The 57671-nt window shown below is 60.0% G+C and carries 43 protein-coding genes and 2 pseudogenes (2 of these 45 running past the window's edge); 22 read left to right on the top strand and 23 right to left on the bottom strand.

The window, feature by feature from the left end; all coding sequences use genetic code 11:
- The 6 genes from EGX79_00720 to EGX79_00695 form a co-directional block, all read left to right on the top strand.
- Positions 1-66 carry the end of a hypothetical protein gene (locus tag EGX79_00720; protein ID AYX80838.1) on the top strand. 162 nt of this gene lie to the left of the window's left edge, so the window shows 66 of its 228 coding nt (coding positions 163-228); the start codon falls outside the window, past its left edge; the stop codon is at positions 64-66.
- A 113-nt stretch (positions 67-179) separates the two neighbouring features.
- The gene (locus tag EGX79_00715) at positions 180-1649 is read left to right on the top strand and encodes an FAD-binding oxidoreductase (protein ID AYX80837.1); all 1470 of its coding nucleotides are present in this window, start codon (positions 180-182) and stop codon (positions 1647-1649) included.
- A 25-nt stretch (positions 1650-1674) separates the two neighbouring features.
- Positions 1675-2436 carry a decaprenylphospho-beta-D-erythro-pentofuranosid-2-ulose 2-reductase gene (locus EGX79_00710; protein ID AYX80836.1) on the top strand — a complete coding sequence of 254 codons (762 nt, stop codon included), beginning with the start codon at positions 1675-1677 and terminating at the stop codon, positions 2434-2436.
- Between the two features lie 110 nt (positions 2437-2546).
- The gene (locus tag EGX79_00705; protein AYX80835.1) at positions 2547-4568 is read left to right on the top strand and encodes a hypothetical protein; all 2022 of its coding nucleotides are present in this window, start codon (positions 2547-2549) and stop codon (positions 4566-4568) included.
- 132 nt (positions 4569-4700) lie between these two features.
- Complete coding sequence (locus EGX79_00700) at positions 4701-8099, top strand: arabinosyltransferase (GenBank protein AYX80834.1); 3399 nt, start codon at positions 4701-4703, stop codon at positions 8097-8099.
- 40 nt (positions 8100-8139) lie between these two features.
- Positions 8140-9168 carry a TIGR00730 family Rossman fold protein gene (locus tag EGX79_00695; protein ID AYX80833.1) on the top strand — a complete coding sequence of 343 codons (1029 nt, stop codon included), beginning with the start codon at positions 8140-8142 and terminating at the stop codon, positions 9166-9168.
- A gap of 26 nt (positions 9169-9194) precedes the next feature.
- Here EGX79_00695 and EGX79_00690 read toward each other — a convergent pair whose 3' ends face one another.
- The gene (locus EGX79_00690) at positions 9195-10121 is read right to left on the bottom strand and encodes a lysozyme M1 (protein ID AYX80832.1); all 927 of its coding nucleotides are present in this window, start codon (positions 10119-10121) and stop codon (positions 9195-9197) included.
- A 106-nt stretch (positions 10122-10227) separates the two neighbouring features.
- Between EGX79_00690 and EGX79_00685 the strand changes: the two genes are divergently transcribed.
- The 3 genes and pseudogenes from EGX79_00685 to EGX79_00675 all read left to right on the top strand — a co-directional run bounded on the left by EGX79_00685 (position 10228) and on the right by EGX79_00675 (position 14771).
- Positions 10228-12261: a peptidase M13 gene (locus EGX79_00685; protein AYX80831.1), complete on the top strand. Its 2034-nt coding sequence runs from the start codon at positions 10228-10230 to the stop codon at positions 12259-12261.
- Between the two features lie 258 nt (positions 12262-12519).
- The gene (locus EGX79_00680) at positions 12520-13539 is read left to right on the top strand and encodes a sugar-binding transcriptional regulator (GenBank protein AYX82662.1); all 1020 of its coding nucleotides are present in this window, start codon (positions 12520-12522) and stop codon (positions 13537-13539) included.
- 143 nt (positions 13540-13682) lie between these two features.
- Positions 13683-14771 (top strand): annotated as a pseudogene (locus EGX79_00675) (YihY/virulence factor BrkB family protein).
- A gap of 136 nt (positions 14772-14907) precedes the next feature.
- On the opposite strand, the gene EGX79_00670 reads toward EGX79_00675, so the two are convergent.
- The gene (locus EGX79_00670) at positions 14908-16125 is read right to left on the bottom strand and encodes a NupC/NupG family nucleoside CNT transporter (GenBank protein AYX80830.1); all 1218 of its coding nucleotides are present in this window, start codon (positions 16123-16125) and stop codon (positions 14908-14910) included.
- A 45-nt stretch (positions 16126-16170) separates the two neighbouring features.
- On the bottom strand, positions 16171-16590 hold the full coding sequence (locus EGX79_00665; protein ID AYX80829.1) for a cytidine deaminase: 420 nt from the start codon (positions 16588-16590) through the stop codon (positions 16171-16173).
- A gap of 169 nt (positions 16591-16759) precedes the next feature.
- On the opposite strand from EGX79_00665, the gene EGX79_00660 reads away from it, so the two are divergent.
- The 4 genes from EGX79_00660 to EGX79_00645 all read left to right on the top strand — a co-directional run bounded on the left by EGX79_00660 (position 16760) and on the right by EGX79_00645 (position 21694).
- Positions 16760-18046: a thymidine phosphorylase gene (locus EGX79_00660; GenBank protein AYX80828.1), complete on the top strand. Its 1287-nt coding sequence runs from the start codon at positions 16760-16762 to the stop codon at positions 18044-18046.
- 104 nt (positions 18047-18150) lie between these two features.
- Complete coding sequence (locus EGX79_00655) at positions 18151-18801, top strand: deoxyribose-phosphate aldolase (GenBank protein ID AYX80827.1); 651 nt, start codon at positions 18151-18153, stop codon at positions 18799-18801.
- A gap of 10 nt (positions 18802-18811) precedes the next feature.
- The gene (locus EGX79_00650; GenBank protein AYX80826.1) at positions 18812-20575 is read left to right on the top strand and encodes a phospho-sugar mutase; all 1764 of its coding nucleotides are present in this window, start codon (positions 18812-18814) and stop codon (positions 20573-20575) included.
- A gap of 372 nt (positions 20576-20947) precedes the next feature.
- Complete coding sequence (locus EGX79_00645) at positions 20948-21694, top strand: hypothetical protein (GenBank protein AYX80825.1); 747 nt, start codon at positions 20948-20950, stop codon at positions 21692-21694.
- Between the two features lie 44 nt (positions 21695-21738).
- Here the strand turns inward: EGX79_00645 and EGX79_00640 are convergent, their stop codons facing one another.
- From EGX79_00640 to EGX79_00625, 4 genes are read right to left on the bottom strand one after another with little or no spacing between them, the layout of a single operon-like run.
- Positions 21739-22425, bottom strand: a complete 687-nt coding sequence (locus EGX79_00640) for a biliverdin-producing heme oxygenase (protein ID AYX80824.1) — start codon at positions 22423-22425, stop codon at positions 21739-21741.
- On the bottom strand, positions 22418-23242 hold the full coding sequence (locus EGX79_00635) for a heme ABC transporter ATP-binding protein (GenBank protein ID AYX80823.1): 825 nt from the start codon (positions 23240-23242) through the stop codon (positions 22418-22420). Before EGX79_00635 ends, EGX79_00640 begins: the two co-directional genes overlap by 8 nt.
- Positions 23242-24321: an iron ABC transporter permease gene (locus tag EGX79_00630; protein ID AYX80822.1), complete on the bottom strand. Its 1080-nt coding sequence runs from the start codon at positions 24319-24321 to the stop codon at positions 23242-23244. Before EGX79_00630 ends, EGX79_00635 begins: the two co-directional genes overlap by 1 nt.
- Positions 24322-24332: 11 nt before the next feature.
- Positions 24333-25442 (bottom strand): iron ABC transporter substrate-binding protein, encoded by a 1110-nt coding sequence (locus EGX79_00625; protein ID AYX80821.1) that lies wholly within the window; start codon positions 25440-25442, stop codon positions 24333-24335.
- Positions 25443-25645: 203 nt separating this feature from the next.
- Between EGX79_00625 and EGX79_00620 the strand changes: the two genes are divergently transcribed.
- The 3 genes and pseudogenes from EGX79_00620 to EGX79_00610 all read left to right on the top strand — a co-directional run bounded on the left by EGX79_00620 (position 25646) and on the right by EGX79_00610 (position 27872).
- A complete protein-coding gene (locus EGX79_00620; GenBank protein AYX80820.1) occupies positions 25646-26194 on the top strand; it encodes a thiamine biosynthesis protein in 549 nt (182 codons plus the stop codon).
- 44 nt (positions 26195-26238) lie between these two features.
- Positions 26239-27423 (top strand): isocitrate/isopropylmalate dehydrogenase family protein, encoded by a 1185-nt coding sequence (locus EGX79_00615; GenBank protein AYX80819.1) that lies wholly within the window; start codon positions 26239-26241, stop codon positions 27421-27423.
- Between the two features lie 119 nt (positions 27424-27542).
- Positions 27543-27872: pseudogene (locus EGX79_00610) on the top strand (NYN domain-containing protein).
- 67 nt (positions 27873-27939) lie between these two features.
- Here EGX79_00610 and EGX79_00605 read toward each other — a convergent pair.
- Complete coding sequence (locus EGX79_00605) at positions 27940-28821, bottom strand: bleomycin resistance protein (protein AYX80818.1); 882 nt, start codon at positions 28819-28821, stop codon at positions 27940-27942.
- A gap of 3 nt (positions 28822-28824) precedes the next feature.
- The gene (locus tag EGX79_00600; GenBank protein AYX80817.1) at positions 28825-29118 is read right to left on the bottom strand and encodes an RNA-binding S4 domain-containing protein; all 294 of its coding nucleotides are present in this window, start codon (positions 29116-29118) and stop codon (positions 28825-28827) included.
- 164 nt (positions 29119-29282) lie between these two features.
- Here EGX79_00600 and EGX79_00595 point away from each other — a divergent pair, with 164 nt between their 5' ends.
- Together EGX79_00595 and EGX79_00590 are read left to right on the top strand one after the other, a co-directional pair.
- Positions 29283-29810, top strand: a complete 528-nt coding sequence (locus EGX79_00595) for an HPP family protein (GenBank protein ID AYX80816.1) — start codon at positions 29283-29285, stop codon at positions 29808-29810.
- Between the two features lie 58 nt (positions 29811-29868).
- The gene (locus tag EGX79_00590; protein ID AYX82661.1) at positions 29869-30564 is read left to right on the top strand and encodes a sugar O-acyltransferase; all 696 of its coding nucleotides are present in this window, start codon (positions 29869-29871) and stop codon (positions 30562-30564) included.
- On the opposite strand, the gene EGX79_00585 is transcribed toward EGX79_00590, so the two are convergent.
- The 6 genes from EGX79_00585 to EGX79_00560 are packed head-to-tail and all read right to left on the bottom strand — an operon-like array spanning position 30548 to position 38289.
- Positions 30548-31213 carry a sugar transferase gene (locus EGX79_00585; GenBank protein AYX80815.1) on the bottom strand — a complete coding sequence of 222 codons (666 nt, stop codon included), beginning with the start codon at positions 31211-31213 and terminating at the stop codon, positions 30548-30550. The two genes, EGX79_00590 and EGX79_00585, sit on opposite strands and share 17 nt — an antisense overlap.
- A gap of 10 nt (positions 31214-31223) precedes the next feature.
- Positions 31224-32780, bottom strand: coding sequence for an O-antigen ligase family protein (locus EGX79_00580; protein AYX80814.1), 1557 nt, complete (start codon positions 32778-32780; stop codon positions 31224-31226).
- Positions 32777-33955, bottom strand: a complete 1179-nt coding sequence (locus tag EGX79_00575; GenBank protein AYX80813.1) for a DegT/DnrJ/EryC1/StrS aminotransferase family protein — start codon at positions 33953-33955, stop codon at positions 32777-32779. The genes EGX79_00580 and EGX79_00575 overlap by 4 nt, the downstream gene beginning before the upstream one ends.
- Positions 33955-35145 carry a glycosyltransferase WbuB gene (locus EGX79_00570; GenBank protein ID AYX80812.1) on the bottom strand — a complete coding sequence of 397 codons (1191 nt, stop codon included), beginning with the start codon at positions 35143-35145 and terminating at the stop codon, positions 33955-33957. Before EGX79_00570 ends, EGX79_00575 begins: the two co-directional genes overlap by 1 nt.
- Before the next feature lie 3 nt (positions 35146-35148).
- The gene (locus EGX79_00565; protein AYX80811.1) at positions 35149-36393 is read right to left on the bottom strand and encodes a hypothetical protein; all 1245 of its coding nucleotides are present in this window, start codon (positions 36391-36393) and stop codon (positions 35149-35151) included.
- A gap of 9 nt (positions 36394-36402) precedes the next feature.
- Complete coding sequence (locus tag EGX79_00560) at positions 36403-38289, bottom strand: polysaccharide biosynthesis protein (GenBank protein AYX80810.1); 1887 nt, start codon at positions 38287-38289, stop codon at positions 36403-36405.
- A 576-nt stretch (positions 38290-38865) separates the two neighbouring features.
- Here EGX79_00560 and EGX79_00555 point away from each other — a divergent pair.
- Entirely contained in the window at positions 38866-41508 is a 2643-nt protein-coding gene (locus EGX79_00555; protein ID AYX80809.1) for a nitrite reductase, read from the top strand.
- A gap of 8 nt (positions 41509-41516) precedes the next feature.
- On the opposite strand, the gene EGX79_00550 is transcribed toward EGX79_00555, so the two are convergent.
- Both EGX79_00550 and EGX79_00545 read right to left on the bottom strand, forming a co-directional pair.
- Positions 41517-43058, bottom strand: coding sequence for a glutamate synthase subunit beta (locus EGX79_00550; protein AYX80808.1), 1542 nt, complete (start codon positions 43056-43058; stop codon positions 41517-41519).
- Positions 43051-47673 (bottom strand): glutamate synthase large subunit, encoded by a 4623-nt coding sequence (locus tag EGX79_00545; protein AYX82660.1) that lies wholly within the window; start codon positions 47671-47673, stop codon positions 43051-43053. Before EGX79_00545 ends, EGX79_00550 begins: the two co-directional genes overlap by 8 nt.
- A gap of 314 nt (positions 47674-47987) precedes the next feature.
- On the opposite strand from EGX79_00545, the gene EGX79_00540 reads away from it, so the two are divergent.
- Together EGX79_00540 and EGX79_00535 are read left to right on the top strand one after the other, a co-directional pair.
- Positions 47988-48845 carry an HNH endonuclease gene (locus tag EGX79_00540; protein AYX80807.1) on the top strand — a complete coding sequence of 286 codons (858 nt, stop codon included), beginning with the start codon at positions 47988-47990 and terminating at the stop codon, positions 48843-48845.
- Between the two features lie 539 nt (positions 48846-49384).
- Complete coding sequence (locus tag EGX79_00535; GenBank protein ID AYX80806.1) at positions 49385-51082, top strand: acyl-CoA synthetase; 1698 nt, start codon at positions 49385-49387, stop codon at positions 51080-51082.
- Between the two features lie 82 nt (positions 51083-51164).
- On the opposite strand, the gene EGX79_00530 is transcribed toward EGX79_00535, so the two are convergent.
- Entirely contained in the window at positions 51165-51896 is a 732-nt protein-coding gene (locus EGX79_00530) for an SDR family oxidoreductase (protein AYX80805.1), read from the bottom strand.
- 48 nt (positions 51897-51944) lie between these two features.
- On the bottom strand, positions 51945-52706 hold the full coding sequence (locus tag EGX79_00525; protein ID AYX80804.1) for an SDR family oxidoreductase: 762 nt from the start codon (positions 52704-52706) through the stop codon (positions 51945-51947).
- Positions 52707-52889: 183 nt separating this feature from the next.
- Between EGX79_00525 and EGX79_00520 the strand changes: the two genes are divergently transcribed.
- Positions 52890-54950: an NADPH-dependent 2,4-dienoyl-CoA reductase gene (locus tag EGX79_00520; protein AYX80803.1), complete on the top strand. Its 2061-nt coding sequence runs from the start codon at positions 52890-52892 to the stop codon at positions 54948-54950.
- 11 nt (positions 54951-54961) lie between these two features.
- Here the strand turns inward: EGX79_00520 and EGX79_00515 are convergent, their stop codons facing one another.
- From EGX79_00515 to EGX79_00500, 4 genes are all read right to left on the bottom strand, one after another.
- Positions 54962-55624: a nitroreductase gene (locus EGX79_00515; GenBank protein AYX80802.1), complete on the bottom strand. Its 663-nt coding sequence runs from the start codon at positions 55622-55624 to the stop codon at positions 54962-54964.
- Positions 55625-55627: 3 nt separating this feature from the next.
- Positions 55628-56128, bottom strand: a complete 501-nt coding sequence (locus EGX79_00510) for a methylated-DNA--[protein]-cysteine S-methyltransferase (protein ID AYX80801.1) — start codon at positions 56126-56128, stop codon at positions 55628-55630.
- Between the two features lie 12 nt (positions 56129-56140).
- Complete coding sequence (locus EGX79_00505) at positions 56141-57088, bottom strand: hypothetical protein (protein ID AYX80800.1); 948 nt, start codon at positions 57086-57088, stop codon at positions 56141-56143.
- Positions 57089-57197: 109 nt separating this feature from the next.
- Positions 57198-57671, bottom strand: the 3' portion of a protein-coding gene (locus EGX79_00500) for a cation transporter (protein ID AYX80799.1). It continues 420 nt past the right edge of the window; only the last 474 of its 894 coding nucleotides appear in the window; its start codon lies off the right edge, out of view — the gene reads right to left on this strand; the stop codon is at positions 57198-57200.

Genomic DNA, 57671 nt, shown 5'->3' with positions numbered 1-57671 from the left:
GACGGCCCGCAGATCACCTCGCAGGAAATGCTGCCGGAAGAGATCCGAAAAATTATGGATCTATAGCCTCTCCGTACATTTCGCTCGCTTTCCGACGACCCGTGCGCGGCCCCAAGCGTGACCAACACCTCGGAGCGTCACGGGCGACGGAGCCAGTGCAAAGGGGTAGCCTAGCCTTGATGTCCACTAACACTAACGGCAAGTCCAGCACCGATGCTTCGAACGGTGCCTACGGAGCCGTACACACAGAAGCCAGGACCCTGACCGGTTGGGGTCGTACTGCCCCCGCTAAGTCCCAGGTGCTGTCGACGCCGGACTTGGATGAAATCGTTAACGCCGTCAAGGCTGTCGCGGACCAGAACTCCGACAAGCCTGCCCACCTGCGCCGCGGTGTGATTGCCCGCGGTATGGGCCGCTCCTACGGCGACCCCGCCCAGAACTCGGGCGGTCTTGTCATCGACATGCAGAAGCTCAACAAAATCCACTCCATTGACCAGGAGTCGGCGATTGTTGATGTCGACGGCGGTGTCACGCTGGACCAGCTGATGAAGGCCGCGCTGCCCTACGGCCTGTGGGTGCCGGTACTGCCGGGTACTCGCCAGGTCACCATCGGTGGTGCCATTGGCCCGGACATTCACGGTAAAAACCACCACTCCGCAGGTTCCTTCGGCAACCATGTGCTGTCGATGGAGCTGCTGGTCGCCGACGGTCGTATTCTGCATCTCGAGCCGGAGGGCTCTGCAGATGACCCGGACGGCAAGTTGTTCTGGGCAACTGTCGGCGGCATGGGCCTGACCGGCATTATTGTCCGCGCTCGGATCAAGATGACCAAGACCGAGACGGCCTACTTCATCGCTGACGGCGACATGACCCACACTCTGGACGAGACCATCGAGTTCCACTCCGATGGCTCCGAGGAGAACTTCACCTACTCTTCCGCGTGGTTCGACGCCATCTCACCGGAGCCGAAGCTGGGACGCGCCGCAATTTCCCGCGGTTCGCTGGCAACCTTGGCTCAGCTGGAGGAATACGCCCCGAAGCTGGCCAAAGATCCGCTGAAGTTCAACGCTCCACAGCTGGTGACTGTGCCGGATATTTTCCCGTCCTTCACCATGAACAAGCTGACCATGATCAGCATTGGTGAGCTGTGGTGGCTGAAGTCCGGTACCTACCGCAACCAGGTGCAAAACCTCACGCAGTTCTACCAGCCGCTGGATCTCATCGGCGAGTGGAACCGCGGATATGGTTCCAAGGGCTTCCTGCAGTACCAGTTCGTTGTTCCGCGCGAGGCCGTCGAGCCGTTCAAGGAGATTGTCCGCGATATCCAGCGCTCCGGCCACTACTCGGCACTGAACGTATTCAAGCTGTTCGGCGAGGGTAACCGCGCTCCGCTGTCCTACCCGATGCCGGGTTGGAACGTCTGCGTGGACTTCCCGATCAAACCGGGTCTCGGCGCCTTCCTCGATGATTTGGATAAGCGCGTCATGGAGTTCGGCGGCCGCCTCTACCTGGCCAAGGAGTCGCGCACTTCCGCCGCTAACTTCCACCAGATGTACCCCGAGATGCAGAGCTGGCTGGACACCCGCAATGAGATTGACCCACACGGTGTCTTCGCCTCTGACATGTCGCGTCGACTGGAACTGCACTAAAAGAACCGAGAGGATTTAAGCCCCAATGATTAATGCTGTAGGCGCTGCCCAGTCCATCCTACTGCTCGGCGGCACTAGTGAAATCGGTCTGGCCATTACCGCCGAGTTCCTGAAGAAGGGCCCGGCCAAGGTCATCCTGGCTTCCCTGCCGAACGATCCGCTGCGCGAGGCCTCCGCTGAAAAGATGAAGGCCGCCGGCGCTTCCGAGGTGGTCACCCTCGACTTCGACGCAACGGACTTCGACTCCCACCCGGAGGTCGTCGATAAGGCATTTGCCGACGGCGACGTGGATATCTGCATCGTCGCGTTCGGCATGCTTGGCGACGCCGAGGAGCTCTGGCAGAACCAGCGCAAGGCCGTCCTGGCTGCGAACATCAACTACACCGGCGCGATGTCGATGGGTGTTCTGGTTGGTCAGAAGTTCAAGGCGCAGGGTCATGGCCAGTTCATTGCCATGTCCTCCGTCGCTGGTGAGCGTGTGCGCCGCTCCAACTTTGTCTACGGTTCCACCAAGGCCGGCCTGGATGGTTTCTACCTGAACCTGGGCGAGGCCCTGGAGGAGTACGGCGTCAAGACCCTGGTTATCCGCCCTGGTCAGGTCCGTACCCGTATGTCCGCTGACGTGGACGAGGCCCCGCTGACTGTGAACAAGGAAGATGTCGCCAAGCTCGCGGTGAAGTCCGTCGAGGCCGGTAAGACATTGGTCTGGGCTCCGCCGGCATTCCAGCTGGTGATGATGGTGCTGAAGCACATTCCGCGCCCGATCTTCAAGAAGCTGCCGATTTAAAAGTAAGACTCGGGGGACTTGATAGAACTCAGCGGAGCTTGACGGGCTGACGTACCCACCTTTAGCTCCGCCGTTCGTCGGAGTCCGGTTCCTGTGCAAAACTTGAGGGCATGGTAGACAAGCAGGCCGAAACCTCGAGCGCTGACACCACGGGTGCCGACAACACTAGCGCCAACACAACGGGCGCACGATCCTACAGTGAGCTGGTTGACGAAGATCGCTACGAAATCTTCAACGATGACCAGCTCTCCCTCAAGGCTGCTCTGACCTACCTGTTCGCAGCGCTTGTGGGCGGTTCGGTTATCGCTCTAGTGTCCTGGTTTGTGTTCCACCGCCTGTCGCTGCCGGCCTTTGGCGGCTCGCAGCTGACCAGGGCGGTCGCAACAGCGATGATTGTCATCACTCTGACGCTCACCACCGTCCTGCTGTATTTCTTCGCCACCAAGGGCAAAGATAATCGCCCCCGATGGCTAACGTGGTTGACGTATCTGATGGCTTACATGTCACCGGCCATTTTGGTGGTCTCTGCCGTCGGCCTACCGATGGGCTCGACCAAGCTGTGGTTGGACGGTCTGTCTGTCGACCAGGAGTTCCGCACCGAATACCTCACCAGGATGGCCTCGGAGCCTGGCCTGCACGACATGTCGTACATCGACATCCCGTCTTTCTACCCCGCTGGTTGGTTCTTCCTGGGCGGACGCCTGGCCAATATTCTTGGCATTGCCGGCTGGGAGGTCTTCCAGCCCTGGGCGTTGATTACACTCGCCGCTGCTGGCTGTGTTTTGGTTCCGGTGTGGCAACGCCTGAGTGGCTCCCTGCCCGTAGCCACTGGCATTGCGCTGACAACCACGGCCGTCGCCCTGGCCACTGTCGCCGATGAGCCCTACGCCGCAGTCGTTGCTATGGGTCTTCCGGCGATGACCGTGATGGCCTGGCGCGGTCTCACCGGCGCCTGGTCCGCCATGTTTGGCGTGCTCGTCTTCCTGGGTATTTCTGCGACTTTCTACACTCTTTACACTGCCGTAGGCGCGCTTATTGTGGTCGTGTTGGCCGTGGTCGCGTGGACGTCGTCAAGCTCTTGGATGCCTGTAGTGCGTCTGATCATTATGGGCGTGGGATCGATGCTGATTGCGGCGACGGTGTGGGGGCCGTACATGCTGGCGGTTGCGACAGGGGCACCGCGCTCGGGCGCGACAGCGACGCACTACCTGCCCCCGGAGGGTGCGCAGCTGCCTTTGCCGATGCTCGCCGCCAGCGTAATCGGTGTGCTGTGTTTCATCGGCGTCGTGCGCATGCTGGTCAGCGCCACGGAGCCGGATGCCCGCGCGCTCGGCCTGGGCACGCTGGTGCTCTATGGCTGGGTAGTGGCCTCGATGGTGGCGACGCTGCTCGGACGCACGCTGCTGGGGTTCCGCCTCACCGCACCGATTACGTTCATGCTGATCGCGGCTGGTGTGGTCGCGCTTGCCGACGCCCGTCTCAACGGCATCGAGAAGTATTGGCCGCAGGCGGCACCAGCTCACATTGCCAAGCGCGTTTCCGCGGTAATGGCGGCAGTCTTGCTGCTGGCGGGCATTGGCTACGCGCAGTCGATTCCGAATAAGTTGCATGGTGCCATCGACTTGGCGCATACCGACACCGACGGTAACGGCGAGCGCGCGGACCGCTTCCCACCGAATGCCGGGGCGTGGTACTCAGCGGTGGACCAAACGCTGAAGGAGGCCGGGCTCGATCCGGCCCAGACAGTGGTGCTGACGGATGAGAAGAATTTCCAAGCACTCTATCCCTGGTATGGATTCCAGGCACTGACCAGCCACTACGCTAACCCTCTGGGTGAGTTTGACCGCCGTAATCAGGCATTGGAGGAATGGTCGGAGATTCGCGATCCCGATGAGCTCGTGCAGGCCATGGATGCAACGCCGTGGCGCGGACCGGATGCCATTGTGCTGCGGGGCGAGGTTGAGACACCTGATGGCGAGGATGCCGCTCCACTGACGTTGGACATCGCGGATGATATCTATCCGAACAATCCGAATGTGGTCTTCCGGAGCCTGAATTTTGCCCGCTCTGCATTTGAGAAGCACTGGGAGCTAAACCAGGTCGGCCCGTTCGTAGTGGCGGTTCGCAAGTAGGTATTCGCAAGTAGGTATTGGGCGGCTATCCCCTGCTGTAAACGTGATTCCTGTTACTAATGTGGAAACTGTGATGTAACTTTCGCGTTGCAAACTCAAAGAAAAACGCCAATTACCGTAGTATCTTTCCTTGTGACTGCCGAAACTAAAGAAATCAAAGAAAGTGTCGACGGCTCACCCGAAGTGACCATCGACCGCGTGGAGAGACCGCCTATGGACGGCCCCTCTCCTACGACACTGACTCGTTGGACAGCGATTATCGCTGGAATCGTCGGTTTCATTTGCTTTGTCATCACACCGTTCCTCCCGGTCGTGAATACTCAGTCCTCCGTGTCTTGGCCTCAGCGCGACACACTGAACTCAGTGGATGCACCGCTTATGGCGCAGGCACCGTTGGATCTGAGCATCGATCTGCCTCTGTCCCTGACGGATGAACTTTCCGACAAACGGACGACCCTGTTGTCGACTATCCCCCCGACCGCGGATAAGCCGACCAAACGGGGCCTGATGGTGCGTTCGGGCAAGGACGGCCTCGACGTCATTCTGCGCGACAGCGTGGTGATGAGCCTGGATAAAAAGGAGCTTGCCAGCAACAAGGGCAAGATCCTGGAGATCCGCTCAAACGAGCATGAGACCACCGTCAACATCGACGGCGCCAAGAACTCAGATGGTGAGAAGCTCACCGCCACCACACACGGCGATTACCGTCCGCAGGTCACCGGTATCTACACTGACCTGCCCGCTGACGGCGACGCGGCCAAGGCCGTAGCCGATGGACTCGATGTCCACATGAACATCGACTCCCGCTACACCTCACACCCGACAGTGGTGAAGTACATCGTCATGTACTTGGGTCTGCTTCTGACGCTGGCTTCCCTGGTCGCGTTGGCTCGCATTGACCGTATTGATGGTTCCCCTTTCACTCCGCTGTTCAAGCGCGGTGCGTTGAAGCCGACTCCGCTGGACATCCTGGTCGGCACGATTTTGGTTGTTTGGCACTTCATCGGTGGCAACACCTCCGATGACGGTTACATCTTCACCATGGCGCGCGTCTCCGACGAGTCGGGCTACATGGCGAACTACTACCGTTGGTTCGGCGCGCCTGAGTCACCGTTCGGCAGCCCTTACTACGACCTGCTGTCGCTGATGGTGAAGGTGTCCACCTCGTCACTGTGGATGCGACTACCGGCGCTGCTGTCCGCACTGCTGGTGTGGTTCATTATTTCCCGAATGGTTATCCCACGCCTCGGCGAGAAGATTGCCCAGCGCCGGGTGGCCTACTGGTCTGCTGCTGGTGTGCTATTGGCCTTCTGGCTGCCGTACAACAACGGACTGCGCCCGGAGCCGGTCATTGCTCTGGGATCCCTGCTGACCTGGGTATTCATTGAGCGCGCAATTCTGACTCGACGCCTGCTGCCAGCTGCAGTCGCAGTGGTTATCGCCACGCTGGCACTGGGCTCGGGCCCAACGGGCCTAATGGCAGTTGCTGCCCTGCTCGCAGGCATCCCGATGCTGGTGCGCATTGTCGTTGAGCGCCATAAGGCTCTCGGTGGTGGTTGGCAGGCCCCACTGATGCAGATTGCGCCGTTCCTGGCTGCGGGCACCGCAATCTTGGTCGGTGTCTTCGGCGACCAGACTTTGGCCACGGTCCGCGAGTCCATTCGCGTCCGCAGCATCATCGGCCCGTCGGAGCCTTGGTACAACGAGTACGTCCGCTACTACTGGCTGGTGCTGCAGTCGGTCGACGGCGCCTTCCCGCGTCGTTTCCCAGTTCTGATTGCACTGGCGTGCTTGACCATCACGATTGCCGCGCTGCTTCGTCACCGCACCGTTCCGGGGGCTCTGGCCGGCCCGTCGGCACGCCTGGTGTTCATGTTCATCGGCACCATGTTCTTCCTGACCTTCACGCCGACAAAGTGGACGCACCACTTCGGCGTGTACGCGGGCATCGCGGCTTCCCTGGCAGCACTTGCCGCCATGGCCATTAGCCATTGGGTAGCAGGTAACCCGCGCAACCAGCTGTTCTTTGCCGGTGGTATCACCTTCATCCTCGCTTTCTCGCTGATGGGCATTAACGGCTGGTGGTATGTGTCGTCCTACGGTGTGCCGTGGTTCGACAAGACTATTCAGTTGCGCGGCCACCAGCTGGGTTCAGCAGTATTGGCTCTAGCCTTGCTACTGCTGCTGGCTGGTGCCGTAATGAACTTCGTCCAGGAGTTCCGCACCAAGCCGAAGTCGCAGGAAAAGTCGGCACGCGCGCGCCGCATCAATGCAGTTGCATCGTCCCCGATTGCAGTGACGACGCTGCTGGTGACGATGTTCATGGTGGCTTCACTGGGCAAGGGCGCAGTATCGCAGTACCCGGCATACTCGGTCGCCGCTGGTAATATCCGCTCCTTGGCTGGTCAGACATGTAATATGGCGAGCGATGTGCTGATGGAAACCGATCCGAACGATGGCTTCCTGAATACCGTCGATGGCAAGCCGCTAGCGGAATCGTTGCGCGGTGGCGGCAAGAACCGTGGCTTCGACCCGAACGGCGTCCCGTCAAATATGAAGGCCGAAGCTGTGGACGCCAGCCAGAGCCAGGCAAGTACTGCCGACACTGATGATCAATCTACTGATCCGGAAGCCACAGTTGAGGGCGGTTCCGCGTCGGGCACCGACGGCGGCAAGCGCGCCGACAAGGGTGTCAACGGCTCGCAGGTCGAGCTGCCATTTGGCTTGGATCCGGATAAGGTGCCGGTGCTTGGCTCCTACTCCGAGGACATTCAGCGTCCTGCAAGCCTGGAAACTTCCTGGTTCCAGCTGCCTGAGATTGACGAGGACCACCCGCTACTCGTCGTATCGGCGGCTGGCCGTATCTTCCACCACGACATCAACGGTGTGGCTCAGCAGGGTCGCAAGCTGGTGGCAGAGTACGGTCGCAAGGGCGGCGACGAGGATGGCTTCGAGGTCCTCTCCGAGTCGGAGCCGATTGATATCGGCCCTGCTCCGACCTGGCGTAACCTGCGCTTCCTGACCGAGGAGATCCCAGAGGGAGCGACCGCTGTGCGACTGGTCGCGGAGGACAATGACGTCTCCGAGGATCAGTGGCTGGCACTGACCCCGCCGCGCCTGGCCGAGCTGCAGTCGATGACTGATGTCATTTCGCCGGAAACTGCGACTATCCCGGACTGGCCGGTTGCCTTCCAGTTCCCGTGCCAGCGTCCGTTCGACCACTACGCAGGTGTCGCAGAGCTTCCGGAGTACCGCATCACTCCGGACCGTGGCCTGAAGGTCGTCGGTGCAGATGTCTGGCAGTCGGTCGATGGCGGTGGTCCGCTCGGATTCTCCGACGCTGTGAATGAGGCTACGTCCGTACCGACTTACCTCAAGAACGACTGGCGCCGCGACTGGGGTTCCGTCGAGAAGCTCTCGCCGCGTCCGAATAAGGACAAGGTCAAGCCGGATGTCGCCGAAATTGAGTATGAAGATATCACTCGCTCGGGTCTATACTCGCCCGGGAAGATGATTGTGAAGGATCCCTAGGCGAAAGAGCCTCGGTGCCTCCTTCACCTAAGGAGACCGAGTGACTGCACAAACCCGTTCCATCGTTGTCGCCGCAATGGTTGTGACTGACCCGGTGGGACGGGTTTTGTGCGTTCGTAAGCGGGGTACGGATACGTTCATGCTGCCCGGCGGGAAGTTCGAGCCGGGTGAGTCCGTCGATCGCCCGGAGGTCACCGCCGCTCGCGAGGTCTCCGAGGAGCTCGGCGTGGACATCGACCTATCGCTGTTGCGTCCGTGGAATATCGCCCGTGCGGCCGCCGCCAACGAGGCGGGCTTCGAGGTCGTCGGCCACCATGTGCGCTATGTCGGCGAGTTCACCGATGAGCTGGCGAACGTTCAGCCCCACGCCGAAATTGAAGAGGTCCGCTGGCTCGACCCCTGGCTACCGACCGGGAAAATCGCCCCTATGCTGGTCGAAACCACTCTGCCGAAGCTTCGCGAAGAGCTGCCCCAGCTTGCCGCTGGCCGTGAGCAGCCACAGCGCGCACTGTCGTCACTGACTGTCTTCTGCGGCTCCGGCTTCGGCAACGATCCCGCCTGGCGCGTCACCGCCGAACGCCTCGGCCAGACACTCGCGGAAAATCGGGTGGAGCTCGTCTACGGGGGCGCGGCGATTGGTCTTATGGGCACGGTTGCTAACGCGTCGCTTGACGACGGCGGCAGTGTCACCGGTGTCATCCCCGAGGTCCTGGTCAAGAAGGAAATTGCCCATCCGCGGCTGACTCACCTGGAAACTGTTGCGACTATGGCCGACCGCAAGTCGCGCATGTATGAGCTTGGCGATGCTTTTGTTGCGCTCCCCGGCGGCGCGGGCACGCTGGAGGAGTTCTTCGAAGTGTGGACCCAGCAGCACCTGGGGATTCATGCCAAACCGGTGGCGTTGCTGGGTCCTTCGGGCTTTTGGGAGCCGCTGTTGGCTCTGCTCCGCAACGTTGTTGATGCGGGTTTTGTGCGGCCGGAGCTTCTCGATGCGCTTATTGTCGTCGACGACGTCGACAAGCTCCTGCCTGCGTTGATTGCGTGGCGTGCGGGGCGGACGAAGTTTTAGCCTGCCCCAGACCCCACAACACACTGCTAGTGAGCAGCAGCCAGCTGCTGCAGCTCAGCTTCGGTGCCGTTGAAGACGTCCTCGTCCACGTTGGTCGGGATGCCATCGACGCGGCCGGTGGAGGAACGCTGCCAGAAGGCCATACTCTCCCAACCGCCCGGCAGTGAGGTCGGAGCGCTGTCTTCGTAGGCGGCGAGCCACAGCGGGTAGTCGGTGAAGTCGGTCGAGTTACCCATCGGGTTCTGCCAGAACCAACGGTAGGTGTAAATCATCGGGGTTTCGCCGGTCTTTTCCTCTACGCGCTCGAGGAAGTCCTTGGTCCACTTCTGCAGCTGGGTCGGGTTGAGGCCATTGTCCAGCTCGATGTCCAGCACCGGCGGCAGTGTCTTGTCTGTGGAGATTTGCTCATCGCGCTGCTGCAGTGCTTCTACGTACTGGTCAGCCTGCGCGGTTGCGGAGCGATCCGGGTGTGCCTTGTGGTAGCTGCCCACATACAGACCGGCCTTCGCTGCAGCGATGGAGTCCTCGAGGAAGTACTTCTGGTCACCTTCGACACCGTCGGTGGCCTTGATGAAAGCGAACTTCTGGCCGCTGGCTGCGACCTCGTCCCATTTCAGTGCGACGCCACCTGGGCGCTGCCACTTGGAGACGTCCACGCCGGTCGGCCCCATGTGGAAGCCGGTGCGAGCCGAGTTAGACGATGCGCTGGTAGCCGAACCAGTTGAGGAACCGTTGGCACCAGAGCCCTGCGACTCCTGAACAGTCAAAAAGTCGAGCGACCCCTTGGAATCAGCAGCGGACGGGTTGGAGTGTGCAGATGCGTCCTGGGGTTGCGCGTCAGCCGGTGCAATAACACCCAAGGTCAGCGGCGCAACGGCCACGATACTTGCCAAAGTGGCGCGGCCCGGGCGTCGCTTCAGCACCGCGGTCGCGGAAAGTGGAAGAAATTTCATGGTTTGCACCTTACCCCCTAAATCACTTTAGCCCCATTCGTAATCCTAAACTTATCCCGCCCCTCCAGTCACAGCTTCAATCCGCCCTTGCCCCTAGACTGGCGGCATGACAAATAGCACTAATACTGAGACCCAGTCCGCAACGTCCCAACTCTCAACGACTCCTCGCCCACAGGATGACCTCTACTTGGCCACCAACGGTGAGTGGGTTAGTAATCACGTCATCCCGGCTGACCGCCCCATCGATGGCGCCTTTTACAAGCTGAGGGATGAGGCGGAGGAAAACGTCCGCGAGCTCATCACCACTGCCGCCGATGCGGATCAGAATTCCCGCGTCGCTCGCTTGTACAACTCTTTTATGGACGAAGCCGCTATTAATAACGCCGGCGCAGCTCCTCTCGCGCAGGATCTAGAAATGATTGCCTCCGCCGAGAACGCGCATGAGCTGGCGTTGGCGCTCGGCCGCCTCGACCGCCTCGGTGTCGGTGGTGCGCTCGGGTACTGGGTAGAGAAGGATTCCGGCTCGGACCTGGATGCTCTCTATCTGTTGCAGTCGGGCCTCGGCCTCCCGGATGAGGCTTACTACCGCGAGCCTGGTCACGCCGACACCCTCGCTGCCTATGAGCAGCATGTTGCCGCTATGTTGAAGCTTCTCTCCTCGCATGACGACGGCGCGGGGGAACTCTCCACCGCGCTTGCTGCATTCGAGTTGGTGGACCCGGCCGCTGCGGCGGCGCGCATCGTGGCTTTTGAAAAGCGTATTGCCGCTGGTCACTGGAATGTGGTCGATACCCGCGATGCACTGAAGACCTATAACAAGACGGCCATTTCTGACCTCCCCACCGGCTTCCCGGTCGCGGAGTGGCTCGCGGCCACCGGTGTCAATGAGACGAACCAGACTGCCATCGACACCATCGTGGTGATGATGCCGTCGTACTTCGAGCACTTGAGCAAGTTGTGGCAGGACACTGACCTGGCAGATCTGCGCCTGTGGGCACTGTGGCGCGTCCTCCACCAGCGCGCCGCCTACCTGTCGGATGACTTCTCTGCGGAGAGCTTTAACTTCTACGGCCGCACCCTGCAGGGTTCGACCGAGCAGCGTGCACGCTGGAAGCGTGGTGTTGCCTTTGCGGACGGGGCGGTTGGACATGACGTCGGCAAGCTGTATGCGGAAAAGCACTTCCCTCCGGAGTACAAGGAGCAGGTCCTGGAACTGGTGGACTACCTGCTGGCGGCGTACCGGGAGCGAATTTCGAAGCTGCCGTGGATGACGAAGGCGACACAGGAGCGGGCGCTGGAGAAGCTGTCGCTGTTTAAGGCCAAGATTGGCTACCCGGAGCGTTGGCGTGATTACTCGGCGATGGAGCTCGGGGATTCACTGATGGACAATGCTCGCGCTGCCAGCGCTTTTGCGCATGATTATGAGGTGGCAAAGCTGGGAACCCCGGCCAATCGTGATGAGTGGCATGGCACTCCGCAGACGGTCAATGCCTTCTACAATCCGGTGGTCAATGACATCACGTTCCCGGCTGCGATTTTGCAGTCGCCGTTCTTCTCACCGGACGCTTCCCCGGCGGAGAACTTCGGTGGCATCGGTGCGGTTATTGGTCACGAGATTGGTCATGGTTTTGATGACCAGGGCTCGCAGTATGACGGTCACGGCAACCTTCACCAGTGGTGGACCGATGAGGATCGCGCAGCTTTTGAGAAGCTGACCTCCGCACTGGTGGACCAGTACGAGGGCCTGGTTCCGCAGGCTCTGCGCGAGCAGGCCGAGGAGGGCGCTGACCTGCCCGGTGTCAACGGTCGCTTCACCCTGGGAGAGAACATCGGTGACTTGGGCGGGCTTGGTATTGCTGTCGTCGCTTTCCGCCGTTTCCTCGCTGCCCGCGGAAAGGAACTCGGGTTGGAGGACACCCCCGAGACCTACCGTGACCTGTTCAAGCAGTGGGCACTGGTCTGGCGTTCCAAGATTCGTCCGGAGTTTGCACGCCAGCTGCTTGCCATTGACCCGCACTCGCCAGCGGAGTTCCGCTGCAACGTCATTGCCAGCAACATCGATGAGTTCCATGAGGCCTTCGGCACTTCAGCGGGGGACGGCATGTGGCGTGAGCCGAATGAGCGCGTGAATATCTGGTAATTCTGCGGGAACCCAACCTGCGCTGCCTTATCCTCCGATGCTTTCCGGGCTCTCCGATGCCTTCCGCAGCCTCCGGGGACAGCCAACGCCTCACCGTTTACTACAAATGCAAAAGCTGACTTTTTGTTTTTGCAAACGTGGAACTAAAATCACAGGTGAGGCGCACGCTTTCCCGATGATCAAGTCGGGCAGGGCCCAATCAAGCGAGGTTCCTGTTACATGTGCGCTTGCTAAGTGCTCTTGCTGGAGGAGGCCGCTGTGGACACTCGCGACATCCAAGCACTCACCGCCGTCAAACTCTATTACGGCGAGGGGCTCACACAGTCTCAGGTTGCAACCGAACTCGGGGTTTCCCGTCCAACGGTCTCTAAACTGCTCAACCTTGGCCGTGAGCGCGGTTACGTGCGCATTGAGATCCACGATCCGCGAGAGGAAGCCTCAGAGACCGCTACGCAGATGCGGGATCGCTACAAGTTGAACGATGTGCGCCTGGCGCAACCGGCACGCGCTGGCAACGCGGTCTTGCTCCGCGAGTTGGGGCGTGTGGGCGCCGAGCTTCTCGACGAGCTGGTGGTCGACGGTACCCTTCTCGGTGTTTCGTGGGGCAAGACCATGTACTCCGTATCCACGCAACTGAAGTCCAAGGATGTCTCGGGCGTGGAAATTGTGCAGCTCAAGGGCGGAATGAGCCATTCCGATAAGTCAACGAATGACATCCGCACCATTGGCGGGTTCTGCCACGCTTTCCACGCCTATGCCCGCACATTGCCGCTGCCGGTGATTTTCGATTCGGTCGAGACCAAGCGCATCGTGGAACAGGATCGGTTCATCGCCAGCGTATTGGCGCTTGGCCGGACGGTGGACATTGCCGTTTTCACTGTCGGCGCAGTCGACCATGATTCACTGGCCTTGAACTTGGGGCAGCTGTCGGCAACCGAAAAGGACTTACTCGTGGAGCGCGCAGTGGGCGATGCCTGCTCACGCTTCTACCGTCCGGACGGTGGCATTGCGCTGCCAGAGGTCGATGCCCGCACGGTAGGTATCAGCCTCTCTGACCTGCGCCGAATCCCCACTCGGGTACTTGTCGCCGGTGGCGCACACAAGGCCGAGGCCATCGATGTGGCCCTTCGAACAAAGTTGGCCACTCACTTGGTCATTGACGATGCCACTGCCGAGCGCCTACTTTCGCTGGACTCATCGGACTCACCGGGCTCACCGGGCTCACCGGGCTCGCCAGACTCACCCCCTAGCTCCACCCCTCCCTCTGCCACGGAATAACCGTCTCGGGACGCATCAGTACAAAGAACTAACACGAACACCCGAGAAGCGTCTTTGTCCTCTTCGACCGATAGACTTAAGCGAGCGCAGATGTCCGCATATATGTTGCAGCCGCTGTCCGGTCGGAGAGGACGATTCTTTAGGTGTCACCAGCACAGCAGATCAAGCACACACTCCAGGCCTACGAGTCGGCAGACGCATCTTTCGCTCAGTCCGCGAAGAAATTGCCATCCGTGGGATGGAAAGGAGCGCTCTACGCTCTCAAGCGTGCGGGTATCGAGTTTTTCTTGGAGCTCGGTTTCGACGCTGCCGCGAAGTTGACTTACTACACGGTGCTAACCTTCGCACCCGCACTGCTTGCGATTTACTCAATTGCCACGCTGATGTTGGCCGGTTACACCGATGACCTAAACCGACTGACCGAGGATTTCATCCGCAGCTACATCCCGGCTGAGTATGCCGAACCGATTCGCAATGTCATCTCAACGATTATCGGCTCCGCCACGGGCGGTCTTGTCGCACTGACTATCGGTATTGTTCTTGCGCTGATTTCGTCGTCGGCCTACACACGCGCATTTTCGCGCACGGGTAACTCCATCTATGGCGTTTCCGAAGGTCGCACGCTAATTCGCTACCACCTGCTCATGGTCGCCATTACGCTATTGCTGCTCATTGGCACGGTGGTGCTGCTTATTGCGATTATTGTCAATGACCAGCTAGTTATCACCATCGTCGAACCGGTTGCCCGCCCGTTGGGCATTGAATCGACCACGCGACAGGTCATTGACTTCTGCATCTCCGTCTGGAGTTGGCTGCGCTGGCCGGTCATTATCGTCATGTCAATGATTCTGATTGGCTCGCTGTACTACTTCACACCGAACGTGCGCATGCGCAAATTCCGCTGGCTCAGTACCGGTTCGGCACTGGCAATTATCAGCTCGCTGGGTATTGGCAAGGCATTGCAGCTTTACCTGTTCAACTTTGCGGCTTCAAACCCCTACGGCGCCATGGGTGCCGTCATTGCTCTCATGACTGCACTTTGGGGCATTAATGTCGTCGTGGTCTTCGGCTTCAAGCTGGATGCCGAGGTTGAGAGGATGCGCCAACTGCGCGCCGGCCTGCCCGCAGAGCGATACATCCAGCTTCCACCCCGAGCTACCGCGGCCGCCGAGGGCGAGCAGAAGATCCATCAGAATCTAGAAAAGCAGGCGGCCGAATTCCGAACTGAGGAACCCGACCGCCTGGATAAAATGCCAGCAGAAGCAACTGAAGATTTTTCCTCGCAGCCCGCTGCTGAGACTGACCCTGCTACCGATCCGTTCCAGAAGATCGACTAGCAGGGCCAGTAACTAATCACACAGCACCTAGCTATAGCGCAATCACACCCACAATTGCAGCGTTGAGCAGGTTGGTGCACAGGCCCGCAATCAGCGCCAGCGGACCGTTCTTGGCAATCTCACCGCGACGTTCCGGCGATAGCGCACCGAAGGAACCGATCTGAATTGCAATGGAAGACAGGTTGGCGAAGCCAGCCAGGGCGAAGGTCGCCAGCATGATGGACTTCGGATCCAGCGAGTCGACGTGCTCCGAGAACGAGGTGTAGCCGACGAACTCGTTCAGAATCGTCTTCTCACCAATGAAGCTACCGACCAGCCCTGCGTTCTCCCACGGCACACCAATCAGCCAGGCAATCGGCGCGAAGACCAGGCCGAACAGCCCCTCCAGCGACCAGTTTTCCTGACCGAACCAGCCGCCGATGCCGCCAATCATCGCCGACAGCATCGCAATCACAGCGATGAACGCAATCAACAAACATGCCACAACCACAGCGATACGACCGCCGGCCAACGCACCCGCCCCGAGCGCGTCAATGACGTTCTTCGACTCAGTGTCGCGGACATCCTTCACCGACGCATCCAGATCGGATTCCTCCGTCTCCGGCCAGAAAGTCTTCGCAATCAGCAGCGAGCCCGGCGCGTTCATTACCGATGCCGCCAGCAGGTACTCCAACGGCGCACCGAGCAGGGAGTAACCGATCAAGGTCGATCCGGCCACCGACGCAAAACCGCCCGACATACATGCGAACAGCTCCGACTTGGTCAGTTTCGGAATATACGGCTTAACGACGAGCGGAGCCTCCGACTGCCCGAGGAAAATCACCGTGGAAGCGAAGACGGACTCTACCTTCGAGGTTCCCATAATGAACTTCAGTGCGGACCCGACATACTCAACGAAGTACTGCACTACCCGCAGGTAGTAGAGGGCACCGAGGACTGCGCCCAGGAAGATGATCACTGGCAGCACGTTGAGCACGAAGACGAAGTTTTTCCCCGTGCCGTCGAAAAGATTACCGAAGACAAATGAGGTGCCCTCATTTGTAAAGTCGATCATCTTCTCAATGGCACCGGCGACGCTCTTCAACGCCTGGAAGCCGGGTTCCCACTTCAGCACTACCAGCGCGAACACCGCTTGCAGCAGCAGGCCAACGCCGAGCGTGCGCCAGTTAATGGCTTTCCTGTTCTTTGAGATAGCAATGGCAAATCCGATGACGAGGATGATGCCCAGTAAGCCTTGCAGTCTATCCATGACTAAGGTCTTCTTTCTTGATAAAAGAGGCTGTGGTGATGATGCCTACAGGTCCTCGGGACCAAAGGCGTAAGGGAGAATTTTTTCGAAGTCGATGCTGGCCGGAGCGCCTAAACCACCATTTTCCGGGCGCTCGGATTCCACAATGACACGCTTGCACCCAAATTCGTGCAGGACCTGCCGACAGGCACCACAGGGGTGGCACGGTGCCGCCTTTCGCCCGACAATGGCACAGGCCGCAATCTTATGGTTGCCGCCGTGCTCCGCGACCATGCGGAACACGGCTGTGCGCTCTGCGCAGTTGGTCAACCCATAGGACGCATTTTCCACGTTGCAGCCTGTGACCACCGTGCCGTCGTCAAGCAGAAGTGCGGCACCGACCGGAAAACCTGAATAGGGGACGTACGAGTTTTCCGTGGCTGCGTAGGCCTTAGCCAGTAGTTCTTCGTCTGAGATGTGGGACATTGTGCTCTCCCTCCCCGAGCCTGTGCGAGGTGTTTATGCAAACATACTTATGTGGGTACAAATGGAAAGTTAACTATTGACATTTGTTCTAGTGCTGATGATAATCGGAATCAGCAGAGTTCACAAGACCAATATCGCTAAGCACAATCGCCTATAAAAGGAGCGAACAATGGCTGAAAAGTTCGATGTAGTTGACGTCATCAAGGTAAAGCGTGATGGCGGTGAACTCAGTCCGGAAGAGATTTCCTGGGTCATTGACGCCTACACTCGCGGCGTCGTGGGCGATGAACAGATGGCGGCGCTGAACATGGCCATCTTTATCCGCGGCATGAACCGTCGCGAAATTGTGGATTGGACTCAGGCGATGATTGACTCGGGCGAGACCATGAGCTTCGCATCGCTGAGCAAGCCCACCACGGACAAGCACTCCACCGGTGGTGTCGGTGACAAGATCACGCTGCCGCTGGGCCCACTGGTGTCCTCCTACGGCGTGGCCGTCCCGCAGCTGTCCGGCCGCGGCCTCGGCCACACCGGCGGCACCCTGGACAAGCTGGAATCCATTCCTGGCTGGCAGGCTGATGTTCCGAATGACCGCTTGATGCAGATCCTGGAGGATTCCGGCGCGGTCGTCGCAGCAGCCGGTGCGGGTCTGGCACCTGCGGATAAGAAGATTTACGCGCTGCGTGACATCACCTCGACGGTGGACTGCATTCCGCTGATTGCCTCGTCGATCATGTCCAAGAAGATTGCGGAGGGCACCTCCAGCTTGGTGCTGGATGTCAAGGTCGGTTCAGGCGCTTTCATGAAGGATCTGAATCAGGCCCGCGAACTGGCCCGCACCATGGTTGACCTGGGCAACGACGCGGGCGTGAATACCCGCGCACTGTTAACGGACATGTCCACTCCGCTGGGCCTGACCATCGGCAACGCCCTCGAGGTCCGCGAATCGGTGGAGGTTCTCGCCGGCGGCGGCCCCGCGGACGTCGTGGAGCTGACCTGTGAGCTGGCCCGAAACATGCTGGAGCTGGCCGGCGTACACGATGCTGACGTGGAGCAGGCTCTGAAGGACGGCCGCGCAATGGATTCGTGGAAGAAGATGATCCGCGCTCAGGGCGGCGATCCGGATGCCGCGTTGCCGGTGGCACCTCACACGCACGATGTGGTTGCGCAGGCCGACGGTTACCTGACCAAGCTGGATGCACTGGCTCTCGGCGTTGGTTCCTGGCGCTTGGGCGCGGGACGTGCTCGTAAGGATGATCCGGTGCAGGCCACTGCCGGTATTGAGATTTTCGCCAAGCCGGGAGACAAGGTGGTCAAGGGCCAGAAGCTGCTCACGCTGCACACTGAAACTCCGGATAAGTTCGAGCGCGCTCTCGAGTCCATCGAGCCGGGCATTGAAATCGGCGACACCGCGCCTACAGCCGAGCGCGAGATTATCCTCGATCGCGTGTCCTAGAAAATTACTGACAGACTCGCGCCGGCGCCACTTCCCGCCCCGAGCCCGCCACCTCCCTACCTTGACGCTCTCTCCCAAATTTCCGAAAGGACTTGATTTCTCCCATGACTTCCCGCGCTGATGTTGCCAAGATGATTGACCACACCCTGCTCAAGCCAGAAGCCACCTCTGACCAGGTCAAGGCTCTTATCGCTGAGGCCGGCAAGCTCGGCACCTACTCCATCTGCATCTCCCCCTCGCAGCTCCCAGTCGAGGTACCGGAAGGCCTGCACATCGCCACTGTCGTCGGCTTCCCCTCCGGCGCGGTGAAGGCCGAGATCAAGGCCGCTGAAGCCGCTCGCGCTGTGGCCGATGGCGCTGAAGAAGTCGACATGGTCATTAACATCGCCTTCGCCAAGGAGCACCGCTTCGACGACCTTGAGGCCGAAATCAAGACTGTTCGCGATGCCATTCCGGGCAAGGTTCTGAAGGTCATCATCGAGTCGGCCGCCCTGACCGATGAGGAAATCATCGCAGCTTGCAAGGCCTCCGAGTCCGCAGGCGCAGACTTCGTCAAGACCTCCACAGGTTTCCACCCAGCTGGCGGCGCTTCCGCTCACGCCGTGAAACTCATGCGCGAAACCGTGGGCGACCGCCTTGGAGTCAAAGCCTCTGGCGGTATCCGCGATGCCGCTGCCGCTGAGGAAATGATCGCCGCTGGCGCCTCTCGCCTGGGCCTTTCTTCCTCCGCCGCTGTCCTCGACGGTCTGAAGTAGGCTAACCCCGATGCTCTCCGAACAGCTACAAGCCACCATCACCGATTGGATCGCCCACGATCCGGACTCGGCCACCGCCGCTGAGCTCTCCTCGCTTTACGACGAAGCCAAGGCCGCCAACCCCGATGCGATTGCCGAGCTGGAAAGCCGTTTCGCCGGGCCACTCGAATTCGGCACTGCAGGTCTTCGCGGTGTCGTTGCAGCTGGTCAGTCCCGCATGAACCGTGCCACGGTCATCCGTGCCACCGCTGGCCTGGTTGCGCATCTGAAGAACATTGTGGGCGACGACTTCACCGTGGTCATTGGTTGCGATGCCCGCCACGGCTCCGCCGATTTTCACCGCGATGCCGCCGCGGTTGTCGCCGCAGCCGGTGGCAAGGCCCTGGCTCTGCCACAGCAGCTGCCCACACCGGTGACCGCCTTTGCCGTGCGCCACCTCAATGCCGATGCCGGCATCATGGTCACGGCCAGCCACAATCCACCGAAGGACAACGGCTACAAGGTTTACCTCGGTGGCCGCGCGGTGGAGTCGGATTCCCGCCGAGGCGTCCAAATCATCGCGCCCCATGACAAGCAAATTGCGGACGCCATCGCCGCTGCTCCACCGGCTGATGAGGTCCCGCGTGACTTCGATGCCGTCGAGCAGGTTGGTCCTGAACTGCTGGATGCCTATGTGAAACGGGCGGCTGCGCTCGCAACGACGTCGTCAAGCGAAGAGAAGCAGGCAGCAAAGATTGTTCTCACCCCGATGCATGGTGTCGGTGGCGAGACCATCGTGCGCACACTGAACGCGGCAGGTTTCTCGAATGTCAGCGTGGTCGAAAAGCAGTTCGCGCCGGATCCGGAGTTCCCGACGGTATCGTTCCCGAACCCGGAGGAAGCCGGCGCGCTGGATCTTGCGTTTGAGCTGGCACGTGCCGAAGACGCGGATGTCATCATCGCGGCTGACCCGGATGCGGACCGCTGCTCGGTAGCTATTCCGGACAGCGGCGTCGATGGCGGCTGGCGACAGCTCTCCGGCGACGACATCGGTGCGTTTCTGGGTGAAGTCATCGCTGCGGATGCCGAGGCCCGTGGGATTGCGACCGTGACCAATGATGAGGGCGCAGAGTTTCCGGCCACAATGGCTAACTCGATTGTGTCCTCACGCCTGCTGGGCAAGATTGCCGCAGGTCACGGACTGAATTATCGCGCTACACTGACCGGCTTTAAGTGGATTGCTGGTGTGGACGGGCTCGTCTTCGGCTACGAGGAGGCCATTGGCTACTGCACTGACCCGGCAGTCGTGCGAGACAAGGACGGCGTATCTGCGGCGGTGCGTGTCGCCGACGCGGTGGCGCGACTGAAGGGCCAGGGTCTTGGCATCCAGGACCTTCTGGATGATGTCGCCCGTGCCCATGGTCTCTACAAGACCGCACCGTTGACCTTCCGTGTCGAGGACCGCTCGCTGATCACCAAGGGCATGGACACTCTGCGCGCCAACCCGCCTGCACAACTGGCTGGTTCGAAGGTCACGCAGGTCACGGACATGAATGATGGCCTAGACATGGTCGACGCCAAGGGCGAGAGCTATCACATCCCGCCTACTGACGGCATTCTCATCCTCACCGAGGCCAACGACCGCGTCATTGCCCGGCCTTCCGGCACGGAACCGAAGCTGAAGTGCTACCTGGAAGTCGTGCTGCCGGTCGCTTCGGCCGCGATTCCGCACGTGGCCGCGGCCGAGCGGCTCGACCAGATTAAGGCCGAACTCAAGGAAATCCTGGGGATGTAGCCACTAAGCAGCTAACCAATAGGCAGCTACCAGCTACACCTCGCAACAAACTGGGGTGCGCATGAACAAAACGGCCGAAAAATGGCCGTGGGGTTTCACGCGCACCCCAGTTTCGCATGTGCAGCCCGGAGTCTTGGGCCGGCTCACAAGTTACTGACTAGGTTTATGACAAAAACAAGCAGAAATTAGTGCCGAAACTGACATAAACTTAGGCAGTTTCTCGATGGTCACAACCTCATTTGAAGCTCACCACCTCATTTCGGGTCTAGCTAAACCCGTCCTTGCCGCATTTTGCGCAAGACATGCGTCTCCTAACATGCTTTACAGTTTTCCCAGTAATACAATAAAAGCCGTTAACCGTGTCCCCAGGGGATGGAACACCATTCGCTACGCGGGTTGGGCTCATCACAGGGGGAACACTTCCTCCTCGTGATTGGTACGTCCAGCATGTCGCATAACGAGTTCCCCAGCTCAGACCCCAACTACAATTCGAATCCTTCCACCGGTTCTTTCGGCCCCGTGTACCCGAACCAGGCACCTCAACCCCAACCACAGCCGCAGCCCCAATTCGCTGCGCAGCCGGCACCAACTTTCGCTTACGCAGCCCCGGCGTATCCGCAGCAAAGATCAGGTACTTCCGGCGCAATGATTGCGCTCATTTCAGTGCTGGTCGTGGTCCTGCTGGGCCTGGTTGGCGCGGTACTTTATGTCACCCTGAGTAAAGATGACTCGGTAACTGCGGCCGACACACAGACGGCTGCCACTACACAGGCCGCTGCCGATGCTTCGAGCCAGCCCAACCCACCGGTCACACAGACTGAGACCGTGGTTGTTCAAGATTCGAGTGGCTCATCCGGTAATTCGGGCTCGTCTCGCTCATCGGGCCTGGCTGGCGGCAACCTCTCCAGCGCATGGAAGGGCACGTCCTCAACGAGCGATCCGTTCGTTCGAAATGTACACAGCGCCTACGTCCGCTATCGCAATTCCACTGGTGCGGAATCCGGCACCATCACGGCCTACAGCCCAACGACTGGCCTGACCTACAACATGTGGTGCCGTCCTGCTGGCGGCAACATCAAGTGCACGGGCGGCCGTAACGCAGTGGTGTACATCGGCTAACGCATACCGCCCACCGCCACGGTCACAGCACTCCAGTCCGCGACCTACGCCACTGCGTCGTCTAGGCCGCCAGCTAGGTCGTGGAAAATGGCCCGGTTGAGACGAAATGCCTTTTTCGCCTCGTCAACCACGGCATCTTTGTCGGCATCCGAAATGCCCAGCTCAGACAGACTCTGTCGGTAGCCGTCGCGGTAGGGCTTAATTTTTCCGATCGCGGAGAAGTCATAGAATCGGGTTCCCTCCGCACCGATGCCGTAATGCTTGGCCAGCATGGACGCAATCACCTGACCACCAGAAAGATCGCCCAGGTAGCGAACGTAATGGTGTGCCAATGCGGCGTTGGCGTTACCGTTGCTTTCGATTTCACGAAGCTCGGCCACGTAGTTCTTTGTCGCCTCCACAGGCGAGATCTTTTCCCGCCAGTCGGGCCCCACCAAATGCTCAAGGTCGGCTGCCAGCGCTTCCAGGCGCTCCAGCTGCGTATCGTAGACCGCGCTGACCTGCGGCGACTCCGCAGTGGACCGCACTGCCTGCTCTAACGCCTCGTACACAAAGTAGAGCTGACCAGTTAAATCGATGGCCGCCTGCGCATTCAGTTCACCCGCAAGCAGCCTCGACATGAAGTCGGAGTTCTCCGCTTCACTGTGGACACCCGCAGTCTCCACTTTGAGTCGATCTGCCAGGGGCTGAGCAGCCAGCTTGTCACCTTCTTTAATCGTGTTTTCAACCATGGTTTTCTTCTTTCTCTGTGAGGTTCGGAGACTGGGGTGAGAGATTGTGGCTCGCGCGCTGAGGCACCAGCACGGAGTTGCCCGCGGAGTCCTGAAGCACTTCCACACCGATGCCGTAGACTTCGCTGACGGTCTGTGCATCCAGGGTTTCCGCAGGCGGGCCTTGCTTTACGACGCGCCCCTGCGCCACCACCACAACGTGATCGGCATACGCCGCTGCGGCGGACAAATCGTGCAGGACCACGACCACGGCTTTGCCCGCCGCCGCGCGGGCGCGCATCATTCCCATGATTTTTTCGGCGTGGTGGAGGTCCAGGGCCGCGGTCGGTTCGTCGAGAAGCACGACGGGAGTGTCCTGGTAGAACACGCGGGCGCTGTGGACGCGGGCGCGCTCGCCGCCGGAGAGGGTCGGGACTTCCCGGTCAAGGAGGTGCGCGACGTCGCATTCGGTGATGACTTCCTCGAGCAGCTCTTCGTTCGGGCCGCCCCAGGGGTTGCGTCCGAAGTCGATGACTTCGCGGCTGGTGAATGGCACGGACAGTTCTTGGCTCTGTACCAGGACGGCGCGGTAGCGGGCCAGGTCGGCGATGGAGAGCTCGGTAATGGAGTGCTCGCCGATCCGGACGTCGCCGCCGCTCAGCTCATGGTCGCCGGAAAGCGCTGCGAGCAGTGTCGACTTTCCAGCACCATTCGGGCCGACCAGCGCGGTGACTTTTCCGGGCTCGGCGACCACGGAAATATCGTTGAGAATGCGGTGACCGTCCAGGGTGATGCTGACATTTTCGGCAGAAATACCCAGGCCAGAGTGAATTTCCATTAGTGCACCGCCCTCTTCGAACGCAGGAGCAGCCAGAAGAACAGTGGTCCACCGACGATCGAGGTGAGCATTCCCAGCGGCAGGTCCGCACCGGTGATCATGGTGCGGGCCGCGAGGTCGGCCAGCGTTGTGGCTAGCGCGCCGCCGAGGATGCATGCGGGAATCAGCGTGCGATGCGCTGGTCCCAGCAGCAGTCGTGCAGCGTGCGGCACGACCAGGCCGATGAAGACGATGATGCCGGAAAATGCCACTCCAGCCGCCACGACCAGGGACGTGCCAAAAATGATGGCGCGACGCAGCGTGACGACGTTAATACCCAGGTGGCGGGCTTGCGCTTCACCAAGACTCAGAATGTCCAGCTTGCGGTAGCTGACCCACATGGCAATTACGGCCGGAACTGTCACCAGCGTAATGATGACAACCTGCGTCCAGGTGGCGCTGGCAAACGAGCCCATCTGCCAGAACACAATGCGGTCGCGGGCAGCTGTGGAGGCTACGAATGTCAGGAGCGACACCAGACCACCGCAGATGGAGTTCACAGCCACACCGACCAGAATGATTCGGGCGATATCGCGGCCACCGTGCGCATTGGCGGCCACAATAGCCGTGGCTACCGCGCCACCGATAAAAGCTGAGACCGCAATGGCCCAGCTGCTGGCGAAGACACTCAACACTCCGCCGAGCACTCCGGAAAGCCCGGCGGCGGTGCCCAAAACTGTGGCGGTGGCAGCGCCGACCGCGGCGCCGGAGGAAACGCCGATGAGGCCGGGTTCGGCAAGCGGGTTGCCGAACACCGCTTGCAGCGCCACACCCGCGAGGGCTAGTCCCGCACCAACGAGGCAGGCCAGCGCGATGCGCGGCAATCGCACTTGCCACAGCACGGTGTCGATGGGCTCTGGCGCGTCACCGAGACCGCCATTGAACACTAGCCTCACCATTGAGCTCAGTGATTCGCCGATGGTGGCGCCGAACTGCCCCACGGAGGCCGACCAACCTATTGCCAGCACAAGCGCTAGGGCGAGCCCAATGAAAACGGCCGCCTGTCTGAACGGACTAGTTTTGTTCGCGGTTGTCTGCATTGCTCAGCCAGTCACTTCCCCGCAGTCTTGTCAGCGCTCACACGAGAGCCTGCACCAGCGCCATCACCTGCACCATCACCAGCACCGCCACCGTAGAGAGCATCCGCAATGGCGCGAATCGCACGCGGCGACTGCGAGTCAAAGGACAGCAGCTGCGAATCGGGCACGTCCACAACGGACTCATTCTGGCCCGCCGGGGTCTGTGCGATGCCCGGGATTTCCTTCAAGCCTTCAATCCCGCCGACGGACTCCAGGCCACCAGACATAACCAGGATGGTGTCTGGAGCCGCAGCGATGAGCGACTCTGGCGTAATCGGCGTGAACGCACCCTCAATACCCACGCCCTCACCGGCATCGACACCGCCGAGACGAGTGATCAGAGAACGCCCACCAGAATCCGGTCCCGCAATCATGGCCACACCGGTTCCGCGCACGTAGAGAATCATCATCTTGCGGCCATCGGCCTTGGCCTGCGCGTACTCGGTCGCAGCCGCCAGCTCCTTGTCCAGGTGCTCCTTCACCGGGCCAACTTGGTCAGCCAGGCCGACTGCGCCCGCGACTTCGTCGATAAGCGTGTTGATCGTCTCGGGAGTGCGCTCGTCCGACACATGGACGACGGTGATCCCCGCTTTTTCAAACGTGTCGAAGACACGGCTAGGGCCAATCGTGCCATCGGTAATGATGAGCTCCGGCTTTAGCTTCATCACCGACTCAGCATTGACTGCATGCCCGCCGATGGTGAGGTTCGGCAAATCCTTTACCGCCGGGAAATCGGAGGTGGAGTCGCGCCCCACCAGACGGTCTCCGAGGCCAAGCGTGTAGACCGCTCGGCTGAGTGCTCCCGCCCGGTCAAGCGTGAGAATACGCTGGTAGTCCTTATCTTCTGCCGGCTTCGGGTCTTTCAGCAGCACTTCGGGGTTTTCCGAAGGTAGGTTCGCATGCGCGGCACCGTGAGCGGAAATGTTGTCGGCGCGCGGAACCGTCGTCACGCCAGCGCTTGACGACGATGCCCCCTCCCTCGCGGCATCATCGGAACCACAGGCGACTAGTCCTGCGACTAGGACAACACTCAGCAGTGTTCCGGCAAGGCTGCGAACGCGACAGGCAGGCACGGTGAACATATTCCCCCTCTGTGAGCTGACGCTGCACGGAGATAGACGACAAAAAGATTGACTAAATAACGACTAACACTAGTAACAAAGAGCTTAGAAAGGACTTTGCTCTACTCACCCAAAGAATCTTAGGCTATCTTTTAGTTCTAGGTTAGCCTACCCTTAAATAAAGATAGTAATTTCTACAGTTTTTCGGAAGGACGTTACCTCCTATGACTACTCGTACACTCCAGCGTCGCGCGGCTTTCCTGGCTATTCCGGCCGTCGCCGCACTTCCACTTCTCGCCGCCTGTGGCGCAGATGACGCGGACAATGCCGCGCAGGATGCTGCCAACGCTTCGGAAACCACCAGCTCCGCTGCAGATCAAGAAACCGACGCCAGCGCCGGCGAAGTAACCATGGAGGCCGAGCCGGTCAACGACCTCTCCGAGGGCGATGTCATCTCCGTCGACCTGTCTGGTCTCGACCCCGACTACGGCTACTACGCCGCACTCTGCGCCGCCGAGAAGGCTCCAGGCAACCCCGTCCCGGACTGCACCGGCGACCGCAGTGCCGGCACCCAGTCGCAGCAGTGGATTACCAAGAAGTCCGGCGGCACCACCACCATCGCCGACGACAACACCGCACACTTTGAGCTCAGCGTCGTGCCCAGCGGCGAGGCCGTGGACTGCACCCAGCAGGACTGCGTGCTGAAGCTCTTCGGTGACCACAGCGAGGGCTTCGAGGACATCACCGAGATCCCGGTTGCTTTCGCAAAGTAGCCAAACCGCACACGCGCAGGCGTCGCAGTCCTAGGCTAAGAGCCATGGAAACCGACCAGCCTGCGACTGCTTTAGAAGCGGCACCGCGCCGCATCACACTCCTGCCCGGCGACGGCATCGGCCCTGAAATCACCGATGCCTGCCGAGGACTCATCGCCGATGTCTTCCCGCACTGGGAGCTGACAGAGGCACAAATTGGCTGGTCCCAGTGGTGCGCGCACGGCAATCCCGTCCCGCAGGAAACTTGGGAAACACTCGGACGCAGCGACGCCGCTCTGCTCGCGGCGATTACCTCCAAGCCCGCTCGCGAGGCTGAGGAAGAACTAGCACCGCATCTGCGCGATACCGGCCTGACCTACCGCTCCCCTGTTCTCCAGCTGCGCCAGCGCCTCGACCTCTTCGCCAACATCCGCCCGGTCACCCTGCCCGGCGCGGCTGCCGACTTCACCATCGTCCGCGAAAACACCGAGGGTCTCTACAGTCACGACTATCTCCTCCCGCCTTACGACACCCCGACCGACTCCCCGCACCACCACCTGTGGGCAGAGGTGGCAGAGGACTCGACGGTGGCTCGCGCCGTCGATAAGCGTGGCGACGTTGCGATTTCTTTGCGCGTGACGACGTCCTTTGCGTGGCACCGCCTTGCGCGACAGGCGGCCAAGTTGGCTCTCGCGCGCCAGGCGGCAAACCCCGATTCGGAGGCCACGCCGACGGTGACGGTGGCGGACAAGCCGAATATCCTGCGGGACTCTGCGCGTGTGATTCGCGGGGCAGTTGAAGAAGTGGCGGAGGAGTATTCGCAGGTCGCATTCGATTTTGCCAATGCGGATGCCGTGGCAATGCAGCTGGTGACCGACCCGGCGCGCTTTGATGTCATCATCGCGGAAAACCTCATCGGCGACATTCTCAGTGACATCGGTGCCGGTTTGATTGGCGGGCTGGGGCTGGCGGCATCGGCGAATGTTGGCGACGACTTTGCGGTTTTCGAGCCGGTGCACGGTTCGGCACCGGACATTGCCGGGCGCGGCATCGCCAACCCGGCTGCGTTTTTGCTCTCTGCGGCAATGTGCGCGGAGCACCTTGGGCATCCGACCTCGGAACTTGCGCCCGCAGCCAAGCTGCGCGAGGCCGTCTACGCCGCCAAGTGCACCGCGCCGACGCCAGACCTCGGCGGCACCGCGACTACCAGCGAGTTTGTGACTGCAGTGCGGGCGGAGCTGGGGTTGTAGGCATTGACTCGATTACGAAGCGCAATTAAAGTGGTTGCTATCAATCCCAGCCGTTGACCCTCCGCCGATAAGGAGAGCGCCGATGACTGGGATTACTCATAGGGGGAGGGCCAAGAAATATGAGTAGAAACAGATATAGTGCTGCGCGAGCTGTGCCTTTACGCGAGATCACTACAGCAGTGCTTGTTGATGGTGGCTTTTACCGCAAACGTGCGGCAACACTGTTTGGTCATAAGACCGCAGAGGATCGCGCTGATGAACTGGTCAAGTACTGCCATCGCCATATACGTGAATCGCGCGCTGGACTGTACCGAATCTTTTACTACGACTGCCCACCGTCACAGCGGGTTGTTTATCACCCATTGCTCCAGCAGCAAGTCAACCTTGGTAAAAGTGAACTTTTTACCTGGACCAATGACTTCTTCGCTGCATTGGCTAAAAAACGAAGACGATCCTTTACACGTTAACTACACCGGAAAACAGGACCCTGAGGACGACGAAGAAGAGCTCTAGCTCCTACTGGAACTGGCTGAGGTCAATGCCTTCCAGTGGGTCCGACTCGCGGATATCTTCTTCCGGTGGCAGCGGCACCTCGCAGAGCACAACTGCCGCACCACATGGATCCTGCACAGTTGCCAGCGGACCGAACTCGGTAGCCTGCGGGGCAACGAGCACGGAACCGCCCAGTTCCTCAGCCTTGGCGACAGCGGTGTCGATGTTCTCCACGCCAAGGTAGGCCAGCCAGCCAACGAAGCTCTTATCTGCCGCATCGGTCTGTGCAGCAACCGAGCTGGCTACCAAGCCAGCGAACGGCGCCCCGTCTTCCATCGCAACTGCGAAAGTGCCGTGCTCATTCTTGTTGCGCACTGCGATTTCCCAGCCAAAGAAGTTGTGGTAGAAGTCCGCGACCTGCTCAAAGGTCTCCTCCGGGCCTGCGACCAGCTCGAACCACACCGGGGTGCCGGGCTCGCCCGCTGCGATAAAGGCCTGCTCACCCGGCTGTTCCAGCAGCCCAATGAGGCCACCGGCGGGGTCGGAAACGACGGCCATCGTGGATCCGTCGACAAGCGGGGTCGGTTCCTGGAAGACCTCGGCGCCGAGCTCACGCGCCTTCTCGACGGCACCAGCGGCGGAGTCGACATGGAAATTCACGCGCCACTGGTTGACGAAGGCATCCTCAGCGTCCTTATCGGCCTCAAGCAGCACCGACACCGGCATTCCGGACAGCATGGCAACGCGGCGACCAGCGGATGCCTCGCGGGCATCCTCATGGATTGGCGCGGTATTGCGATAAGCCCACCCAAGAACGCCGCGGTAGAAGCGCTCGGTCTTACGCGGTGCGGCGGAGAGCAGATCTACGCGCAGGGGCATGCCAAATTCGGCGGGAAATGCGGGCATGAGTTACAAGTTCCTCCACTTTTCAGGATCAAAGTCATCGTCGGCGGTGGCCTCATCAAAGTAGTCATCATCGACTTCATCGGCGGTGGCCACGCGTGCCGACATACCGGCAACAGAGACGACGTCCCCTGGACGCAGCACCTTGCCACGGCGAGTGTCGACCTCACCGTTCACGCTGACCTGGCCCTCGGCAATGAGTTCCTTGGCCAGACCGCCCGTTTCCACCAGGTTTGCCAACTTCAGGAATTGCCCGAGACGGATGGACTCATCCCGGATTGCGACATCGATAGGCTCCATGTCCTTAAGTGTGTCATACCCGGTGAAAATGGTCGGAGCTTGGTTCGGGTCTGGTTCGGGTTTGGAGGCTTGGGAGACCTGGACGCCACCCCATTTAAACTTCTATTTCAATAAAAACCTCGAACCGCGACGCGGATGAGGCAGCACACCCTAACATCGTTCTCATGTCTAATTCACGGTCTCCGAAGTGGCCCCGGATCGCCAGCGAAGCGCCACCTCGCCCTCCGCTACGCCATGTTATCGCCGCCTCGGTAGCCGTGAGCCTGCCGCTGATGACCCTGGCACTCATCTCAACTTCTGTCTCTGACCTGCTATTTCTGCCTCCTATTGGCGCTGCCATGGCGCTTATTGTCGGTGCGCCCAACTTGCCTCTGGCTCAGCCACGAAATGTCGTGGTCGGACACCTCATCGGCTGCACGACTGGCATCGCAATTCTGCACATGTTGGGTTCGACCATCATTGCTGCAGCGGTTGCCGCCGGCGTCGCCTTCGCGCTCATGCTTCTTGCTCGCGCGGCGCACTCCCCTGCCACCGCTACCGCTATGGTCACTGTGCTGATGCCACACGGTCATGGGCTCGCCAACGATTTCCGCTTCATAGGCTTCATTTTCGCTTCGTCGATCATGATCGTGATGCTTGGCATCCTCGCAAATCGACTGCGCGGCCTCCGCTATCCCACATACTGGTGGTAGGTGGATTCGGGGTCACGCACTCCGGCTGAATACGGCTATCAGTGGGATAATGACACTCATGCCAAAGCAGTGGATTAACAACACGACGACCGAAAAGATTGTCATCGTCGGCGCTGGTGGTTTTGGGCGAAACGTGGTCAGCTTCATCAAGGACATCAACGACTACGCAGCAGCCAACGGCCTACCACCGCAGTGGGAAATCCTAGGCATTATTGATGATGGCACCCCAGATATGACCTTTTTCCACAAAATGGGTGTGCAACTCTTGGGCAAAACCGAAATCCTCGCGGACTTACCCGAGGGGGTCTACTACACAGTCGCAATCGGCAGCGGCGCTGCTCGACGTTCGATTGCGCAACGCGCAGATACCGAAGGGCTCGTGCCTGCGACTCTGGTCCACCCAGACACCAGCATTGGCGCGCTGGTCTCGCTCGGCGAGGGCACGGTCATCTGCCCCGGAGCGCGCCTGACCTGCAATATTGAGGTAGGCAAGCACGCCCAAATCAATATGAATGTCACGATTGGCCACGATGCGGTGCTGCGGGACTACTGCACAATCTTCCCGCTCAATGCCGTGTCGGGCTTTGTCACGCTTGGCGAGGCCTGCACGCTAGGAGCCAACTCCGTAATCAACCCCGGCCTCACCGTTGGCGAGGGAGCGTACATCGGATCCGGAGCCGCAGTTACTAGCGATGTCGATGACTACACCGTTGTCGCCGGTGTTCCTGCAAGTGTGATTAAGAACCTGCGCTAGCCGAGACGTCCTTCTCCGCCGAATTCTCATCCGACGAACCGGTGAACTCGGTCATGGTCACTTGCCCTTCTTCCGAGATCCCTTCACGCTTGAGCACCACCAATATTGTGTCGAGCAGGATCTTTGCATCGAGCAGTAGCGACCAATTATCCACGTACTGCACGTCGTACTCGAAACGTTCTTCCCAGGTGATGCCATTGCGGCCCGAGACCTGGGCAAGCCCCGTAATTCCCGGTGGCACCTCATGGCGGCGTGCCTGGCGCGGCGAATAGCGCTCTAGGTACTTCATGCGCAGCGGGCGCGGGCCAACGAGGCTCATGTCGCCACGCAGAACGTTAAAGAGCTCCGGGAGTTCGTCCAAGCTTGTGGACCGAAGGAATTTTCCCACCTCGGTGAGGCGGGACGCATCGTCGACAAGCCCCTTTGCCGGATTGACGTGGTGCATCGTCCGAAACTTGAGGATATTAAACGGCTCACCATCCTGCCCCGGACGTTCCTGGCGGAATAGGACTGGCTTTCCCATGGAAAGTCGCACTGCCAGAGCCGTAGCGCCCATAACTGGCGACAGCACAATCAAGCCCGCTGCAGATGCCGCGATGTCGACGCCACGCTTAATTACCCGTTGCGCGCGGATGCTCAGTGAATCCATTGGTCATCTCCTACTTTTCGTTGAACATTTCGCGCAGAAGCTTTTCGGCACGCGCATCGACTTCCTCATTGGAACGGTTCCTGACCAGCCAACCAACCGCACCCACTACACCGGCCGCGGCAAACGACGCTGCCGCAACGCGCAGCTTCCTGTTGTCATTCTTGTTGTCAGGCGCACTTTGCTTGACGACGGCCACCGCTGGCTCCGGCTCCGGCACAACCGGCCCCGCGGTATCGGTGACCATGACTGGTTCGGGCTCGGCTGCGGGTTCTGGTTGCGGCTCCAGCTCTGGTTCTGCCGATGCTGCGTCCTTGCGCCGTAGGCTCAGCATCGCAAATGCTGCTGCAAAGCCAAATAGCCATAGCGAACGGGAATCGTAGTAGTAGCCGGAAAAAACCTGTGCCACAAGAACCGAGAATGCCACGGCTGCGGTCAGACCAGCTTGAAGAAACTTGAATAGGTGGCGACAGGCGATTGCCAACACAACCAGCACAATCACAAACAGACCGATACCTATGACACCCGCTTCAGATCCGACTGTGTAGAAGATATTGTGCGGATGCTCCAGTGGACGTGAAGACCTCGGTGTCGACAGCACAACGAAGCTATGCAGGCCTCCACCAAAGATGCGGTGTTCACTCATGATTCGGAAAGCTTCATCATGGAGATAACCGCGTCCGGAATCATGTTCTTTTTCGAAGGTCAATTGGATAAAGCGCGTCTTAAAGTATTCTTCAATCTCGGTACCTGCGATGAACCGCGAGTATCCGTACGCGACCGCTGCGGCGACTGCGACGTAAAAAACAGTCGCCCACTTCCAACCCCAGTGAAAAAACACAGCTATTGCGGTAAAGAGGACTACCACGGTGGTAGCAACCAGTACACCGCGGCTTCCCGACGCAACGAGACCGTAAGCAAATGGTGCAGCAAACAAGAGAACTGCCCACATGAACTTACGCCACAGCATGAAAAACACAGCTGCCGCGATGCCGTACAGCATGAAACGGGCAAAGACATTCGGTCCACCGCCGAACGCCGTCATGCGCCCGACATATTTCGGACCAGTAATGCCACCGTAGAGAAAAATAAGCGAGCAAATGGCTACTGCTAACCACAGCCATACCAGTGCCTGAGGATGCAAATAGAACAGTATTGCTGACATCGTGGCGATGAGCCCAAGCGTTATCAACGCAGTAACGACAGGAGCAACTTCGGCAGCTTCGGGGGCCCACAGTCCGGACAGCATCATCCAGAACAACCAGGCATAGAAAGCCACTAATGCCCACACGGCCATCGGCCACTGCTTTACATTGCCAGCGCCTTTCATCGCATTCAGCCAACTCTGGCGCTGCGCTTCTGGGGTGCCGAAGGCGGTAAGGATTGCAACAACCACCAAAATCGGCAATGCAAGAGAGAGATCAGGAAGCGCCGAAGAGACGTCCTTCATCGTCGTGTCGCCAACGTAGAGGACACCAGCAAACATTCCTGCGGCCACCACAATAAACAGCGACTGCAGTATTGGTTTTCGCTGTTTTACAGTTTCTCCAGCTACCTCTGTAGGAGTCATCCCAGCACTTCCTTCAAAACACCTATCACCCGCGCGACGTCGTCATCGTCCAGCGCCGGACCACTAGGAAGAGTAATGCCGCGGGAGAAAAGATTCTCAGCGGTGCCGTTGATGCTGGCTCGTGCGCCCTCGTATACCGGCTGCAGGTGCATCGGCTTCCACAGGTGACGAGCCTCAATGCTGGCCTCACCAAGTGCTGCAATCACGCTGTCCGGGGTCAGCACACCCTTATCGACGGCCTCCTGCGGCAGCACAATTGAGGTCAACCAGCAGTTCTCGGTGAAACGCTCGTCGGAGTCAGAGAGCAAGCGGGTACCTTTACCAGGGGCATCGTCGTCAAGCGAGGCGAGCAAATCTAGGTATGCATCGCGAATCTGGCGGCGGCGAGCAATCATGCCGTCCAGACGCGAGTGCTGCGCCCGCCCCAGTGCGGCGAGCAGATTGGACAGGCGGTAGTTGTAGCCGATTTCGGTGTGCTCGTACCAAGCGACGGGCTGACGCGCCTGGGTGGACAGGTAGCGCGCGCGAGCGATGAGATCGGCATCATCGGACAGCAGCATGCCACCGCCGGAGGTGGTCATGATTTTGTTGCCGTTGAAAGACAGCGCGGCGGCACGGCCGAAACTGCCGGCCGGCTGACCATGGACGCTGGCACCGAGCGCCTCGGCGGCGTCCTCGATGAGCGCGATGCCGAGTTCTTCCAGGCGTGGCGCGAAGGCCGGGTAATCGGCGCAGCGGCCAAAGAGGTCCACAATCATCACGGCGGGAACGCTCTTGCCCTCGGCAAGCAGCTCATCGACGGTGCGGAGCAGCAGCTCAGGGTCGATGTTTCCGTCCTCTGCGGCATCGACGAACACCGGCGTAGCACCAACGTAAGCAATGGCGTTGGTCGTGGCCGCGAAGGTCATGGTGGAAACCGGAATGTAGTCACCTTCACCGATCCCCAGCGCGAGCAGCGCCAAGTGCAGGCCAGCGGTGCCGGAAGACAGCGCGAGCGCGTGCTCAACACCGCAGCGCTTGGCAATCTCCGCTTCAAACGCGTCTACCTCGGGTCCCAACGGAGCCACCCAACCAGAGTGGAGTGCGCGAACGACAGCCTGTTCTTCTGCTTCGGTGACTGTCGCGAGCGAAAGAAAGATCCGCTCATTGGGCTTGTTAGCGTCAGCGTTAGTCATTACTTCTGCACCTTTCGGACGCGGTTGAGTACCTCGATGAGCTGGGAGTACAGGCTGTCACGGGCAAAACGCTTCTCACCCAGTTCGCGATTTCGCTGTCCCGCTGCGCGCATCTCATCGCGGTCGGAGATGATCTCAGCGAATCGCTTGGCCGCGGTCGGAATATCGCGCGAGAGACGCCAACCGGCATCGTGCTCGGTTGCGGCTTCCTCCAGCCAGCCACCGTGGTTGAACACCACCGGACGCGATGCGGCCATGGCATCGAAGACCTTGTTCAGGGAATTGCCCTCCAGGCAGGGGTCATCACGCAGCGGCGATAGCGCGATATCGGCGGCAGACACGTACTTGGCGACATCTTCCTTCGGCTGACGGCCGAGGAACATCGCATCGGCATCGAGGCCAGCGTTCTCAGCGCGCTGGTACAACGCATCCGAGTCGCTTCCCTGCCCCAGCAGGACAAAGCGCACATTCTCCACGCCATCACGACGCAGCTGCGCCGCCAAATCCACAAGCCACTCCAGCTGGTAGGACATGCCAAAACCACCAGCGTAGACCGCCACCACGTCATCGCCCCAGCCCTGCTCCTTACGGAAAGCTGCACGCTGCTCGACCGGGACATCAAAACGCTCAAAGTCCGACGCATTCGGAATGACAGTCACGCACTTCTTCGGAGCTACCTCTTTGACGCCATCGGCCATCGACGGCGACAGCGCCACGACCTCGCTCGATGCCGCATAAAATGCCTTCTCCAGTTGCTTGGCCAGGAAAATCGCCACCGGATTATTGAGGTAGCCCAACTTGATTGGCACCTCTGGCCACAGGTCACGGATCTCCGCCACCAACGGCGCACGCTGGGTAAACTTCGCCACAATTCCCGGAACCGCCACAGTCAGCGGAGTCGAGGACGCGTAAATCACGTCGGCAGGCACACGGGCAGCAACCGCGGAGGCGCGCACCAGGAAGTTGAAGAAACTGACGATGCGCTCGCGCTTCGACATTTCATTGCGGTACGGAATCGCTAAACGACGCACGTGGATGCCATCGACCGTTTTATCCATGGCCTCATCGCGACCACAGATCATTGTCACCTCGTGGCCTGCAGCGGCCATTCGGCGGGCAAACTCGTAGGGTCGGGAACCACCCGGCTCACCGGGGAGAACAAAGTGCTGGTGGATATAAGTGATTCGCATTGTTTAGCTTTCCTCGATTACGTCGACGGGAAGTTCTTCGTTGGTGGTTGATGGATTTTTCGGGCCTCTGCTCGGCTGCATCAACGCCACTGCGGCAACAACGGCTGCTGCAAAGTAGACAACTGCGCTGGTCCACGCGAGACCGAGGGCGTCTCCGAGAAGAATGCCAATCGGGTAACAAATGACAGCGATAACGGCGGAAATGAGCTCCACTCGGCCAATTCGACGGGGATTGTCGCTGCCGAGAATTTCACCGCACAGGTGTCGGTAGCAGCCGAGCACCACGGCCGCGATAGTCAGTGGCAGCACCAACTCCCGAGCAGGCTCAAACTCATGGCCGAATACCGGCACGATGAGGAAGTAGAGTGCCATACCACCGAGCGCACCAAGCGCGCCGTACGCTGCAGTGACTATGCCAAGGTGTCGGAGCACACGAGACGGGGTGAGTTCGCGCCCCCTCTGGTCGCTGGTGCGCTGATCGGCGACTGACTGCGCGATCCAATACAGCGGTTCCGTCGCCGTCGCCACGACTACGAAAAGACCTAACGACGCCGGCGAGGCCAGCGCCGGCAGTAAAACGCGCCCCAAGCGTGTCGTCGTCAGCGGCCCCAGCCCCGATGCGATGAATGGGGCATTTGTTCGAGCCGTCTCTACCACTCCGCCAACACGAGAATCGGTGTGTTTGCGTGACTTCGCTAGCGACCAGATTGCCAGTGGCAGTGCCGGGAAGATATAGGCCGCAGCCCACCAGCGCCAGTCTTCGACTCCGGCGACATATAGTGCAGCGCTAATCAGCAGTACTGAGCCCTGGAAGCCGACGAATACTGCGACGAAGAAGGACACTCGATGGCGGCTGATAGCCATCGCACGAACCATGGAAAATGACACGGTAACCAAGGCGACGACGCCGGCCATTGCCGTCCACGGTCCGTAGACGACTCCTGCGATGGCGCAGGCAATCAGAGCGACCACGGTCATGGCGTAACCACTCGGAATGAGACCGTGGTCGTAATCATCGCGGCGCAGCAAAAGCCGATCGGCCCCAAAGCCGACGAATGGCGCCACAATATAGGCGAACTGCAAAACGGTAGCGACCTCGCCTCGACCGGCGGGCCCCAGCACTCGCGCGGAAAGAATACTGACCACAAAGGCGACGACTGCGGCGAGCGCTGAAGCTGCCGAAATCGTCGCAACTGTTCGAACTCTTTGCGCCAGCTGCCCGGAGTTAGAGGAGCTGGTAGTTGTCACGGTGGGGAGTCATCCTAACTTTTTTGCTTTCGCACTAACGGTTGCAAGTGATTGTGCACCGGTGGGATGCGCCTCAATACTGCTTTGCGCCCCACCGTGCTCTGCAAGCCAACGACGTGCAGCATCGTGATTATGTGTGCACGGGAGAATCCGCGAATTCAGCCGTTCCGGCTCAACACGTACCTCAGTGATTAGCGGATGACGATCACCGATCTTGGGAACCTCGCGGTCATCAACCAAATCCTCGGAGATCTTCTCACCGTCACGAAGACCCGTGTAGACAATCTCTACGTCTGCGTCATGGAGCCTGATCAGGTTCTCCGCCAGCTCAGCAATCTTGACCGGCTTACCCATCTCCAGCACCAGAGTCTCACCGGATTCTGCAATAACGGTAGCCTGCAGCACCAGCTGCGATGCCTCCGGAATGGTCATGAAGTAGCGCTGAACGTCAGGATGCGTCACCGTCACCGGGCCGCCCTCTTCAATCTGACGCTGGAAAGTCGTAATGACCGAGCCGCGCGAGCCAAACACGTTACCGAAGCGGACAGATGCCCAGACACCTTCGTGAGTTTTCCCCATGTGCGCAGTCAGACGTTCCGCAGCGCGCTTGGATTCACCCAGAATCGAGGCCGGGTTCGCAGCCTTGTCCGTGGAAATATTAATAACGGTTGAAACGTTGGCCGCAGCCGCTGCATCCAGGACGTTCTGAGTTCCGATGACATTGGTTTGCACTGCTTCTGCGGGATAGCTCTCCAGCAGCGGCAGGTGCTTGAGAGCTGCAGCATGGTAGACAACATCGGGCTTGCGCTCGGTGAAGATCTGCGTCAGCATTTCCGCGTCACGGATATCAGCCAGGACGGTATCGGAGCCGTCGAGAAGCGCCGAACCCGTCAGCGACAGCTGCGTGGCATGCAAGCCGCCCTCATCGCGATCCAGCATGATCAGTTCTGCCGGCTCAAAGCGGTGAACCTGTCGGCAGATTTCGGAACCGATAGAACCTCCAGCGCCGGTGACCAGCACCTTCTTACCGCGGATTATGGAAGCGACCTTGGATTCATCCAGGTGCAGAGGCTGACGGCCAATGAGGTCGGCGATGTTAATTTCGCGCACCTGCGAGGTAGCGACAGCACCACGGTGGCGCGAGTACTCTTCCACCGGCGGCAGAATGAGCAGGCGCAGGGACGATTCCTCACAAATGTGGTTGAGGACGTTGATGCACTCAGTGGACAGTGGCTCATCAGTAGCAATGATGACCGACTGCGCCGAAGTGCGCGATGCGAGCTCACCCAGCTGATCAATTCCACGAATCACGCGGAGACCATGGATACGAGAAATATGGCTCTCGCTGCTTTCTTTGGGATCGACGATTCCAACCAGGTGGAAGCGGTTCTCACGGGAGATACCGGAATCCGTAAGACTGTTAATAAAGAACTTGGCGCGACGGCCTGCACCGAGAACAATCAAGCGATCATCCGTCTGACGGGAGCCAAAGTTGTTGGTAATCCAGCGAGCGAGAGTGCGGGTATAGATACTTGCCAAAGTTGCGACACAGCCACCGGCGAACGGAACGTACCACGCAATTTCCGGGAAGGTCTTCAGGATTTGAGCCAAGCCAGTGGCTGCGGTAGCACCGCCCATGCTGATGCTCAGCAGAACAATATCTTCAGTTCGACTGCCGGGCCATACGCGTTGCGGGTTGGTGTACTCCCCGAGCAGCAGGCCGAGCAGGACGATGACGGCCACGGCGACAGCGACAACCAAAAAATTAGTGCCTGATATTTCAGAGAAAGATACCAATTCACCGCGGACGATTCCGTTAGCGGCGGACAGCGCAATCAGCCAGGCGAGTACGTCAAATACGCACCAGGCGAGCTGCTTCCAGTCTCGGATAAACATTCTTATGCCTTTTACTGCTGGTTAAATTTTCTTACGCACAATGCGTTCCACAGGCTTGGCATACTATGCGATATGAACTACATTTACAGCCCCCTACTACAAAGGGCTACCCCATCGTTCGGGTAGCCAAAAAGCCACCTTTACCACTCATCATTCTCCCTGGTAAAACAACGTTTCACCAACTGTTTACTGAAGCTTCAATCTGTTTACATTCATCTAACTAGCTGTACAAACTAGCTTCTAACGTAACCACTTCCTGACGATTGCAATTAATGCACAATCACCTCTTTATTGAGATGTTTATTCAAGGAAGTATTTGCGTGAATACTCAAACAATCGTTTTTGACAAAAGGGTTACACTTCCCCGTGAGCACATCATCAACGCGTCGGGCACGCGCTTTCATCACCCGGAAGCCCTTCCTTACTACCCTGATGCTGATTCAAAACCGGATGGGTCAGACACAGAAGACCACACAGTTCTGGCAGGCCCACAAAAACGGCGAAGACCCGACCAAATAAAAGCACTCTTACATGCGCCCATATTAAATGCGCACCCAGTATGCGTATTATTGATATATGTCGTCGCACGCCACACCAGAACCCCAATCCCCCACAACCAAACCGCCTACTAAGCCTGGCAAGAAGCGCCGCATGTCCTGGCATCGCAAGGCCGGTATGCCAGTGCGCTGGTGGTTCGCCTCCATCATTGTGGCAGCACTCATTCACCCTTTCGTCGCCGATGGCCGTTGGCTGTTGGTGCATCTCTTTACCCTCGGCGCCGTCACCAACTCCATCCTCATCTGGGGCCGCCACTTCACCGAAAAGCTACTGAAAATCGACGTGCCCGTTGGCAATCGGAAGATTCAGTTGGCAAATATTTACCTGCTCAACGTAGGTATTGTCGCGACGGTCGTCGGCAAGCTCGGTGACTGGTGGCCAGTGACCACCGTCGGCGCGGCGGTCGTCGGCGTCGCCGTCGCATGGCATGCGTTTTCCCTCGGACGCGACCTGGTAGCGAAGCGCGATCGGCCATTCGCCATCTCCGTTGCACACTACGTCGCGTCGGCATGCCTACTGCCCATCGGCGCTGCACTCGGCGCCATCCTCGCATCTCCTAAGGGCAAAGCGCTTCACGACGATCTCCTATTGGCACACGAAACCGTCAACCTCATTGGCTTCCTCGGGCTCGCGGCCTGCGGCACGCTCATCACCATGTTCCCAGCGCTGTGGCGAACCCGGATGTCGCCGCATTCCCGCCCGAAGCTGGCACTAGCAGTACAGCTCATAGGTATCGCAATTACCGCGATCGGTGCACTGACCAGCTTCAACTGGTTGGACTCCGTCGGCCTTGGCATTATCACTATCGGCTGGGTCATAGCCGCCATCCCGTGGGCACACAACGTCATGACTGTCGCTAAAGACCCGCGCGACCGCCTCAGCTACCCGGCGTTGTCTGCTGCAGCTGCAGTCGTCTGGCTAATCGGCACACTCGCAGTCGCCACAGTCAAGGCGCTTGACGACGGCTTCGTAATCTCATCCCTCACGCTGCCGCTGGTAATCGGTTTCGGCGCCCAGTTGCTTATCGGCATGATGAGCCAACTCTTGCCCGCCACCATCGGCGGAGGTGCTGGCCCAGTCTCTGCCGGTATGAAGGAACTTGACCGCGCGGGCGCATTTCGCTGGTCGACCATCAATATTGGTCTGGCACTGTGGCTGATGCCGCTGCCTTCCTGGACCAAAGTGGCGGTCTCCGCAATGGTCTCCCTTGCCTTGGTGTCTTATCTGCCACTTGTCGGCCGTGCCGCGAAGGCTCAGATTGGTGCGTTAAGAGAGAGTCAGAAGGCACGGGCCAACAAGGAAGCAACGCGGAACCCGGTCGAACTGCACGCAACTGCACGTCGACTCGGTGCTCAAACTACCGCTGCTCTGGCTGTATTGGGCCTGGTAGTAACCGTCGGCGTTGCGCTGAGCGGTGGCGGTGGCGGTACGGGAAGCATTGAAACCACCAGCGATGTTGCGCCCACCGGAGAAACCGTCGAGGTGACGGTTACTGCCAACGATATGACCTATACCCCGAACGTTATAGAGGCGAACCCCGGCGACCGACTGGTCATCACCATGGTCAACGCTGATTCCCAGGTCCACGATCTGCGCTTGGCCACCGGCGAGGACACCGGACGTGTCGCCCCTGGCAACTCCGCCACCATTGAAGTGCCGGTTGTTCCCGGTGACATTGACGGCTGGTGCACCATTGCTGGTCACCGCCAGATGGGCATGACGCTCACGGTCAATGCAGGTGGCTCGAATCATTCACACCGCACCGGGAACAGCGGCCACTCCGACCACGCAACGCCAGGCGCACTCGGGAATGTCGGCGAACAGCCCGGTCCGGACTCCCCCACCATCAATCCAATGTTGACGCCCGCCGAGGACGCCACGGTTCACCACGTCACGCTGCGAGCCAGCGAGTTCACCGGCTACGCTGCCCCTGGCGTCGAGCAGCAGCATTGGGTATTCAACGGCAAACCGCTGGGGCCAACTTTGCGCGGCAAGGTGGGCGACGAGTTCGTCGTCACGCTCATTAATGACGGCACCATGAGTCACTCCATCGACTTTCACGCCGGCATTGTTTCGCCGGACGAGCCAATGCGCGACATCGCCCCTGGTGAGAAGCTTGAGTACCGCTTCCGTGCTGACCGCGCGGGCATCTGGATGTACCACTGCGCAACCATGCCCATGTCCATGCACATCGCTGCCGGTATGCACGGTGCCGTCATCATCGACCCACCGAATCTCACTGATGTTGACCACGAGGTTCTTCTGGTGCAGTCGGAAAGCTACTGGGGCGAGGACAGCCCCGACGCCGACAAGACCATGGCCGAGGACCCCGATATCTACAAGTTCAACGGCTACCCCGACCAGTATCTCACCCACCCAATTCGCATTCGCGCAGGTGAGACGGTACGTTTCTGGGTACTTGCCGCCGGCCCCAACAAGGGCACGAGCTTCCATATCGTCGGCACGCAGTTCCATCGCGTGTACAAGGAGGGCGCGCTTTTGCTTGACGACGGCGTGGGCGGTGCCCAAGCCCTTGACCTCGGTGCCGCGCAGGGTGGTTATGTTGAGGCCGAATTCCCGGAGCCAGGCACGTACCGCTTTGTCGACCACCAGATGGTGCATGCCGAAATGGGGGCACGCGGCAACATAGTGGTGAACTAAACCAGGGCTTACAACTTAATTGGAGCATCCTCCGGCTCGACAGCGCGCGGCAGATTGGACTCGCCCATCAGGTACTGGTCCACGGCCTCGGCGCAGGCGCGGCCTTCGGCGATAGCCCACACAATCAAACTGGCACCACGGCCATTGTCACCGGCCACGAACACGGGACCGTCGAAGTTCTGCTCGATGTCGCTGCGCACGGCGAGGTAGTCGTCGTCACGCATCATCACACCGCGATCGTTGAACTGAATCCCCAGCTCATGCGACAGACCACCGCGCTCCGGACCGGAGAAGCCCAGCGCGATGAGAACTAGGTCGGCATCGAGTTCGAAATCCGTATCCTCCATAGGCACACGCTTGCCATCGATGACCTCGACCTCGTTGGCGGACAGGCCGGTCACGTGACCGTCCTCGCCGTGGAAGGAGACGGTGTTGACGTTGAAGACGCGCTTGCCCAGGGTCTCGCCGGTGACGCGAGCGTTAAGGCCGAGCGCCTCGGTAACCTCTGGCGGTTCGGAACCGGTGATGGTGTACTCACCTTCTTCGTGAGCAGTCGCCACGCGCCAGACCAGCGGGTACATCGGCCACGGAGTCGACGCCGCACGGGACTTCGGTGCACGGGGGCGAATATCGAACTGCGTGACGGACGCCGCTCCCTGGCGCAGCGCGGTACCGAAGCAGTCAATGCCGGTGTCGCCACCACCGATGACGACAACCTTCTTACCTTTGGCATCAATCGGCGGGGTGTCGAGCTCGCCTGCGGCAACGCGGTTGGCTCCCGGCAGGTACTCCATAGCCTGGTGAATACCCTCCAAATCACGGCCATCGACGGGCAGGTCGCGGGCCAGCGATGCGCCGGTAGCCAGCACAACTGCGTCGAAATCGGCCAGGTCAGCAGCTGTCGGTGAGACGTTGGTACGGAACTCGGTGCCCTCGATCTCCATCTGCTCAAGACGGCGGTCGAGGAAGCGCTGCTCCATCTTGTAATCCGGCACACCGTAGCGCATCAGACCACCAATCTTGTCGTCGCGCTCGAAGACCGTGACATCATGCCCGGCGCGAGTAAGCTGCTGTGCTGCAGCAAGGCCCGCTGGCCCGGAGCCGATGACAGCGATGTGCTGGCCGGTGTCGAAAGTCGGCACAATTGGCTGAACCCAGCCCTCATCGAAGCCGCGTTCAACGATGGCCAGCTCGATGTTCTTAATGGTCACGGCATCGTCGTTGATGCCGAGCACACAACCGCCCTCGCACGGAGCCGGGCACAGGCGACCGGTCCACTCGGGGAAGTTGTTGGTGGCGTGCAAGCGCTCGAAAGCCTCGTGCCAGCGGTTCTGACGAACCAGGTCATTCCACTCCGGAATGATGTTGCCCAGCGGGCAGGCCGAGTGACAAAACGGCACGCCACAGTCCATACAGCGGGTCGCCTGCTGTTGCACCTGCTCGTTGCTAGCCTCCTCATAGACCTCTTTCCAGTCCATCAGACGCAGCGGAACCGGGCGATGAGCAGGCTCTTCGCGCTGGAATTTCATGAAACCCTTCGGATCAGCCATTGGTTACTGCCTCCATGATTGCCTCGTTGATGTCAGCGTCGTTGTCCTTTGCCTTCGCGACTACGTCGAGAATTCGGGCGTAATCACGCGGCATGATTTTGATGAACTGTGCAGCCGGGAACCGAGTCTTAGAACCCGTGAGCTTGCGGTGCTTCGACAGCGTGGCCTCCAGCCAGCTGATGTCCTCATCGTCGAGAGGCACGATGTCGACCAACTCGGTGTTGATGTTCGCCCGCGTCGCCTCGTTATCCAGCAGGTAGGCGATACCGCCACTCATACCGGCGCCGAAGTTGTGACCGACCGGGCCCGCCACTACGACGCGGCCACCGGTCATGTACTCGCAACCGTGGTTACCGATGCCCTCGACCACGGCCGTGGCACCGGAGTTACGCACGCAGAAGCGCTCACCGACAGTGCCGCGGACGAAGATCTCACCGCTGGTGGCACCAAAACCAATGACATTGCCGGCAATGGTGTCGGTAGCCACATCCGCGGTCGGCGGGGCCGAACGTGAAGGTCGAACCACAATCTTGCCACCGCACAGGCCCTTGCCGACGAAGTCGTTGGCATCGCCCTCCAGCTTGATGGTCACACCGGCCGGCAGGAACGCACCCAGCGAGTTACCGGCGGAACCGAGCAGGTTGACGACGATGGAGTCGTCGGCAAGCCCCTGCTTACCTGCGACTTTGGTGACTTCATACCCCAGGCGCGTGCCCACGGAACGGTTCACATTGCTGATGGCATGGTGCAGCGATACCGGTGTCGGCGCCAGCCCATTCGCGCGCGCCGTACGCAGCGCGGGCTGCGCTTCGTCGATGAGGCGCTCATCCAACGCGCCCTCAAGGCCGTGGTCCTGCGCCTTCGTGCAGTAGGAATCCTGGTCCGCAAAGAAGGGGCTTTCGGCAACGTGCAGGATTCGCTCCAGGTCAAGCTTTGCGACGCGCGGAAGGTTGTCGAGATCCTTGCGCGGACGCAGGCACTCGGCATGTCCGACCGCTTCGTCAATGGTGCGGAAACCCAGCTCAGCGAGGTATTCACGGACCTGCTGGGCGATGAAGGTGAAGAAGTTGACCACGTGCTCGGCACGGCCGGTGAACTTGCTCCGCAACTTCGGATTCTGGGTGGCAATACCGACTGGACAGGTGTCCAGGTGGCAGACGCGCATCATGACGCAGCCCTCAACCACCAGCGGAGCGGTGGCAAAACCAAACTCCTCAGCACCCAGCAACATCGCGACCACGACATCACGACCGGTCTTGAGCTGGCCATCGCACTGCACGCGGATGCGGTCGCGCAGCCCGTTGAGCATCAGGGTCTGCTGGGTTTCAGCGAGCCCCAGCTCCCACGGACCGCCGGCGTGCTTGAGACTGGTCAGTGGCGAGGCACCAGTGCCGCCATCGTGGCCGGAGATCAGCACGACGTCGGCATGCGCCTTCGAGACACCAGCGGCGACGGTGCCCACGCCCTGCTCGGAGACGAGCTTGACGTGAATGCGGGCGCGCGGATTGGCGTTCTTGAGGTCGTAGATGAGCTGTGCCAGATCCTCGATTGAGTAGATGTCGTGGTGCGGTGGCGGCGAGATCAGACCCACGCCCGGGGTGGTGATGCGGACTTCCGCGATCCACGGGTAGACCTTGTTCGGTGGCAACTGGCCACCCTCGCCGGGCTTTGCACCCTGGGCCATCTTGATCTGGATGTCGGTGCAGTTGGACAGGTAGTGGCTGGTCACACCGAAGCGGCCCGATGCGACCTGCTTGATGGCAGAGCGTTTCCAGTCGCCGTTGGCCTCCATTTCGAAACGGTCTGGGTCCTCGCCGCCCTCGCCGGAGTTGGACATGGCGCCCAGGCGATTCATAGCGATGGCCAGCGTCTCATGTGCCTCCGCAGAGATGGAGCCATAGCTCATTGCGCCGGTGGAGAAACGCTTGACGATGCTCGAGACCGGTTCGACCTCTTCAATGTCGATCGGCTCGCGATCTGAGGCGAACTCGAGCATGCCGCGCAGAGTTGCCAGCTGCTTGGTCTGCTCATCAACCTTGTTGGTGTAGTCGCGGAAGACCGCGTACTGACCAGTGCGGGTCGCATGCTGCAGCGTGTAGATTGTCTCTGGGTTGAATAGGTGGTACTCGCCTTCGCGACGCCACTTGTACTCGCCGCCGAGATCCAGCTCACGGTGTGCCTGCTCTTCCGGACGCGGCAGGAATGCGCTGCGGTGACGGGCGGCAACATCTTCTGCGACCTCGTCGAGACCAATACCTTCCAGCGGAGAAACAGCGCCGGTGAAGTACTCGTCCAGGAACTCCTGCGACAGACCGACGGTGTCGGCCAGCTGAGCGCCACGGTAGGACTGCAGTGAGGCGATACCCATCTTGGACATGACCTTCAGCACGCCCTTGGAGGCAGCCTTGCAGTAGTTCGAGCAGGCCTGATCCAACGTCAGAGCTCCGAGCTGGTCCTTCATGCGCAGCTCATCGATGGTTTCGAAAGTCATGTATGGGTTAATGGCATCGGCACCAAAGCCCAGCAGCATGGCCATGTGGTGCACCTCGCGGGCGTCGCCAGCCTCAATGATGAGGCTGGCGCGCGTGCGAGTGCGCTCCTCCACCAGGTGGTGGTGGACCGCGGAGGTCAGCAGCAGCGACGGGATGGGGGCAAAGCGCTCGTTGGACTCACGGTCAGACAGCACAATCAGTCGGGCACCACGGTCAATGGCCTCAGAGACCTCACGGCGAACACGACGGATAGCGTTGCGCAGGCCACGGCCACCGCGGGCGACCGGGTACAGGCCAGAGATGACCTCGGCACGGAACTCGGAGTACTCCTCGTTCTTGCCCGCCTGGCACAGGGTGACAAAGTCGTGGTTGTCCAGGATTGGATGCTCAAGCCGGATGCGACGGGCGGCATCGGCGGTGGGCTCCAGGATGTTGGTCTCTGCACCCAGCAACGTATTCATGCTGGTGATGGACTTTTCGCGCAGCGAGTCCAACGGCGGGTTGGTAACCTGCGCGAACCGCTGCGAGAAGAAGTCGAACAGCATGCGAGGGCGGTTGGACAGTGCCGCAATCGGCGTGTCTGAGCCCATCGAACCCAGGCCCTCCGCGCCGGTGAGTGCCATCGGGCGGATGATGAGGTCAACGTCTTCTTCGGTGATGCCGAAGACGCGCTGTCGTAACACCGCGCGGGCATGCGGCATGTACTGGTAGCGCTCTCGTGGCAGGTCGGTGATGTCGACCAGGCCCTCTTTGATCCATTCCTCGTATGGCCCGGTGGCGGCCAGCGTGGACTTAATCTCCTTGTCCTCAATAATGCGACCGGCCTTCATGTCCACCAGGAACATGCGCCCCGGCTGCACGCGCGTGCGCTGCACAATCTGCTCCGGCGGGATATCCAGGACACCAGCTTCGGAGGCCATCACCACCAGGCCCTCGTCGGTCACCCAGATGCGCCCCGGGCGCAGACCATTGCGATCCAGGGTGGCACCGATGACCTGGCCGTCGGTAAAGCAGATGGCAGCGGGGCCGTCCCACGGCTCCATCAGGCAGGCGTGGTACTCGTAGAACGCGCGAACCTGCGGGCTGAGATTGTCGTCGTGCTCCCAGGCCTGCGGAACCATCATCATGACCGCATGCGGGAGACTACGACCACCGAGATGCAGTAACTCCAGGGCCTCGTCGAAACGCGCAGTGTCAGAACCGTTGGGGTCGCACACCGGCAGCGCGCGGTCGATGTTGCCCAGCTTGCCAGAGCGAATTAGCGACTCGCGGGCGCGCATCCAGTTCTCGTTGCCGCGCACGGTGTTGATTTCGCCATTGTGAGCGACGTAGCGGTACGGGTGTGCCAGCGGCCAGGACGGGAAAGTGTTCGTGGAAAAGCGTGAGTGCACGATGGCGAGCGCGGAAGTGACTTCCTTCTGCTGCAGGTCAAGGTAGAAATCCTTCAGCTGCGGAGTAGTCAGCATGCCCTTGTAGACGATCGTGCGGCTGGACAGCGACGGGAAGTACACGGTGTCGCCACCAGAGCCCTCGCCAGCGCCCTGTTCACCCAGCTCACGCTCGCAGCGCTTACGCAGGAAGAACATCTTGCGGTCGAGATCAATATCGCTGAGCTGACGCCCCTCGTAGTTCTTCGCGGTAACGAAGAGCTGACGCAGCACCGGCATAGCCTGGCGAGCCATCTGGCCAAGCCCGTCAGCGTTAATCGGCACATCGCGCCATGCCAAGATCTCGATGCCCTCTTCGGCGCAGATGTCCTCAATAGCCCGGATGGCATCGAGAGTGGCCATGCGCGACTGCGGCAGGAACGCAATACCGGTGGCGTAGGTGCCAGCCGGCGGCAAAATGACGCCTTCTTTACTCAGCTCAGCGCGGTAGTAGGCATCCGGAACCTGAATGAGAATGCCGGCACCGTCGCCGGTGGTCTTCTCAGCGCCGGCGGCACCGCGGTGGTCGAGGTTGACCAGTGCCTGGATGCCCTTTTCCACAATGTCATGGGTCTGGCGACCGTAAATGTCGGCAACAAAGGCCACGCCACACGCATCATGTTCGTTCGACGGGTGGTAGAGACCTTCCCTCTGAGGACCACGAGGCAATGTGGTCGCTGTTTCGGTCAGAGTCATGGCTGTCTTAGCTGTCATGGCTGTTTTCCCCTTGTAGGTGCAATGTGCCAATTGGGGGACACGGGTTATCTATATTTCCAACTGTTTTAACAATGCACATTCATCTAGGCGTATTGCAATACGTATTTAGGGAACTAGCTATATTTACCCACCCCCGAAGGAGCTAGAACACCCTTCCCGTTCGACTAAAACCGGGCTTTTACTACCCGCTTTAACGCCATAACCCCCTAATCGAGCTACCACCCCCGCTAACTACGCACAATTGTTCGATTCTTTAGCAAACCTCCCTCCATACCCAATCCGCCCCCACCGCTATGGTTAGCTCCATGCTCGCCAACCGTCGTTTCCGCTCGCCACTGCAGGGCCTCGCCCTCCTTATCGGCGCAGCGACAATCCTCAGCGGCTGCACGGCCCCCACAGCCCCCACTCCAGAGAGCCAGTCATACAGCCCGGCACCGGCACCCGCATTTACGCCCGAGCCAGAGGAACCCGCGCCCGAGATTCCCGAAGCGCCCCACACCCCCGCCGCCCCGGACACCCCAGCGCCCGGCACATCGCCTATCGACGGCATCCGTAGCGCCCTCAACCAGCTGGAGGTAAAAGGGCGCGCACCGAAAACCGGCTATGCGCGCGATGAGTTCGGGCAACGTTGGAGCGACGACGTCTCTGCCGAGTTTGGGCACAACGGATGTGACACGCGAAACGATATTTTGAATCGTGACCTTATTAATAAGGAGTACAAACCAAATAGCCACGATTGCGTCGTGCTTTCAGGGCAATTACTGGATCCCTATACCGGCACGATGATTGAGTTCCAGCGTGGCCGCGATACCTCTTCTGCCGTTCAAATCGACCATGTCGTAGCCTTAAGCGACGCCTGGCAAAAGGGGGCACAGCAACTCCCGCCCGAGGTTCGGCAGGACTTTGCCAATGACCCCCTCAACCTCTTGGCCGTCGATGGCCCCGCCAATCAACAGAAGCGGGATAGCGATGCCGCATCCTGGGTACCCGCCAATAAGCCATTTCGCTGCCAGTATGTCGCTCGCCAGGTGGCAGTAAAACAGAAATACCACCTGTGGCTCACACAGGCGGAGTACGATGCCATCGACCGTTGGCTCTCTACCTGCACACCAGAGGATGAGCCCGCACTTGCCGCCCTAACCCTGAATTAGGGCAACTTCCTCCGGCGCTCACCGATGCCACACACCGAGGCTCAAGCCGGCGAATATGTCACCTATTTAGCTACGTGTTCGCAACCTCCGCCCCTCCTAGTCGCGAACATTTCTATTTTTCTGAAGATTCCTAGCCCCCTAATTTCTGGGGGCGACCGCCATTCAGCTACTGCCCGCCCCGTCAAACAAACCAACCGAAAACCCCTGGGTTCATAGAGTTATATACGTCAATATCAGAATTGAATTCGTTACCGCAGTGTTATCATTTCGTTATATTCACTGCTTTCTGTCGGTTTATAACTGTTTGATAACACTGTATCCTCTAGCCCGTACGCGAAAAGGTACCCGTCGTAAAGCATTGCGCACGCCGACTGCGTATTTTTTACTTTTCTTCGTGGAAACTACTTTTTGACGCGGCACAGGTTTGTTAAAGTCTGGTTGTTACAAAAACGCACTATCGTGACTGATGGTGTCAATGTGACTGAAGAGTCGCTTGGCGCTATTAGCCGCTTGTCCATCACCTTGGAGGATTCTCACCCATGGCAGCTGAAATGAAGGCTCCGCAAGTACCACTTGGGCTGCAAATCAAGGCTTTTGCCCAGTCGATTCCACCGCTCCTGCGTACCGGCGCCCTGTACATGACTCCGAAGACGGCGCCGAAGGTCCTCGATTACCTGCGTCGCCTGAAGTTCTCCGTCGCCAGCCTGATTTCCATGGGTGCGCTGCGCTACCCGGATCGCCTCGCCCTTGTCGATGATGACGGCGAACTGACCTATTCTCAGCTGCTGGACAACGCCCACGCCCTGGCTCGTGCCTTGATGGACCGTGGCATGACTCAGAAGTCCAGCTTCGGTGTTATCGCACGTAACGGCCGCGGCATTATTCTGCCGATGGCTATCAAGGGCTTCATCGGCTCCGAAATTATGCTGATGAACATCGGCTCCGGCCCGACTCAGATTCGCGGCGTCGTTGACCAGAATAAGGCCAAGTTCCTGTTCGTCGATGACGAGTTCCTGGGCAACCTGCCAGAAGACCTCGACGATGTCACCGTCGTTATTACCTCCGTGACCAAGCCGGAGACCCGCAAGAACGCGGGCAAGAACTTCGTGTTCATGGAAGACCTCATTGAAGAAGGTCGTACATCGAACGCCAAGCTAGATCCGAAGCCGGAGCAGGGACGCATCATCATCATGTCCTCCGGCACCACCGGCATCCCGAAGGGTGTCCTGCGCAATGAGCCCAAGACACCGGCAACCGTGGGTGCAATCGCCGATCGTATTCCGTGGCGCCGCAACATGGTCATTCACCAGTCCGCATCCATGTTCCACGCCTGGGGCTGGGCAAATGTGCTGATTGGCATGGCTACCGGCTCCACCATTGTCACCATGCGTGTCTTCGACCCGAAGAAGGCTGTTGACCAGTGTGAACAGTACGGCTGTAACGGCATGATTTCCGCGGCCTTCTTCCTGCGCCAGATCAAGGATGTTCTGGATGAGGAGCCGAACCGCAAGATTGGCCCGTTCCGCTTCATTGTCTCCTCTGGTAACGCCATCCCGGGCTGGCTCGTCTCCGCGCTGACTCACCGCTTCGGTCCGGTTATCTGTAACTTCTACGGCTCCACCGAGGCCGGCCTGTGCTCCATCGCATCCGGCGCGGACCTCGCAGCCCGCCCGGACTCCGCAGGTCGCCCGGCAATTGGCGCCAAGGTTCGCATCCTGGGGGACGACGGCAAGGAAGTCGAGCCGGGTGAGGTTGGCATGATCCACACCGCTCAGGAGCTCTCCTTCATCGGTTACCTGAACAAGAAGGACAAGTTCACCACCGTCGATGGCCTGTTCCAGATCGGTGACCTCGGCCGTATCGACCAGGACGGCTACCTGTACATCTGTGGTCGCTCCGACGACATGGTGATCAAGGGCGGCGAGAACGTCTTCCCACGCGAGGTCGAAGAAATTCTCGGCCCGGTGCCGGGCATCGCCGACGTCTTCTGCCACGGCAGCAACGAAAACGACGAGATTTTCGCTGACCTGTTCCTCTACGTTGTCCGCGAGAACAATGAGGCCGGCAAGAACCTCACCGAGGACATGCTGCGCGAGTACGTCCGTGAAACTCTGGCCGAGCACTCCACTCCGGACCGCGTCTTCTTCGTCGACTCCCTGCCGCGCAACGCCATCGGCAAGGTTGTTCCGCGCGAGGTCAAGGCAATGCACGAGCGCCTGAACCTGGACGCTCAGTAAGAAGCGTGTACACGAAAGTGTGCCCACCGGCTTTCCGCCGCGTGGGCACACTTTTTGCTTATCTTCGCTACCTTTTACACGGCTATTTGCGCGGGCGCACCTGGATTTCATCCACGTTGGCATCCGCTCCGGTATCAACGGCCAGGCGTACTGCGGCTGCAATCGATTCAGGCCGCATGAACTGCGTGCCGTCGTAACGCCAATCCGCATCATCGCGGTGCCAATTCGACTGCAGCTGAACCTGCATATCGGTGTCGACGCGCCCGGGGTGCACGGAGCTGACTCGTACCGCGCCACGCTCTTCCTCGCGCAGCGCATCGGTGAACGCCCGTAGCGCGAACTTCGACGCTGCATACGGCGAAGTACCAGCTGAAGCGCGGAATCCCGAGCCCGAGTTGATGGTCACCAGCGTGCCCTCCGCCTTGCGCAGCGCCGGCAGCAGCTGGCGGGTCAGGTCGGCGACGGCGACGACGTTGATGTCCATGATCCGCGACCAGTCCGCACGCGAAACCTCCGCCACGTCCCCATCGACGTACACACCCGCCGAGTGCACGAGCACATCCAGCCCGCGCCCACCGAGCGCCTCCAACAGCTTTGCCACTTCCGCGTTTACGGCGTCGGCATCACCCAGGTCAGCAACGAATACGCTTGCCGACGGCAACTGCGACGCCACCTTCTCGGCAGACTCAGCACTGGTAGCGCCCACAATGACATGGTGGTCACGGGAGAGATCCTTGGCGACCGCCAGGCCAATACCACGGCTTGCACCCGTGACCAGGGCAATCTTGGTGTCAGCGGCAATATCGATGCTCATGTACGGCTCCTTTATTTAGTCGATATGTACGTGACTTTGGTTTTGGGCTTACTTCTTCGGCTTCGCGCCGCCCACCTGGTCGATGGGGGTCACCTGCAGGAAGTCGATGTTGACGCGATTCGGGCGGGTGGCCGCGAACACAATGATGTCGGCAACATCATCGGCGGTCAGCGACTCAACGCCATCGTAGACCGCTGCGGCCTTGGTCTCGTCGCCATCGAAACGCACGAGTGAGAAGTCGGTGTGGACGCGCCCCGGGTCGATTTCAGTGACGCGCACGCCATCGACAGCAACCTCTTGACGCAGGACTTCCACCAGGGCGCGCTCAGCGTGCTTGGCGGCGTTGTAGCCGGCACCGCCGGTGTAGACCTGGCGACCGGCAATCGAGCCGACGGTGAGCACAATGCCGCTGGTGGTCTTCAGTGCGGGCAGCAGTGCGCGGGTAACACGCAGGGTGCCCAGCACGTTGACCTCGTACATCCAACGCCACTTTTCCTCGACAGCACCTTCAACCGATTCCATGCCCCAGGCGCCACCGGCGTTGTTTACCAGCACGTCGACGCGCGGTTCAGCCTTAGCCAGCGCCGCCACATCGTCGTCGGAGGTGACGTCAACCTTGTAGACCGTCGCTTCACCGCCGGCAGCGCGAATCTCCTCCGCGACAGCCTCCAGCTTGTCCTCGCGGCGGGCTCCCAGCACAACGCGGAAACCTTCAGCTGCGAACTGCTTGGCAGTGGCTGCACCAATACCGGAAGAAGCACCGGTAACTACAGCTACTTTCTTGCCATTAGTTGAAGTTTCAGAGGTCATGGGGGCTCAACTCCTTGCTACATGCGTCTACTAATATCCCCGACTGTAGTCATACGACACCCTCCTGCGCCGAAGACTGCGTGTGCTTTACACCTGATGTTCCACGTGAAACGTATATAAAACTGTGCCGGAATTTTTCCGATTCACCTCATACACAGCCGCTAAAACCGCGATACTGGTTGCATGTCTGACCAGCCTCACTTCCCACATCTTCTCTCCCCTCTCGACGTCGGTCCTCTAACTCTGCGCAATCGCATCATCATGGGCTCAATGCACTCCGGCCTGGAAGATCGCACCCGTGATATCCCCAAGCTGGCTGCCTACCTGGGTCGACGCGCCGAAGGTGGCGTGGGGCTCATCGTCACCGGCGGTTATGCTCCCAACATCGAAGGTTGGCTGACTCCGGCCGGTTCGATGATGGCGTCGAAGCGCATGGCGGACAATCACCGCCGCGTTACTGACCTCGTGCACTCCCACGGCAGCCACATCGTGCTGCAGGTGCTGCACGCCGGTCGTTACAGCTACAGCCCGCTGGCTCGCTCCGCCAATACCGGTCAGTCGCCGATTAGCCCGTTTAAGGCTCACCGCCTCACCGGCTTTGATGTCTCGCGCACCATTGGCGCCTACGTCCGCGCCGCGAAGCTCGCGAAACGTGCTGGTTACGACGGCATCGAGGTTATGGGCTCCGAGGGTTACCTGCTCAACCAGTTCCTGGCCGAGCGCACCAACCACCGCTCGGACAACTGGGGCGGCAGCGCCGAGGCTCGCATGCGCCTGCCCATCGAAATTGTCCGTCGCATTCGCGCCGAAGTGGGCGAGGACTTCTTACTGCAGTACCGCATTTCGCTTCTTGACCTGGTGGAAGACGGCCAGACCTGGTCCGAGACCACTGAACTCGCGCAACGTCTGGTCGAGGCTGGCGTCGATGTCTTCAACACCGGTATCGGCTGGCACGAAGCACGCGTCCCCACCATCGTTACGTCCGTGCCGCGCGCCGCATTCACGGATCTGACTGGTCGTCTCCGTTCGCTTGTCGACGTCCCGGTGGCAGCCTCCAACCGAATCAACCGCCCTGAGGTTGCGGAGAAGATCCTCGCTGACGGCAATGCGGACCTGATTTCCATGGCCCGCCCACTGCTGGCTGACCCGGACTTCGCCATCAAGGCGGGCGATGGTCGAGCTGACCAGATCAACACCTGTATCGCCTGTAACCAGGCCTGCTTGGACCACACCTTCGCGGCCAAGCGCTCCACCTGTTTGGTCAACCCGAAGGCTGCTTACGAAACCGAGTTGGTATCCGTGCCGGTTGCGAAGGACAAGGCCAAGCGCATCGCCGTCATCGGCGCTGGTGTGGCTGGACTCGCTTTCGCGGAAGCCGCAGCTCAGCGCGGTCACCACCCAGAGATTTTCGAGGCCGCCGACCAGATTGGTGGCCAGTTCAACCTCGCCGCAAAGATTCCGGGCAAGGAGGACTACGGCGAGACGCTGAAGTACTTCTCCCGCCGTCTGGAGGTACTCGAAGTTCCGGTTCACCTAAACACGCGTGCCGACGTCGACGAGCTCAAGGCCAAGTTCGACCACGTGATTGTGGCCACGGGTGTTACCCCGCGTATCCCGGGCATTGACGGTATCGACCACGAGAAGGTCATTCGTTACGACGAACTGCTCTCGGGTGCGAAGCAGGCCGGTAACAAGGTGGCCGTCATCGGTGCTGGTGGTATCGGTGTGGACGTGTGTGAGTACCTCACGCGCAAGCCGAACCAGACCATCGAGGCCTGGAAGGACGCCTGGGGCGTCGGTGACCCTGCGGAGTTCCGCGCGGGTCTGACCAAGCCGGGCACGGTCTCTGGCGCGGCTGAGGAGTTTGAGGTTGAGCGCGAGGTGCACCTGCTGCAGCGCAAGACCTCCCGCATCGGTAAGGGCCTGGGCAAGACCACTGGTTGGGTTCACCGTGCGGAGATCAAGAAGGCCGGTGTCAAGCAGTACACCGGCGTCACCTACAACCGTATCGATGACGAGGGCCTGCACATCACCATCGATGAAAAGCAACAGGTCATCGCGGTTGACAACGTGATTGTCTGTACTGGTCAGGTATCCAATCTGGACTGCCTGGGCGGCAAGGATCGCGAGAGCGTCACCGGCGATAACTCCAATGTCACCATCATCGGCGGCGCGGACGTGGCCGCTGAGCTGGACGCAAAGCGTGCCATCCGCCAGGCCGTTGAGGTAGCGCTCGCGCTGTAGGGCTAGGGCTGCTACGCCTCGTAGCGGTCGGTGTAGGCGCGCTGCTCGAACTCGAAACGGCCCGGGTGAGCCGGGAACTCACCCGGGACACCGATGGCCAGCAACAGCGCTACCGCCACATCGGTGTCACCGGCACCGATAGCTTCCTTGACCTTCTGCTCACTAAAGCCCGTCATCGGGGAGCTAGCCCAACCAAAGGCGCTGGCAGTGACCATAGCGAAAGAAGCGGCAATCATGGCGTCGCGGATTGCGAACTCGCGGGAGAGACCCTTTTCCTCGCGGACCTTATGGAAGGAGGTCATCGAAGCTTCCCGCTCGGCAGCGGCAACTTCGTCCCACAGGCCAGTCGCCTTGTTGGCCTCAACCAGGCGTGGAATACCGCGCTTCCAGCCGGTCGGCTCACCAATGAAGGCGAGCAGCAGCGGCGCATTGGCAACCTGCTTCTGACCACCGGCAGCTTCCACTACCTGCTGGCGCACCTCAGGGTCCTCGATGCGCACGATAGCCCGAGACTGAATGTTAAAGGCGCTGGGAGCTTCCAGAGATAGCTCCAGGAGGCGGCGCACGTCAGCGTCGTCAAGCGGTTCGTCAGCGTAGACGCGCGTGGCACGGCGGTTGCGGATGATGTTCTCAAATTCGGTGGCGAACTGGTCGCGCGGAGAATGCGAAGTCATGCATTAAAGAATAACTGTTTGCCAACCTTCGAGTTCGAGCAGCCAGCGCTTCATTTCGCGGCCGCCGGCATAGGATCCGAAAGACCCCGCTCCCCCACTGGCGGGCACCACGCGGTGACAGGGAATCAGAATGCCCAGCGGATTGGTGGCACAGGCCGAGCCAGCAGCTCTGGCGGCACGGGGTGATCCGGCCATTTCAGCGAGCTCACCGTAGGTCACAACCTGGCCATACGGCACGTCGCGCAGTGCGGTCAGCGCACGAGCGCGGAAAGAATCCTGGGTGAATATGTCGCAGTCCAGCGGCAGCGCAAACTCGCGGCGCTGCCCGGCAAAGTACTCGCGGAACTGCTGCGCTGCCTGTTCCGCCACCGCTTGCGCTTCGGGGTCGGCGGCGCTGGGGTCGTCGTCAAGCACGGGGCCTAAGAGATTGACTTCGACGACCCCGCGAGCGGAGGTGGCGATTCCAAGCACGCCGAAAGGCGTTTCTACCTGGGAAATCGCTATAAAACCTCCTACTTAGCCCTTGTTGGCCTGGAACCAGGCCAGCAGCTCGTCCCACTCCTTCTCGTGACCGGAGCGGAAGTAACCACCGTAGCCCACGCCCTTGCCGCCAGCCGGCTGAGCCTGGCGCTTTTCAATCTTTTCAGCAGAGCTCATCACATTGGTGATCAGGTCTGCCGAGGACTCCTCAGTCCAGTAATCATCCGGAACGCGGATGGACAGGAACGGCTGCGGAGCCTTGGAGAAGCGGTTAGCGAAGTCGAACTCGGAGTCGTCGAAGAAGTAGCCTTCCTTGCGAGCCCAGCGAGCCCACTGACGCATGACACCGTTCGGCGGCTCAACAGCCAGACGCCACGCCGACGCCGGAATATGGCCGGTAATGAAACCGCTAATCGGGCCGAGAATATTGAAGATGAAGAATGCGCGGACCTTGCCCGCCACTGACGGCACCTTGGAAATACGCATACCGCGGCAGTTGACCAACGCCGCTGCGTCATAGGTGCCCTCGGAGCCGGCGTAGACGATGCCGTGACCACCAACCGCGTGGCCGACAGCGAAGTGCGGCACGTCCGGGTAGGTCTCCTTGGCCCACTCAATCACACCCGGAATATCCTTGGTGATCCAGTCCGACATCCGGATGTCTTCATTGTTCTGGTCAGTCTTCAGAGCGGACTGGCCAATTCCGCGGTAGTCATAGGTGATAACGCCGTAGCCCTTTTCTGCCACGGTCTCAGCGAAACGGTGGTAGAAACCCTGCGGCACACCGGTACCGGAGTGAACGGTGATGATGCCGTTGGGAATGTTCTCTGGGTTCTCCTTCGGGCGGAACATGGTTCCGCGCAGCAGGACGCGGTCATTAGCCGGAATAATGATGTCCTGCCGAGGGCACGGCTCCGGCAACTTCGGGCTCTTCGCGGAAAAACGGCTATCCCCAGTGGAAGTGGTTGAGGCTTCGGAGGTCATTTATGCAGTTCCTTCGAGTGGACTTAAACAGTGCATGATTTTGTATACACAATCTTAAAGTGTAAGGCTCATCACTTTCAGCGCTTTCGTGGAATTTGCCTCACACGCGTTACAACTGCACATCCCCATAGGCGCGTTCGTCCTCAATTGGCTCCAGATGCGAGGAGATATGCACACCTGGGAAACGCTCCCGCAGCTCATCTTCCATCGCGGTAAGCACATCGTGACCGCGCTCCACGCTCCACGCGCCCGGCACCAGCACATGAAACTCAATGAACTTCTGATACCCCGACTCGCGAGTGCGGATTTCGTGGACGTCGATGCCACGACTCCGGTCACGGTGCGAGGCCAAAATCTCATCCACCGCCACGCGGTCGTCGCCCTCCATGGCCTTGTCCATCAGGCCGTTACCGGAATCGCGCAGCAGCTTGTAGCCGGTGACCAGGATGTTTACGGCCACGGCCAGCGCGATAATCGGGTCGAGCCACCACAGGCCGGTAGCCCACACCAGAGCCACACCCGCCAGAACGCCGGCGGAGGTCCACACGTCGGTCATCAGATGCTTACCGTCGGCGGTCAGCGC

Origin of the sequence: Corynebacterium jeikeium, assembly GCA_003955985.1 — a bacterium.
GTDB classification, from domain to species: domain Bacteria; phylum Actinomycetota; class Actinomycetes; order Mycobacteriales; family Mycobacteriaceae; genus Corynebacterium; species Corynebacterium jeikeium_D.
This window is presented reverse-complemented; position numbering and strand designations above follow the sequence as displayed.

Excerpts from the sequence above, each read along its gene's own strand:
- EGX79_00715 (AYX80837.1), top strand. The coding sequence starts at position 180 with ATGTCCACTAACACTAACGGCAAGTCCAGCACCGATGCTTCGAACGGT.
- EGX79_00710 (AYX80836.1), top strand. The coding sequence starts at position 1,675 with ATGATTAATGCTGTAGGCGCTGCCCAGTCCATCCTACTGCTCGGCGGC.
- EGX79_00705 (AYX80835.1), top strand. The coding sequence starts at position 2,547 with ATGGTAGACAAGCAGGCCGAAACCTCGAGCGCTGACACCACGGGTGCC.
- EGX79_00690 (AYX80832.1), bottom strand. The coding sequence starts at position 10,121 with ATGAAATTTCTTCCACTTTCCGCGACCGCGGTGCTGAAGCGACGCCCG.
- EGX79_00685 (AYX80831.1), top strand. The coding sequence starts at position 10,228 with ATGACAAATAGCACTAATACTGAGACCCAGTCCGCAACGTCCCAACTC.
- EGX79_00670 (AYX80830.1), bottom strand. The coding sequence starts at position 16,125 with ATGGATAGACTGCAAGGCTTACTGGGCATCATCCTCGTCATCGGATTT.
- EGX79_00665 (AYX80829.1), bottom strand. The coding sequence starts at position 16,590 with ATGTCCCACATCTCAGACGAAGAACTACTGGCTAAGGCCTACGCAGCC.
- EGX79_00660 (AYX80828.1), top strand. The coding sequence starts at position 16,760 with ATGGCTGAAAAGTTCGATGTAGTTGACGTCATCAAGGTAAAGCGTGAT.
- EGX79_00655 (AYX80827.1), top strand. The coding sequence starts at position 18,151 with ATGACTTCCCGCGCTGATGTTGCCAAGATGATTGACCACACCCTGCTC.
- EGX79_00650 (AYX80826.1), top strand. The coding sequence starts at position 18,812 with ATGCTCTCCGAACAGCTACAAGCCACCATCACCGATTGGATCGCCCAC.
- EGX79_00645 (AYX80825.1), top strand. The coding sequence starts at position 20,948 with ATGGAACACCATTCGCTACGCGGGTTGGGCTCATCACAGGGGGAACAC.
- EGX79_00640 (AYX80824.1), bottom strand. The coding sequence starts at position 22,425 with ATGGTTGAAAACACGATTAAAGAAGGTGACAAGCTGGCTGCTCAGCCC.
- EGX79_00635 (AYX80823.1), bottom strand. The coding sequence starts at position 23,242 with ATGGAAATTCACTCTGGCCTGGGTATTTCTGCCGAAAATGTCAGCATC.
- EGX79_00630 (AYX80822.1), bottom strand. The coding sequence starts at position 24,321 with ATGCAGACAACCGCGAACAAAACTAGTCCGTTCAGACAGGCGGCCGTT.
- EGX79_00625 (AYX80821.1), bottom strand. The coding sequence starts at position 25,442 with ATGTTCACCGTGCCTGCCTGTCGCGTTCGCAGCCTTGCCGGAACACTG.
- EGX79_00620 (AYX80820.1), top strand. The coding sequence starts at position 25,646 with ATGACTACTCGTACACTCCAGCGTCGCGCGGCTTTCCTGGCTATTCCG.
- EGX79_00615 (AYX80819.1), top strand. The coding sequence starts at position 26,239 with ATGGAAACCGACCAGCCTGCGACTGCTTTAGAAGCGGCACCGCGCCGC.
- EGX79_00605 (AYX80818.1), bottom strand. The coding sequence starts at position 28,821 with ATGCCCGCATTTCCCGCCGAATTTGGCATGCCCCTGCGCGTAGATCTG.
- EGX79_00600 (AYX80817.1), bottom strand. The coding sequence starts at position 29,118 with ATGGAGCCTATCGATGTCGCAATCCGGGATGAGTCCATCCGTCTCGGG.
- EGX79_00595 (AYX80816.1), top strand. The coding sequence starts at position 29,283 with ATGTCTAATTCACGGTCTCCGAAGTGGCCCCGGATCGCCAGCGAAGCG.
- EGX79_00590 (AYX82661.1), top strand. The coding sequence starts at position 29,869 with ATGCCAAAGCAGTGGATTAACAACACGACGACCGAAAAGATTGTCATC.
- EGX79_00585 (AYX80815.1), bottom strand. The coding sequence starts at position 31,213 with ATGGATTCACTGAGCATCCGCGCGCAACGGGTAATTAAGCGTGGCGTC.
- EGX79_00580 (AYX80814.1), bottom strand. The coding sequence starts at position 32,780 with ATGACTCCTACAGAGGTAGCTGGAGAAACTGTAAAACAGCGAAAACCA.
- EGX79_00575 (AYX80813.1), bottom strand. The coding sequence starts at position 33,955 with ATGACTAACGCTGACGCTAACAAGCCCAATGAGCGGATCTTTCTTTCG.
- EGX79_00570 (AYX80812.1), bottom strand. The coding sequence starts at position 35,145 with ATGCGAATCACTTATATCCACCAGCACTTTGTTCTCCCCGGTGAGCCG.
- EGX79_00560 (AYX80810.1), bottom strand. The coding sequence starts at position 38,289 with ATGTTTATCCGAGACTGGAAGCAGCTCGCCTGGTGCGTATTTGACGTA.
- EGX79_00555 (AYX80809.1), top strand. The coding sequence starts at position 38,866 with ATGTCGTCGCACGCCACACCAGAACCCCAATCCCCCACAACCAAACCG.
- EGX79_00550 (AYX80808.1), bottom strand. The coding sequence starts at position 43,058 with ATGGCTGATCCGAAGGGTTTCATGAAATTCCAGCGCGAAGAGCCTGCT.
- EGX79_00545 (AYX82660.1), bottom strand. The coding sequence starts at position 47,673 with ATGACTCTGACCGAAACAGCGACCACATTGCCTCGTGGTCCTCAGAGG.
- EGX79_00540 (AYX80807.1), top strand. The coding sequence starts at position 47,988 with ATGGTTAGCTCCATGCTCGCCAACCGTCGTTTCCGCTCGCCACTGCAG.
- EGX79_00535 (AYX80806.1), top strand. The coding sequence starts at position 49,385 with ATGGCAGCTGAAATGAAGGCTCCGCAAGTACCACTTGGGCTGCAAATC.
- EGX79_00530 (AYX80805.1), bottom strand. The coding sequence starts at position 51,896 with ATGAGCATCGATATTGCCGCTGACACCAAGATTGCCCTGGTCACGGGT.
- EGX79_00525 (AYX80804.1), bottom strand. The coding sequence starts at position 52,706 with ATGACCTCTGAAACTTCAACTAATGGCAAGAAAGTAGCTGTAGTTACC.
- EGX79_00520 (AYX80803.1), top strand. The coding sequence starts at position 52,890 with ATGTCTGACCAGCCTCACTTCCCACATCTTCTCTCCCCTCTCGACGTC.
- EGX79_00515 (AYX80802.1), bottom strand. The coding sequence starts at position 55,624 with ATGACTTCGCATTCTCCGCGCGACCAGTTCGCCACCGAATTTGAGAAC.
- EGX79_00505 (AYX80800.1), bottom strand. The coding sequence starts at position 57,088 with ATGACCTCCGAAGCCTCAACCACTTCCACTGGGGATAGCCGTTTTTCC.